The following is a 55,967-nucleotide window of genomic DNA, read 5'->3' as shown; positions in this document are numbered from 1 at the left end:
ACGCCCCCCAGAGCCACCCGAACCGCCGCCCCAGCCGGTGCCCGCTCCTCATGCCCGACACCCTCGTCCCTCGCCCCTCACCCACAACCGGTCCGCGTCCGAAGACATCAAAGCGAGGAGCGCCACCGGGGATCAAACAACCGCGGGACCGCACGGCACAACCATCGGTTGTGGAGTTAGGGTGGTTGTGTGGACCTCGACGCCGTCCGGACGTTCGTCGCCGTCGCCGACGCGGGGCAGTTCCAGGAGGCCGCCGCCGAACTGGCGGTCACCCAGCAGGCCGTCTCCAAACGCGTCGCGGTGCTGGAGCGCACCCTAGGTGTGCGGCTCTTCACCCGTACACCGCGAGGCGCCGAGCTCACCATCGACGGCCAGGCGTTCCTGCCCCACGCACGTGAGCTGCTGCGCGTGTCCGAACGCGCGGTCGCGTCCGTGCGCACCGGCCGCCGTCCGCTGCGCGTCGACATCATCGCCTCGCGCGGCGCCGCGTCGGGCCTGATGCGCGGCTTCCACCGTACGTACCCCGAGGTCGACCTCGACGTGGTGATGCTCTTCGACATCGAGACGGCCGTCGCCGCCGTCCGGTCAGGTGCGATCGACGCGACCTTCCGCGCGGTCGCCGTGCCGGGCAGGCCCCTCCCCGAGGACATCGAGGCCGTACGGGTGCTCGACGAGCCGCTCCAGCTCCTCACCGGCGCCGCCCACGCCCTGGCGGAAGCCCGGTCGGTGACCGTCGCCGAACTCGTCGGCCACCGGATCTGGATGCCGGGCATCGTCCCAGGGACCGAGTGGGCCGTGTACTACGACGACCTGGTCGCCGAGTTCGGTCTGACCATCGAGGCGACCGGCCCGAACTTCGGCTCCGACGCGCTTCTCGACACCGTCGCCGACACGCCGGCGCTCGCCACCTTCATGGGAGAGCAGACCCTTCCCCAGCTCGCGCAGGGAGGTGCCCCCAACGGCTGGCCCGCCGGCCACGGCCTGCGCCTGATCCCGGTGACCGACCCGACCCCCGTCTACCCGCACTCGCTCCTGTGGCACCGCGACAATCCCCACCCGGCGCTGGCCACGCTCCGCGCCTACCTCGCCGCCGCCGCTGCCGGCCACGAGACGGCCGGGACCTGGACCCCGGGCTGGGTGATTCCGCGCTGAACGCGGGTTCTACGGTCGTTCCTCGCCGCCGGGGCCGCGGTCCTCGACCCAGTTCTTGTGGGCGCTGGATCCCTCACGTCCGGGGGAGATCTTCAGCACGGCCTCGTTGTCGATCTGCTCCAGACTGGTGATCACGTAGGGGGTGCCGGTCTTCACCGCGAGCCGGATGCCGCCGTTGGCGTACTCCGTCACCCGCAGCGTCCGCCCGCCCGACAGGGGGATGTCCCGCTTGCCGACTTCCTGTGGTCTCTCGTCCGCCTCAGCCACGACCGGCCCCTCGTCTCGCACGGATGGGAAGAGCGTCACCCTACGCCGCCCCCGCACCGGCCGGTCAAGGCGAAGCGGGCCCGTCGGCCGTGGCTCGCAGGAGCTGGTCCAGCGACGTCGCCCGGTGACCGGTGAGGTCCTCGACGGCCGTGGTCACGGTGGCGAGCGACCCGTCGGCGATCGCCGCGTACGTGGACACCCAGGCGTCGAGCTGCCAGTCGGGCGCCCCGTACCCGGCGCGGGAGGCGTACGCCTCCTCGGTCGTCTCCGGGACGTAGGAGACCGGCCGGCCGCCGACGGCGGTGAGGATCCAGGCCACTTCGGTCAGGGTGAGGGCCTGCGGTCCCGTGAGCTCGTACGTGCGGCCGGTGTGCGGACGCGGATCGAGCAGGACCGCCACGGCGGCGTCGGCGATGTCGTCCTGGACGACCAAGGCCGCTCTTCCGTCACCGGCCGGCCCGCGGATGGCGCCGTCGTCTCCCACGAGAGAGGGCATGAAGTCGGCGTACAGGTTGTCACGCAGGAAGGTGAAGGGGATGCCGGCCGCACGGATGTGCTGTTCGGTGTGCCAGTGGTCCCGGGCCAGAGTGAAGGTCGCGTCGGGCGCGGCCCCGTAGAAGGAGATGTAGACGAGGTGAGCGACACCGGCCTGGGCCGCGGCGTCGATGAAGGTGCGGTGGTCCTGGAGCCGGGCGGGGGACTCCGAGGCGGAGACCATCAGAACGCGGTCGGTGCCCCGCAGGGCGCGCACGAGGGCCTCGCGGTCGTCGTACGCGCCGGGTACCACGATCGCGCCGGGTAGCTGCGGAGCGCGGGAGGGGGTGCGGGCCAGGAGGGTCTGCGCGATTCCGGCGGCGGCGAGCCTGCGCGCGATCCGCCCGCCCAGACGGCCGGAGGCTCCGGTGATCGCGTAGGTGGCATCGGTGGGGGCCAACGTTCTCCTCCTTGAGCGGGCGCGGGCGCCGATTCCGCCACGGTGGCCGTGACGGCGACGGCGGGCAGGCGGTCGGCCGGTGGTCGTCCGGTCCGCGGGGTGGCGGATGCGGGTGAAGGGTTACCGGACGAGTGTGACGGGTTACCGGACGAGTGTGACGGTGGTTCGGCGGACGGGCGCGGCGGCCCGCCGGTGAGCTCGCGGATGTCGGTGGGGGAGCGGCAGGGCCGACCGAGCCGGTGCTCAGCCGGCTCCCCAACTCCCATACAAAATAGCTGTGTTCGGCCCGGGTCAGATCTCGACCGCCGTGTACGACTCGACGTAGGAGTCACCGTCGGCGCCGTAGTACGTGCAGGTGCGTGCCGCCAGGTCCACGTCGTACCTGACGACTCCCGCTTTCCAGCAGCCCTGGACGAACTCGGGGAAGGTGGTCCGGCCCGCCTGGTCGGCGCGCAGTGCCTCGACCAGCCCGGCACGGTCGAACGGCGGAACGTCGACCGTGCCGGTGATCAGTGGCTCCCCCTGAACCGCGACCGGGCCGGCGGTGGTCACGTAGACCATCGCGTTGGACGGCACCGCCATCGCGCAGCGGGTGACGCCGGCCTGGCGCAGCACCTCGGCGAGGTGGGGGAAGCCGCCGGCCTGGGGGCGGACGGCGTCCGCGCGCGCCATCGCGGCCCGCAGATTGCCGATCGCGTCGGTCATGGTGCTCTCCCGGAGAGGTGATGTGCGGACGCCGCGGAACGGTTCACGGCGGTAGTACGATGACAGCAAACTTACAGAACGACAATATGTTGTCAAAGTGACGTTGCCGATGAGGAGAGAGGTGGCCGGCGTGCCTGATGTGCCGGACGAGATGGCCTTGCTGGTCGCGGACGTCTATGAGGCCGCCGGCGCGCTGCGCAGGTCGGGGGAGGCGATCGCGGCGGCCGAAGGGCAGACGCAGGCGCGCTGGCAGGTCCTCAGCGCTGTCTCCGGCGAGCCCCTGTCCGTCGCCCGGGCCGCCCGCCGCCTGGGCATCACCCGCCAGGGGGTCCAGCGCATCGCCAACGACCTCGCCCGCGACGGACTGGCCGACTTCCGCCCCAACCCCGATCACCGGAGCTCACCGCTCCTTGGCCTCACCCCCCGAGGACGCCGGGTACTGGACGGGATCACCGACCGCGCCGCAGCCGCCCACCGCGTGCTCTCCGCCGACATCGCCTCCGCCGACATCGTCACCGCCCGAGACCTGCTGCGCCGCGTGATCGAGCAAGTACGGCAGAGGGAAGGCGAGTAGGTGTCCCCGAGGCAGCATGATCGCGTGGGAGCAGATCATTCGGGACCAGTGCTGGTTGGGTGGGTTCGCCCGGATCGGACTGCCGCCGACGGTGTCAGACCTGGATGAGACCGTTGCCGCATGACTGACACCGACGACGCAGTATCCGACGCCGAACAGACTGTCATCGCGCGATACCAACTGGCCGACGACGGCTTCGGCGAGCCACACCAACGGACCACTGTCCGCCAGGCCCAAGAGCGCTTGAGCAAGGCCATCGACCAGGCCGGCGTCGGCGAGTTCGACGGAAACGAGTTCGGAGGCGGCCAGGTCGCCCTCTACGCCTACGGCCCTGACGCCGATGCCCTGTACGGCGTGATGGCGCCAGTCCTGCGCGAGCTCCCCTTCCGCCCGGCGCACGTGATTCTGCGCTACGGATCAGCGGCCGATCCCTCGACCCCCGAACGTCGCCTGCCCCTCTGAACGAGCGAACCGCCTGTCCCCGGCGAAGCGGGGTCCGGGGGAATGAGGCGAGGTCTCCCGGCCCGGCCCGACGGCGACACGGTGCACCCGGCCCCGCTCCTTCCCGCCGTACGCAGACCGGAGTCAGCGAGATGGACCGTCCTCTTCGGGGCCCACGTGGCGAAGGACTGTCTCGTGCTCGCCTGCTGCGACGAGCCCGTCGATGACCTTGACCATCGACGGCACACCCGCGTCGCGGACGATGAGGCCGTCCCAGCACCACCAGTAGTCGCCTTCCGGTTCGCCTGCCCGCCGCTGACGGTCCATGATTCGGCGCACCTCATCGAGAGTGAACACGGTTCCCGACCAGCGATCCCCGTCATCGCGGATGACCCACATGTCCACGTTGCAGACCTCGTCGAGGTCCTCTCCGGCACTGGGGACGAAGCAGATCTCGTATCCGTCACGCCCGACCCGGTAGAAGGGGCCGTCCCACATGCTCGCTCCGTAGCGTTCTGTCGCACGCCGTCTTCATGAACGAAGCCGGACGGCGGACCAGTACACCATGCTCCGTCTGAAGGCGGAGAAGATGTGGCAGGTTGAAGAACAAGCCAAATACCTGTTCCTGAACTTCAGCCGACGTGATCAGTGCCCAGGTAGCGTCGGAGTCAGGGGGATGCGATGAGCTTGGTCAGGGGGACGCCATGAACTTCGACGAAAGCGAACCGCAATCTGTTCGCGAGCAGCGCTTCGCGGCAGAACGGGCCGAACGCAGAGCGGCTCGCAAGGTTGTGTCGCTCGACCTGCGGGGAGCCCACGTCGGCACGGTCATCGTGACCGTAGCCTTGGTCCTCCTCGGCTGGTACGGCAAGCTGGTCGCTCTGGGCATCGTCAGCGGGGTCTTTCTGCTCTGGTTCGCCGCGGCCCTCGCGTGGGCCCACGCGGACGGGGACCACGGTCGACACGCACTCCAGCGGGCGTACAACGTCACCTTCGGCTGGGGCGACGGGTTCTGAGCATCAAGGCCAAGGCAGCGGGGGCGACTTGACGAGCGCTGTCGCCCCGGTGACGACGAGGCGTCCGCGGCTGCCCTGGCTGCCGTCCGCAGTGGCGCTGCATACGTTGTGTGGGTTGGGACCTATCCCGGTGAGCTGTATGCCCGGACCTATGGGCGCCGACTTCGGCACACGCGGCGGAAGGGCGTCGAGACCTTGGGGCTGGAACGAGCGGTGCAGCTCCTCGACCGACATGACCAACCTGTGCGCCTCGGGCGGGTCAAAGCTGCTGATGGGGCATGGGTCTTCATACTCTTCCTCACCAAAGACAGCAGCGCACTCGTGGCCTGCACTGGAGTACGGCAGACGAGCCCCTGTCCGGTGTCGTTGATGTCATCGCGTGCGCCGCCGGCCCCTGGGCGCGAGGCCAGTCCTGGTTGGGAGCGGTTCAGTCCAGAAAGTAGGACCAGAACGGGACCGCGGCGTACTGGTGGTCTTCCGGAGTGGGCATGGGACGACGGAACTCGTTGTGGAAGTAGTCCACCAGATCGGTGCCGTAGCAAATGATGTCCGTCTGGTACATCGACAGCACGGGCGTGCCCGTACGGTTCGGCTCCGCCAGCAGGTACCGGTGCGAGTAGACCGGCACCATCACCGGGACCTTGGCCAAGTGGACGCGAGCGACCTTCAAGGCGTCCTGAGTGTCCACCGGTCGTGGATCCCACTCCGGATGCCAGAAGCCGTTGTGTTCCACGTCGAACAGCACACCGTGGACCGGCCAGGCCAGCATTGCCTCCAAGTCCTCCGCGTTGCCGTCCCGCCAGTCGGGCCAGCGGCCGCCCGTTGGTAGTCCCATACCCAAAAGCGTCCGGTGCTCCGGAGCGAAGCGGAACCCCCAGCGCTCCTCGACCTGGTCGAGTTCACGCGCGCTCATTCCTCGCTTGATCTCGACCCGGGTAGGGAGCATGGCGAGCAACGCCTGGGCGTCATCTGAGGTCAGGGGATTCTCGGGGCTGATCGGAGTCATACGCGGAACGGTAGGCCATCAGTGAACCTCGGCTCCCCGTGATGCCGCCGCCTGACCCAGGGCGTCAGGACCTGAGTCGATTCTGCTGAGGATCGAAGCAGATCAGCCCCATCGAGTCCGCCAGGGCCGCTGCCCAAGCAGAGACCTCCTCGCACCTGCTCCAACCCATCGGGAAGTAGACCAGCGGTCCACCGGCGCCGGCGATCAACGGCCACGCGGCCCAAGGTGAGGCGTCATCAGTCGCGTCACCCCACCGCTCAGCAAGCGCGGCAACGTAAGCAGCGATGCACTCGGTCGGAGGAGAGGTCATCTCGGCGTCCAGGTAGCGGTCGAAGAGATCCGTGAAGATTCGACCGGCGGTCCTGTCGTCCGCCGGCCGCTCGCCTTCCCAGACGGCCAAGTCGTAACTCATGCCCGGAGGCTCTCACGCCGCGATAGCACCAGCAGCTCTTCCCCGACCGGAGGGGCGTGAATAGGGTGTCGTGATGCCTACGGATCATTTCACCTGGTCGTCGCTCCCTGCCGAGGGCTTCCCCTTTCCTGAAGGCGTTCCGGCATCCCGGCTCAGTGATGAGTTGTCGGCCATGCTCGTCTCCCGCGACCCCAAGGTCCGCGATGATCAGGCATACACGGCCGCCGCCCGCTGGATAGGTGAAGGCTGTCTCGATGAGGTCCTGGAGAACCTCGGGGACACGGCCGCGGATCGCTTGACGCACCCCGAGATCCAGGCGCGGACGTTCGCGCCGCTCGTCTTGCGATGCGTGCTGGCGCGCACAGTGGCCGCTCCCGGCGCCGTGCCGAAGGCCGCCGCCGAGCGTTGGTATGCCCCCTTCACCACCTGGTATCCGGCTGAGCGCGACACCCGTGGCTGGGACGACTCCCTGGGCTGGCTGCACGCCGTCGCGCATGGCGCCGATGCGGCCGCGGCGTTCGCGCAGGCGTTGCCCGGTCGGCGCGCGGAGTTGCTGGAGCTGTGTGCCCGCCGGATGACGGCTGCGGTCGACTACCGGTATGTCCAACTGGAGGATGCCCGTCTGGCCCGTGCGATCGGCCGCATCCTGCTCGTGCCCGGCCTGTCGGCTGAGCAGGCCACGGGGTGGCTGAGCGTGGTGACCAAGGCGCTGGAGGCCGGCGGTTATGGTCCGGTACCTCCGTGGGCGTTCAACACGTTTGCGACCCTTCAGTCGCTGCATCTGCATCTGACCCGCGGCCTCGCCGAGGGAGGGGTTCCTTCCCAGGCTGCCGTCGTTGCCGAGGAAGTGGCCAGCATCCTCCGCCTGCCCTATCACTGGCTCGCGTGACAGGGTCCGCAAGCCGGTTCCGGGCTACCGATGATCTCGGCGTGGTGTCTTCGGAAAGGTACAAGCCCTCGCAGTCCAGGGCCCATCTCCTCGCGACATCACGTCGTAAATCCCAGTAACGCCGCACCGAACTCCACGACGCCGTCAAAGCAGGCCAGGGCCCCAGCGGGCTGCTTCAGAACGTTGGTACCCTCCGCACCTACGGCGAGGCGGGGGAGATGATCGTGGGAGCCGTTCCGTCGAGCCCTCCGCAGCGTCGCCGGTTCAGCGGAACCGGCCTGGGTGTCCTCTTCGGTGGGCTGACCGCGGTGGTGTCCACTGCTGCGATGGCGAGAGCATGGGCTGCTTGTGACATCGGCAGCAACGCGGCAGCCAACGGCCTGACTTTGCTGTTGCTTGCGCCTCTCATATGGATCGCCGCCGCGGTTCCGTGGGTGATCCTGCACAGCACCCTCGGAACACGTCACCGCAGGACAGCCCTGATTGCAGGGCTCATCTTCACCCTGTGGTTCACCTGGTTCCTTGTCACATGGCTCGGCATGCCGGACTCCTACCCCGCTCCGTTGTGCCCGGGCAACGTCCCACCCTGGTGGCCGAGCTTCATCCCAGCATGACTCCGGCGCAGCCCGTGAACGATCTCGGCACCGGCAACCTACACAACAGCACCCCGACCAGCCGCTGTACGCCGGCAAGATCGATCCACGGGTTCGTTCGGTCGAGCGGCTCTCACACGGCCTCGCGCTTCTGCCGGTAGGGGGTGCGTGATCGCTCAAGGCCGCCTCTGTCCAACTTCGTTGATGTCAGCTGGTCATGTCAGGTTGGATAGCCCGATGGAGAGTATTGAGGTCGAACTGCTTACAGGCGGTGGCAACGACGCCGTGGTGCGCATGCCCGGCAGACGGTTCCCCGGGGTCTTGGTGCAGGGCGACTCCCTTCACGTTCTCCGCAGCGACGTCTCCGACGTAGTGGAGGCATGCGAGCGTGGCGACCTGGATGAAGCTCGGGAGTCCGCCGGCCTTCTCCTGGCGGACTTGGACGCTCTGCTCGCGCGGTACGAAGCCGCGTTGAGCGAGCACGGGATTCCGCGACCGTACTGAACTGTCGGGACATCAGCTTGGGAAGCTGAGGTGATCTGGGGGTTACTCCGAGGCTGACCTGTTGCTGAGTGCTGTCGGCGTCTGGTGTGAGGCCAGTTGGTTCACCGGCTCGACATCGGGCGCCTGCGATTCGTGGCCGATGTCATGACGTCGTCCCGCGCGGTGGTCTCCGCGGTGCCGGCGCCCCGTCCAGACGCATGGACGAGCGCGAGCTGACAACAGACCGCTCCACCGATTCCCTCGGCCTCGTCAGGTGCGAGGTCGAGGGAACACCGGCGCGACCTGGGAATCCGTGCCTCGGGCGGCGCGGGGCGGGCGCCTACGATCCCGAGCGCAAACCCAGAACGCTGTGCTCCACCACACCCGAGGGAAGATCACTCTTTCCCGAAGCCCTGGCAGACAGCTCCACAAGGCCGGCCCGGAGTTCGGTGGCGGGCTCACCAAGGATGATCGCACTGATGACCAACTCCATCATCAGGCGGTTGTACTCGTCGCTCATGTTCCGACAGCGCTCCCCGTCGGCCTCCACCACAGCGGAGGTGATCCTCCTGCCGCCACCGGCCAGCGGGGCAAACGACACCTCGTACACGCCGTGACCGGTCCAACTCCGGTGCATGAAAAGGACATCGCCTTCAACGAAGACGTTCCACTTCTCATCCATGTCCCGGGCTCGATATCCGCGCCGGATTCGGCCCCAGTCCTCGTCAGTCCAGACGCGATCCGGCAGCTGAGCCACCGGACGGGGCGAGCTGATCGGATGGAGGCGCCGGAACGTCTCTCGGGCGAGCGGGGCATCGGCAGTCATGACGTGATCTTACGGAAGCGTTGCCCGACCGGGGCAGCGAATTACCTCCAGGGAACGTGACCGTTCCAGGGCTGTCCCCGCCGGCAAGACCCACCTCGCCTCCGGGCCTGTCAGGCCGGCCTCAGGGCCTTGCGACCGGCGCGCTCACCGCAACGGCGCTCCTGAAGTCGCTCAGCGTGAGCACTATGCGGATGTCCGGGTCGGACGCGAAGTGGACGACTTGACGTACGCGCGTGATCCTGCCGTCCTTGTCGACCCATGCGTCGGCGTCGACGGCGGTGGCGGGACGCAGGTTGCGCCCGCTGATCTTGTCGACCGATTCGATGTCTCTCGGGGTGAGCCGCGCCGACACCCGGATGGGTTCGCTGTCGCGGTGCACCAGGCCGCCGTGAGTGAGGACGAGGCGCACGTACTGTGGAAGCCGGTCCACGGGAACGCCGCCCTTGGCTGTCGACGCGGGGAACTCCTGCCACACACCGTGGGAGCCGGTCGCACGCCGGTACACCTTCTGCCGGGTCATCACGACGTCTTCGGTGTACTGCTCGGTCTCGTCCGTAGTGCGCCCCGTCAAGGGCGCGTTGAGGTTGATTCGCCCGGCCATGTGTTGCAGTTGTTTGGCCCCGGATCGCGTGACGGCGTCGAGTGCAGCCGAGTAGGGAGTGTCGTCGGCTGCGGCCAGCCGGTCGAGGACCACCTGCCGCCCGGCTGTCGGTCGCGCGGGCGAGCCCGAGGCGCATCCGGAGAGCATCAGCCCCGAGAGTGCCAGAACCAGAGTCGCCGTCCGGTGGTGTATCAAGAGTGAATCCTCGGAGTACCAGGCCGGGAGACAGCGATGCTCCAGGCCACAGGGTGGATGGTGGTGTCATCCTTCCCTGCGGCGGGAAGCGGTGGCCTACCGGGGTGGTGGCGTGATCGAACGTGCCCGCTGGACGGTTGCGGACCGCCGGAGGTGCCCAAGAGGCACGCGCTTCGGTGGTGCTCTCGGTCGGTGCTACGGCTCCGGTGTTGTCAGCCATCGGCCCGGGTGTCCGGGAGGTAGTTGGAGATCTTCGCGTACGGCCGCGTAGTAGCCTTCGCGGCCCATACGTTGACGTTCCAGGAGTGCTTGCCATGCCTGGGGATCGCGGGTGCCCGCGCGCTGGAAGCCTTCCATCTCCATCACCACGGTCACCCATGCCCGGGCGCAGTCGACCACTTCGCGGCTGCCCAGCATGAGCAGGGCCTCGCCCGGAGGATCGCGGTCGTCGGTGGCCCGGGCCATGAGCGGTTCGGCCTCGGCGAGGGGCAACGGGTGCGGATGCGGGTCGTTGCCTATGTGGGCGGCGACACGGTAGGTGAGGGTCACCGACTTCTTGAGCGACCGCGCGTACTCGGAGTACACGGCGAGACGCCGCTCTTCCCAGCGCTCCGCCCGATCCCGTTTGAAGCGCTCGCGGTCGCTGCGGACGAGCGCCAGATACGAGCCCAGGGCGCCGATCACGACGCCTACGAGCGCCGGGAGTTGCTGAAGGAAAGCGGACATGATCGCACCGTACCGACCGCGTGTCCGGTACGGGCGACTTCCCGTCCGCTCGGACCGCCGAGCACCATCGGAGTGGGCCGCGGCCATAAACCACGGCCAGGGCCACGACAGCAGCCGCAGCCGCCGACGCGACCGCAGCCGCCCACGCGACTGCGGCCGGCTCGGTCGGTCAGGGCAGGATCTCGACGTACCCGTCGGTGCCGTGCACGCGGATCCGCTGTCCGTCCCGGATCAGCCGGGTGGCCCGCTCCACGCCCACGACAGCCGGCAGACCGTACTCCCGGGCGATCACCGCTCCATGCGTCATCAGACCGCCCACCTCCGTCACCAGCCCCGCGACCGCGACGAACAGCGGGGACCAGCTCGGGTCCGTGAAGGGTGTGACCAGGATGTCGCCCGGTTCGAGATCCGCGTCCGCCATGTCGAGGATGACGCGGGCCCTTCCCTCGATCGTCCCGGCGGATACGGGCAGCCCGACCAGAGCGCCGTCCGGTACGTCGTCGCGCCGGTAGGCCCCGGTGAGCGCCTCACCGTCCGAGGTGAGCACCCGGGGCGGTGTCAGCGCCTGGTACGAGCGGAACGCGTCCTTGCGCCGCTGGATGAGCCGGTCGTCCACCCGGTTAGTGCGCACGACGTCGTGGAACTCCTGGAACGTCAGGTAGAAGACGTCCTCCTTGTCGTGCAGCACGTCGGCCCGCACGAGGCGTCCCGCCTCCTCCAACAGGGCCCGCTTGTAGACGAAGGAGCGGCTGACGATGCCGTACTTCGGGTACTCCCGGTACCCGGCGAAGGCCCTGACCTGGTCGATCATCCGCTTGGTCTCGTCGGCCCTGCGGTCACCGTCCGGCAGCGACCGCAAGCGTGACAGCACCTCCCGTTCCTTCTCCCACGCTTTCAGCCGCCCCTGCTCGAAACGCCGTTCGGCGGCGCCCGGTTCGAAGTTCCTGACGTTGTCGAGGATCACGGGCACCAGGGCAGCGGGACGCTCACGCCACCGCGGCCGCGTGATGTCGATCTCGCCGACGCAGCGCACGCCGTACCGGTCGAGGTAGGCCTCGATGGTGTCGCGGGCCTCGGTCCCGCCCGGGAGCTTCGCCAGGTCGTCCAGGAAGTCGTCGTCCTCGACGTCCTGGAGGAACGCCACCACCTCCGGTCGCGAGCGGACCACGTCGGCGACGTCGAGCAGTTCCAGGCCCATCTCCGACGTGATGTTGTCGGGAGCGGACAACGTCAGGGTGTCTGCCGCGTTCTTCTCGCCCAGCCACTCACCGAGCTTGTCGTTGAGCCACCACGTGGCCTCCATCCCCGCCATGATCGCCCGGATGTTCAGCGGATCACCGAGGACCCGCTTGTGTTCCTCGAACGCCTCCAGAAGGAAGTCGAACAGCGCCGGTCCGGTCTTCGTCCGGATGCCGCTCTCCAGGGCGGCGACGGACGCCCGGCTGCGCTCGATCAGCTCGGTGACGATGGCGGGATCGGCCTCGGCCGGAACCGGCGCACGGCCCGGCGGCGACCCGCCGGGCCCCGTGTCCGGGAGCGAGGGTACGAAGCCGTCGCGGTCGAGGACGGTCTCCAGAGCGTCTCTGACCAGCGGATCTCCCTTCCCCATGACGTCCAGGAGGGCGGCGCGGCTCGCGGGGGAGGCCAGGCGCCCGGTGACGTCGACGAACAGCCGCCCGCCGGCCTCGTGCATCGCGACCATCGCCGTCAGCTGCCACATGGAGTAGCCCAGGGGCTTCATGGCGTCGGTCATCATCTGCTGATGGCCGACGGAGACGTAGACGTGGTTCTCGCGGTCGCCGGCCTCGGGAACGGGGAACAGCGTGGTGATCGGGCGGCTCTGCACGATGTGGAAGCCGTCGTCGGCCAGGCACCACTCGATGTCCTGGGGGTGGCCGAAACGCGCCTCGATCCGCCGGCCCAGCCGCACGAGCCGTACGACCTGTTCATCCGTGAGTGCCGGCTGCTCCTGCCGCGGCGCGTCGATCACCACTTCCCGCGTACCACCGGCCGGGAGGGCCTGAACGGCACGCTGTTTGGCGGCGATCGTCCTGGTGACGATCTCGCCGTCCCGCACGGCGAAGACGTCCGGGTTCACCAGTCCGGAGACCAGGGCCTCGCCGAGACCGAAGCCGGCGTCCACGGTGGAGACCTTCCGGTTGCCCGTGACGGGGTCGGCGGTGAACAGGATGCCGGCCGCGTGCGGGAAGACCATCCGCTGGACGACGACCGCCATGTGGACCGTACGGTGGTCAATGCCGTTGCGCCGGCGGTAGGTCACGGCCCGCTCGGTGAACAGTGATGCCCAGCACCGGCTGATGTGCCGGAGGATCTCCGTCGGCCCCACGATGTTCAGATACGTGTCCTGCTGGCCGGCGAAGGAGGCCGTCGGCAGGTCCTCCGCCGTCGCGCTGGACCGCACGGCGCAGGCGGCTCGCTCACCGAGCCCGGCGAGCGCGTGCCTGACCGCCGCCGCGAGATCGTCCGGTACGACGATCTCTTCGATGGTCCGGCGAATCCGCGCGCTGAGCGTGCGGACCGCGTCCCGGTCGTCCGGGTTCACACGCGACAGCTCGTCGATCAGGTCACCGATCGACGGGACCTCCGCCATGATCCGCCGGAAGGCGTCCGTCGTCACACAGAAGCCGTCCGGTACACGGACGCCTTCGATCCGCGACAGCCCGCCCAGATGCGCGCCCTTGCCGCCGACGACCGCGACCCGCGTCTGATCGACCTCTTGAAGATCCAGTACGTACCGCTCAGTCATGGCGCTGCCTCCGAGGCGACCGTGTTCCGTCGTACCGCGATGTCCGATCACCGGCGCCTCCCACTCTGTCGAACTTCTTGCCGGGCACGTCTTTCATCCCTGGTTGCCTTCCCGCTGACGTGCCGTCCGGCCGCTCCGCCATCCGGGCGGCGCGCACCCCGCGCCGCCGCGGGTCGGGGCACAGACCGACGATTGTGCGCGCTGACCAGGGCCTTGCGGCAAGCCCCCCAGTGCGCTATAAGTTGAGAGAGGCAAGGAGAGGACTCTCCTTGCCCTTTCGTATTCTCAGGCCCCGAGGGATTTTCAGGCCACGAGCAGGCGGAGTCCGAGTTCCGCCGCGTCGAGGGCGACGAGGTCGCGGTTGCGCTCGGCCCACCGGCCCGAGGACAGATCGTCGCGGAGCCGGGCCACCGCCCGCAGTTCGGCCTGGGGCCCGACCCTGGTCCATACGGACACCGCGCGGCGCACGGGTTCGTCCAGGTACGCCTCGGGCCGGCGCCAGTACGCCTCGAAGAAGCCGTCGGCGCAGTCCCACGGAATGAGCACCGGCTCAGCGCGGCCTCCGATCGCCCGGGTCAGGTCGGCCAGTGAAGGCCAGCCGACGAGAAGGTCGGCGAACTCGGGCAGGTAGTCGCGGATGAGCCAGAACCGCTCACGCCAGGCGGGGGTACTGGCGTCGTACGTGACCACCACCACGCGCCGGGCCACGCGCCGCATCTCGCGCAGCCCGGCGATCGGGTCCCGCCAGTGATGGACGGTGCTGAACGCCATCGCCGCGTCGAAGGACCCGTCCTCGAAGGGAAGGCTCTCGGCATGCGCGGCCACGCACCGCGCCGCGCCCGTGGGACGCTGCGCCCGCATGACCGCCGACGGTTCCACCGCGGTCACGTCGCGGTCCGGGGGCTCGTAGGAGCCGGTGCCCGCGCCGACGTTCAGGACCGTGCGGGCGTCCCCGAGGGCATCCCAGACCCGCGCGGCGATCCGCGGCTCCGTCCGTCGCGTCGCCGGATAGTCGGACCCGATGGCGTCGTACAACTTCGCGCCGAACATGGTCAGTTGCTCTTCCGGTGTCGTCCTGATCCCCATGGCCCGTGCCTCCAGTTCCCTGTCTATCGCCGTCACCGTGGCCGCCGCGCGGTCGCGCTGTTCCAGCAGGAGGCCGCGCAACCGGTGCAGGTGCGCGACCGCGTCGGTGGCCGGATCGTCGACCAGGCGCGCGATCTCCCGCAATCCGAAGCCCAGCCGTCGATAGGCGAGCACCTCCCGCAGTCGCTCCACGTCGGCGGCCGAGTAGGCCCGGTATCCGGCAGCGGTCCGCGCGGACGGCCGTACGAGGCCGATCTCGTCGTAGTGATGCAGCGTGCGGACGCTCACGCCGGCCAGCCCTGCCACGCGTCCCACGGTCAGGTGTTCCTCCACACCACCGACCATGCGGCATGACGCCGCGTGAGGGTCAAGGCGCCCGCCACGGCTGCGCCCTTGTCAACGCGCAAGGGGGCCTTGATAGTTGATCTGTTCGATGAGGCCGATGACTTGGGGGGCAGCGGTGCGGCGTACGGGGAGTGAGGCGGAACTCGGTGAGAGACGCGGGAGTTACCCGATAGCGGGCGTCATGGGTGGCGTTCTTCAGATGCTCCGGCGCTTCGTCGTGCTCTTCTTTCTCTTCACCCTGGGGTTCATGATCATCAAGAGGCCCCACGGCGCGCTCTTCAAGTGCCTGGTCTCGGTGGCCGTGATCCTCGGCCTGCTCGGACTGCGGGCCGCGTGGGGCTGGGTGTCCGTGCGGGTCGGGGCGCGCCTGTGCCACATCCACACCGGCGGCCTCGCCGTCACCGGACTGTTCGGCCAGGTGAAGCACTCCGTTCCGTGGGACACGATCACCGAGCTGAGGCACATGTCCAACCTGTCGCCCCTGCTCACCTTCCACCGGTTCGAGCTGGTGCGGCGCGACGCCCGGACCGTGGCGATCCTCGTCCTGCAGGCGAAACCGGAGTTCGTGCCGGCCTTGCGGAGGGCGTCGGAGCTGGGCGGGCTACGCCCGGAGCGATGAGCCCGCCGCTCGCGTGCCGGTGCCGGTGCCTCGTCCCGTCCTGCGGCCCGTCGGACAGGCGAGTTCGTCAGAGGCGCGAGTTCCTCAGACGCACGAGCTCGTCAGATGCGCCGGGACCGGATCACGTCGGCGGCGCCGAACACGTCGTTCTTGCCCGCGATGAGGTCCTTGCAGAGCTCGACGAGTTCTCCGTACGGGCTGTCGAGTCCCTCGCCGCTGGCGTGCATGTAGGCGATGGCCACGGCGCACGCGAAGCGGACGTTCAGCGAGGGAAGCGGCCGCAGCAGGAGCAGCGTGTGCAGCAGGGCCGCCGCGCGCCATGACGCGTCGGGGTCGATGCCCAGGCGAGGCGGATCGACGCGGTGCCGCGCCACCGCCGCGACCAGCGCGGAGAAGTCGCTGATGTGGGGCTGGTCGGGAAGTGCCGTTTCGTGCTGCCGCAGGAGCCAGCGCACGTCGATGTGTACGACGGGAGCCATGGGGTTCAGGCAGCCCTGCCTGTCGCGCGGGTGACCGGACCGTCGTCGATGCCCGCGGCGGCGATGGCATCGGCCAGCGCGGGATCGTGGAAGACGCTCTGGAAGACCGTCGCGCCCTCCTGGAGTGCCCGGTGGTGGGCGATCGCGTTGGCGGTGGACGCCCTCACGAAGGCTTTCATCGGCATGTTCTGCTCCTGAGCGATCGCCCGCAGGTCCGCGAGTTCCGCATCGGAGAATTCCACGTTGAGTGCTGCCATGACGGCAGGGTACCGCCGAGGTACCCCGAGCTCAATCATCCCAGGTCAGAGCTCATGCATCCGGTACCTCCAGCGCGGTGCCGGGCGTCTCGTCGCCGATGTCGCCGACGAGGAAGAGCCTGAGGCGGCACGCGTCCTCCGCCTCGACGCCCACCTGTCGTCCCCGGTGGGCGGAGAGCCGGTGCGCGATGTCGACCAGCCGTCGGCGTCGCGCACCGGACGGCCCGGGTGCTCCGGGACGGGAGCCGTGCCGGGCCGCAGGTCACTCGTCGCCGTCGGCGCGCGGATGTTCCACGCGGGAGAGCCAGGTGGTGAGCAGCGTCTCCAGTGACGCGGCCTCGGCCGGCGGGAGCAGATCCAGCAGGTGGCGTTCGTTGCGCATGTGGTCGGTGAACGCCTGGTCGATCAGTTCGCGTCCGGGCCGGGTGAGCGCGACGATCCGGCCGCGTTGGTCGTCGTCGGAGCGGCGGCGGGTGACGAGTCCGGCCCGCTCCAGACGGTCGATCCTCTTCGTCATCGCGCCGGTGGTGACCATGGTGTGGGCGGCGAGTTCGCCGGGCGCCCGTTCGTAGGGTTCACCGGAGCGGCGCAGTGCGCACAGGACGTCGAACTCGCCCTCGCTCAGGCCGTAGCGGTCGTAGACGAGGCACAGCTCCTCGCTGAGCCGGTCGGCCAGGCGGTGCAATCGGCCGATCACCCCTTGCGGGGTCGTGTCGACGTCGGGGCGCTCGCGGCGCCACTCCGCCTGGATGCGGGCCACGCGGTCCAGGGTCTCATCGTGCTCCATGACTTCATAGTAGCTTCCCGGGAAGCTATAGTAGCTTCCATGGAAGCTAATCTGCGATGGGTGGCCCTGACCGCGGTCGCGCCGGTGGCCTGGGGAGCCAACTACTTTGTGACACGCGAGTTCCTGCCGGCCGACCGGCCGCTCTACGGGGCCGCCCTGCGCGCTCTGCCGGCCGGGCTTGTCCTGCTCGCCCTGCGCAGACGGCTCCCGCGCGGCGCGTGGTGGTGGCGCTCCGCGGTGCTCGGGCTGCTCAACATGAGCGTGTTCTTCGTCCTCGTCTACGCGGCTTCCCAGCTGCTTCCGACGAGCGTCGCCTCGACCGTGATGGCGGTGGCGCCGCTGACGATGATGCTCATCGCCTGGCCCCTGGTGTCCGAGCGGCCCCGTCCCGCCCATCTGGCCGGCGCCGCGATCGGTCTCGGCGGGGTCTGCCTCATGCTGCTCTCCGGGGTGGACACGGTGAGCGTTCCGGGAATCCTCGCCTCGGCGGCCGCGATGCTGGTGTCGTCCTTCGGATACATCCTGGCCAAACGGTGGAACGCCGGTGCCGACGTGCTCGCCTCGACCGCCTGGCAGCTCACCGCCGGGGGACTGTTCCTGCTGCCGGTCGCCGCGGCCGTGGAAGGCCGTCCGCCCGCGCTCTCCGGGCAGACGCTTCTCGCCTTCGGCTTCGCCTCCCTGATCGCCACCGCGCTGGCCTTCGTCGCCTGGTTCACCGGGCTGCGGCATCTGCCCACCGGGACCGTCGGACTGATCGGACTGCTCAATCCCGTGACCGGCGTACTGCTCGGCACGGTGGTCGCGAAAGAGGCGTTGACCCTTCAGCAACTGGGCGGCCTGGTGCTGGTCCTGGCCGGAGTCGTCCTCGGCCGCCCCCGGCCCGCGATCCAGCGTGACACCGGCCGGACAGCCCACCGCAGATATCCGACGCGTGTCCGCAACGAGTGATCCCCGCGGGGGCCGGCCTGTGCCGCGGGCGGCCGCCGCCGCTCCTGCTCCAAGCCCGGAGCGGGAGCGACGCGGCGACGGGTGAACCCTGCGGCCCGGGCCGCTAGGGGTGCGTCTGTACGGAGAACTCGTTGCCGTCGGGGTCGAGCAGCAGGACGCCGTCGCTTCGGCCCTCGCCGGTGGACGTACGCGTCGCGCCGAGCGAGACGAGGCGGTCCACCTCGGCCTTCCGGTCGGCGCCCGCGGGGAGTGCCAGCTCCAGATACAGCCTGTTCGTGCCCGTCTTCGGTGCCACCGGGGGACCACCCCAGGTGATCTTCGTACCGCCGTTCGGCGACTGGATCGCGGTCTCCTGGTCCTGGTCCCAGACCAGCGGCCACCCCAGCGCCTCGCTCCAGAAGCAGCCGACCTCCCGCGTACCGTCGCAGGCCAGCGCTCCGATGACTCCGGTGTCGGCGAGGAACTTGTTGCCCGCCTCGATGACGCAGAACTCGTTGCCGTCCGGATCGGCGAGCACCACATGTCCCTCTTCCGGGAGCTGGCCCACGTCGATGTGCTCGCCGCCGAGTTCCAGGGCCCTGGCGACCGTCTCCCGTTGATCCTCCGGGGAGGCGCTCGTCAGGTCGAAGTGTGCCCGGTTCCTGCCAATCCTCGGTTCCTGGCTCGGCAGGAAACGGATGCGGAACCCCGCCGTGTCCCGGGGCAGGATCGCGACCTCGTCGTCCGGGCCGTCGGCGCGTTCCCAGCCCAGGACGCCGGACCAGAACCGCGCCAGGTCCGACGGCCGGGTGGCGTTGAAGCAGATCGCGAACAGTCGACTGGTCATACCCCGTGCAACTCCGATCCACTGACGGTCGATGCGACGCCGTGCCCTCCGTGCGCGTGCAGCCTAGGGAGCGACGCGTGGGAACCGCATCCGAGTTTCCGCGGCGAGGGGGCCTTGATCGCCTTCGCCAGGGTGCACCGCCCACCCCGGAGTCAGCCGATGCAACCGGGCCCCGCGTACAGCCGACCCGGCCTGCCCTGGTCGAAGGGAGCCGGCCGGAGTGGTGTGGCACCATCCCCACCGTGGCCGATAGCAGGGAAGACGTGGACTGGTCCGGACTGTTGCACGCCGAGGGGCCGGCGTCCGACACCCCGCGCCGTCTGGCAGCGCTCCTCGGTGACGACGTGAAGGCCTTCGTCGACGGGTACACGCACCTGTGGTCGACGACGCTTCGCCGGGAGGGCAGGGCCTGGCCCGCGACGGCGCCCACCGCGGCACTGGTCGCCGAGCTCCTGGACGATCCGCTGCTGGGGCCCGACGATCCCTCACTGCCGGACGCGATGCTCGTCTATCTGTACGTGGTCGGGGTCGCCGCCGATCTCGGCGAAGGGGCCGCGGAGATCCGTGCCCGGGCCGAGGACCGGGCAGGGGAGCTGAGAGCCTGGACCGACGCCCATCTGTCGGACGATGCCGACGGCCGGGCCCGCATGTGGCAGGACGGTACGGGGCTGGGCGAACTCGTCCTCGATCAGGCGGCGCTCGCCTGCTTCGACCTGGTGCCCGCCCTCCTGCGGCGAGCGCTTCCGCACCGCGCGTCGGAGCGGGCCCGGCGCGGCACGTGTGCCGCCGCGGCCGTCGGGTCACTGGCCCGGCATCCCTCGGCGTCGGCGCACCGTCCAGAGCTGCTGGACCGCTTGACGTCGATGGCCCGGGCCGCCGCGTCGCCGTACGACCTGGCGACGATCCTGATCGCCATCGGCCACCTCGGCGGCGACACCCGCCCCTGGCTCAGCGACCCGCACGCGGGTGTACGGGGCTGCGCGGCCCTCGCTCCCGGCCTCACCGGCGACGACGTGGCGGAGCGGGTGCGGCTGGAGCTGGCGGGCTCGCCGCGCGCGTTCGGCGAGTCCTTCGGCGACATGGCTCCGCCGCTTCAGTTCCAGTTCGCGCCGTACCAGGACCTGCTCACGCCCGCGGGGCTCCTGCGGCCCGATGAAGCCGGGAGGCCCACGCCCGGCGGCGCGGCGTCCTAGATCCTCGACGGCCGGCTACGGCACCTGTGCGGGTGAGGCGTACGGCTTTCGCTGCCGCTCAGCCCCGGCGGGTTCTCTCGACGATCCGGCCGATGACGGCGGCGGCCTGTTCCGGGTGCTCCTCCAGCCATGTGCCGAGGTGTGCTCGGACGGCGTCCCGGACGCAGGCGTGCACGGCGCCGGTGTCCTGGACGCCAGGGTGTACGGCGTCGCCGTCGCCGCCCAGACGGGTGCGCGTGGCCCCGTAGAACAGGGGGCTGTCCAACTTGACCGACACGACAGCCGTCAGGCCCTCGCCGATCAGGTCGAAGCCCGGTCGGGGATCGGTGGCCGTCAGCAGCTGGTGCTTGCGGGCGTACTCGTCGACAGCGGCCGTCACCCCGTCACGCAGGCCCGTCTCGTGCGTGCCGCCCTCGTAGGTGCGCAGGCTGTTGGCGAAACCGCGGACGGTCTCCTCGTGGGTGTCGGACCAGCGCAGGGACACTTCGACCGTCCCCGCCATCCGGGCGTCCTCCTCCTCGAAGGCGATGACGTCCGGATGCAGACGTGCCCCTGTTTCCAGGCCGAGGCCGGCGACCAGGTCCCGCGCCCGGTCCGGAAACAGGAACTGGACGGACCGGGCCTCGACTCGGTCGCGTTCGTCTGTCAGCGACAGGCTCAACCCCCGGTTCAAGAGGGCCACTTCCCTGAAGCGGTTCTCCAGGTCCGGGCACGAGGCGTGCGTCGTCTCGAAGATCTCGGCGTCGGGCCAGAAGGTGATGGTGGTCCCGCTTTGGGTCGTCGCCCCTGCGGCCGCGGGCGGGGCGACCGCGATGCCACGCACGTACTCCTGGACCCAGTGGCCCGCCTCGCGTCGCACCTCGACCGTCAGGCGGCTCGACAGGGCGTTGGCCACGGCTGGTTCGGAGCTCATGGGGCTCATGGCCACGGTGCGACGGCCGCGAGGGGTTCGGACCTCGGGGCGCAGGCGGGTCAGCAGGTCTTCGAGCCCGGGACCGCCGGTGTGACCTGCCGCTTCCACGGGGATCCCTGGCCCGTCGTCGGTCACCCGGACACCGCCGTCGGCCGTGAGGGTGACATCGACGCGTCCGCCGCCGTGGCCGGCCAGGGCGTCGTTGACCGCCCGCTCGACGACGTCGAACACCAGGTGACGCAGACCCCGTTCGCCGGTCGAGCCGACGAACATTCCCGCCCGCTTCCGAATGAGTTCCGTTCCCTCCGGCAGCCGGGGGCGAGTTACCTCGGCTCCCGTGGATTCGCGACGCATGAAGACCCCCTGTGATGGTGTCCGGCAGAGCTCGTCACGGTACGCGGAAATCCGTAAAATGCCAGGTCATAGGCCCTTTGCTGAAGCTTCAGGCCGGCGGGTGAGGACCTGCGCGCCGATGGGTGGTCCCGGGGGCGCGGAGAGCCGTCGCATCGCGTCGGTGGTCCCGGCGAGGCCTCGGACGACACCGTTTCGGGTGACGCCGAGGCCTCTTTTTTCAGGGCTCGGGCTCGGCCCACGTCCTCGGCTCACCGGGGCCAGAACTGGGCGAGGGCTCCTTCTCTGTACGGGGCGGGGCTGACGCTGAGTTCGCCGGCGAACGGGCGGTCCAGGACGAAGACCAGGAGCAGGCTGAAGCCGACGAGCCCGGCGACCGAGGCGACGAAGAGCATCTGGACCCTCAGCTTGCGCATGCCGTAGAGGAACGTGAGGGGGATGAGGACGAGTGCACCGCCGAACGCCAACACCTGGAGCAGCGGGGGGAGTTCCTGGCGTGCCATGGTGATGCGGGCGCGCCGCTGGGAGGCCACGTCGTCGAGGTGGGCGACGGCCTCCTCGTAGAAGACCTGCTCGCTCTGGCTTGTGGGGTCGTATTCCTGGAGTGCCTGGAACGCGTTCCGGAGGTGGGCTTCCGTGGCCCCGTAGCTGGGGTCTCCCGCACGCATCCGGGGCCACTGGTCCTCGACGACCGCGTGGACGTAGCCGCTCATCGAGGCGTCGAGACGCGCACGTACCGGTTCCGGGAACGCGGCGGCGTCCCGGGTGATGAGCGCGGCGTCGGTGGCCTCGGACGCGACGATGGTCTGGGTGTCCTCCAGTTGGGTCCAGAGGGTGACGATGACGAAGGCGAGGATGATCCCGTAGATCGCGCCGAACATGCCGAGGGTCACCCCGACCATCTCGTTGTGCTCACCCCGGGCCACCGAGGGATACCGGCGGCGCAGCAGGACACTGCCGCCGACGGCGAGGAGGACAGTCCCTCCGACGATGACGACGGCCAGGGTCGACGTGCTGAGGTGGTTCAGCAGCCAGAGCGAGACGTGGGTGGAGTCGAGAGGGGACACGACTGCGCAAACGCACGGTGTTCATGAGCCGCTACGGGTGGGCCGGGCAAGTTCACACCACCGAGTGAGCGATCGATTCCGGCGCACCCCGCGCAAGTTCGGCCCGGATCCGGCTGTCCGGCTGTCCGGCTGTCCGGGGAACGGCGAGCCTTGGGCGCACCGGGGCGGTGGGACGCGAGGCCGACTTCCTGCCTTATGCGGAAGGCAGTTGGTCGTACGTCCGGAACGTGTAGGTCGCGTCGTAGGTCATCAGGTTTCCGCTCGGCGCCGGCAGCCCCAGTCGCCGGTTGAGCGGCCCTGCCAGGGGTCCGCAGTGTTCGGCCGCGGGGGCGGTGAAGGTGTCGTCGTAGGCCGAGAACTCGATGACCGGTGGATCCTGGGAAACCCACTTCGAGGGGCCCGACCGCTTGAGCTGGAAGTCGACCGGCGCGCTCGCTCCGATGGTGCATCCGTGCGACAGCAGCGGGCTCGACAGCCGGAGGCGCAGGCTGAACTGCCCTGTGTAGAAATCGGAACGGCCACCGTACGCCGGCTTGATCGTCAGTCGAAGCTGTCGGGTCCGCTCACCTGCCGCGGTGCCGGTGAGCCCGCCGGGAACGGTGGTGGGCGTGCTGTGCATCGCACCCCATACCTGTTCCCGGGTGCCGTCCGGCATCTGCCCCTCGGCGTGCGTCATGGTGATCGGCGCGAGAGCCACTTCGACCTTCCCCATCGTCAACAGGGGTGCCGCTGTGTGGACTTCGCAGCGCCAGCGGGCCGGGTCGGCCCCGGCCGGAAGGGCGGGACAGTCGCTGAAGTCGCTTGAGTACTGAGGGGTGGAACTCGGTTCCGCGTGCGCGAGGTTCGGCGTGTACGCCCCCACGAGCCCGGTCAGGGCGGCGGCGCAGGCGAGAGCGAGCGCGGCGCGTCGGGCGAGAGGCGGGCGGCGGTCATCGGGAGTCGTGTTCACCATGACCACAGCGTGCGGGGCATGACCGGGCGACCGCCTCCGTGACGTCCCCGCCTCAACCCTGAGCCGTCCCTGACGACCTGTCAGGGGTGGGGTGGTGTTCTGTCTGCGGGGTTCCCGAGGGTGCTTGTAGGGGGCACGGCACTCTCAGCGAGTACGTACGGCACGCCTGGCACGATGGCACGGTGTCCTCTTCCACCGAACCTCCCGTCGCCGCACAACCGGACCTCGACGTGCTGCTGCCTGGCCTGGCCGGCAACCCCTCCGCACCGCCGGAGGTCCTGATCCGCCTGACTGCCGCGAGCATCGACCGGTCCGGTCTCGCCCGGCGCCGGGACCTGCCCCCGGAAGCCGCGGCGGTGCTCGCCACCGACCCTGACGCGGCGGTGCGATCGGATCTCGCCGCCCATCCGCATCTCCCCCCGGCGGTTCAGATCGCTCTCGCCGGTGACGCCGACCAGGGGGTGCGGGGCCGACTGGCCGAAGGGGCGGAGTACTTCACCACGGTCGGTGTACACGGGCGCCTCGTCCCGGACCCGCCGGCACGCGAGGTCTACGAGCTGCTGACGTGCGACCCGGAACCGAAAGTCCGCCGCGCGCTGGCCTTCAACCCTCAGCTGCCTGAGGATCTGCGGGTCGGGATGCTCGATGACCCGGACGCGCGGACGGCCGCGATCGCAGCCTCCCAATGGCCCTCGGTGCCGGTCGGCCGGATCCGGGAACTCCTGCCACGGGTGACCGGCCACTTCGGCCGGGAGCTGCTTCTGCTACGCCTGGACGGCCCGCTTCCCGTCGAGGCGGCCTACGCCCTGGTCGCCGAGATCGACTCCGAGGTGGACGGGACTTCGCGAAGTGAAGGCCTGCTGCGGCAGGTCGCCGAAGTCGCCGACCTGGACACCGGTCTGACCGACCGGTTCCTGGCGGCTCCTGACCTGCGCGCGGCGGTCGCGGCCAACCCGACCCTGCCGCTCAAGCACGTCGAGGACCTGGCCCGCGATCCGGACAACCAGGTCCGCGCGGCTGTCGCCGCCCGGCGTGGCCTCGACCCGGTGCTGCGCGAGTCGATCCCGGTCGACTACGACGACCGGAGCAGCGGCGTCGTCGGCTGGCTGCTGACCGAGAAGCTGTCCGCGGCGGATCGGGTGGCGTTCGCCCGAAGCCGTCACCAGATACTCCGCAAGACCCTGGCGTTGCGCCCCGATCTTCCGGACGACGTCGTCGGGATCCTCGCCGAGGACGAGAGCTTCGCGGTGCGCCTGTTCGTGTGCGAGCGACAGCCGAACGCCCCCGGCCGGCTGCTGGCGCGGATCGCCGAGAAGTGGACCAGCTACAGCCGGTGGGACATGCTCGGCCACAAGAATTTCCCCGCCGATGCCGCCACTCGTCTGGCCCGCTCCGATGATGCCCAGGACCGCGCGGTCTCCGCGGCACATCCCGGATTGCCGGCCGATACGATCGAGGCTCTGCTGACCGACGAGAGCGACGCCGTACGGCGTCGGGCCGCGACCAACCCCGCCATTCCAGCCGGTCGGCTGACCGAACTGCTCGGGGCCTCAGACCGTTCGGTCGCGGCTGGAGCCGCCGCGAACCCGTCGCTTCCCCTGACCGCGATGCATCGGATCCTCGACCGGGCGGGACTGTGACGACGCGGCGCCGTCCGTCGGAGATCTGACGGGCGTTCAGCGTTGTCAGACCCGTCTGACAGGATCCGGCGCATGGATCTCGCCGACGTGTTCGCGGACCTCGACCGGGTTGCCTGGCCGGAGGTGCACCATGCCTACGGCCCCGCCGACGACGTCCCCGGTCAGCTGCGCGCGCTCACCGGCGAGAACCGGGAGAGCGTCGCGGAGGCCGAACAGGAGCTGTGGAGCAGCCTCGTGCACCAGGGTTCGGTGTACGAGGCCACGGTGGTGGCCGTTCCCTTTCTGGCGCGTCTCGCGGCCGCGGGCGTGCGCCGGGCGGAGTTGCTCGGCATGTTGGGTTCCATCGCGGAGAGCACGGACGAACGTGGTCCGGGCCGGCCCGGTGCGGCGCGCGCCGCGGTCGTGGAGCAACTGCCGCTGATGGTGCCGCTGCTGTCTGATGCCGATCCCGGAGTCCGCCAGTGGGCGGCCTGGGCTGTGGCCCAATGCCGGCAGGCGGCGGGCCCGGCCGCGTCCGCGGCGTTGGGTCGGCGCTGGGAGACGGAAGCCGATCCGGTGGTGCGGGCCGACGTGCTGAGCGCGTGCGTCCGGATCGACCGGGCCGCGGCGCACCACCTGTGCGTGGCCGCCCTTGCCGCGTCGGAGCCTTCGCCGGTGCGCGTGGCGGGGCTCCTGGCCGCCGTGCGCACGGGCCGTCCCTGGGACAGCGAACTGGCGGCGGTCGTGGCGGCGCTGGCGCCACTGCAACCGCACACCTCGGGCAGCGTCTCGGAAGGGTCGCCGTTGTGGGCCCTGGCCGCGGGCCTGTACGAGCGCGGCAGCGTGGCCGAAGCGATCGAGGTCGTCGTCGCGGCGCTGGAACGCGCGGTGGAGGCCACGCGGGTCGGCGTGGATCCCCGGCCGGCCGTCGCCGAGGCGACCTGGGCGGCCGAGTCGCTCGCCCTCCGCTCCAGGACCGCGCCGAGCCGCCTGCTGCCGGCGATGCTGCCCCTGTTGGACACCGCAGCCACCGCCGCCTACGTCCTTGAGGCGGTGAGCCAGTGGGGCGAGCCCGTTCCGCAGGCGGTTCCGGCACTGGTCGCCCTCGCCGAGGGGACGAGCGAGGTGGCCGACCTCGCCCTGGCGGTACTGGTGTCGCTGGGCGCGCCCGAGGCGTCGGATCTCCTCGCCCGTCATCTGCCACAGCGGCCACTCGCCCTGGAAGCCGCCTCGGCGCTCGCGTCCACACGCCGTCCACCGGCTCCGCTGCCGTGCACCACGCCGTTGCTCGACGCGGTCCGCGAGCGCCTGGCCGCGGTGACGGCCGACATCACGAGAGGAGGCAGGCGCGGGTCGCTGCTGACGGACGGGCTCACGACCGTGAACGAACCGGTCCACCTGGCGGGACTCCTGGCCGGCTGGGGGCGCTCCGCTCGCGCCGCGATACCCGAATTGCTGGATGTCCTGCCACATCGCCCCTCCGTGGCCGGCCGGGCGCTCGCCGCCGTCGCCGACGCCCAGCTCGATCCCCACGTGATCACCGCCCTGCGGACCTCCGCGGAGGCGGGCCCCCGGCCGGGCCGTGTGGCGTCCGCGACCGCGCTCCACGCGCTGACGGGCGACGCCGGTGCCTTGGTCGCCGTCCTCGGACCGGCGCTCGGCGAGCGGAGCGAACCGCGCGACCAGTGGGTCCGGGCCGCCGTCTCGCTCGGCGCACAGGCACGCTCACTGCTGCCCCGGCTCTCGGCCATGGCGGCCGAGCCGCCGGAGACCCGGACGAGCGTCGCGGCGGTCCGGGCGGGGCTGGCGGCGGCCGGAGCGGTCCGGGAGCTGACCGGGGATCAGGAGAGCGTGCTGCCCCTGGTCCTGGAGGGCCTGACCTGGGCCTCCAGACCCTGGGGCGAGCAGGCGGCGAACAGCGCGGCCGAGGTCGCCGTCCTCCTCGGCCCCGACGCGAGGCCCGCCGTTCCCCACCTGCTGGCGATGCTGGACCGACCGGACACGGCGGCGGCCGCAGCGCGAGCACTCGTGGCCGTGCACCCGGGCACCGACCGACCCGCCGGTGTCCCGCTCACCGACCTTGTCGATCGCGTCCTTCCGGCCGTCGTGCCCGGCGGGCATCTGCGCCCCGCGCTGGCCGCACTCCACGCCCTCGCCGCCATCGGCCCCGCGGCCTTCACCCCGGCCCAGCTCGACCGTGTCCGGCTGCTCGCCGACGGGGATCGTCGCGTCGTGGGGTCGGGCAGCCATACCGAGATCATTCACGACGACCTGGAACTCCGCGCCGTCGCCCGACGTGTGCTCGGGGACCTGGTGCCTTGAACCGAGTGGACACCGCCCGGCGGGTGCCCGGTCCCCAGGCGACACGAGGGCGACAGGCCCGGCAGGTGAGCGACGGTCACCCACCCGCGCGGGGACGATCGTCGCCCACCGGGAGTCCGTCGGCCGATCACGGGAGGGGGCGGTCCGGCGTGATGTTCGGATGAGCACCATCGTCGAGTTCTTCGCCGCTCCGGACGACGCGGCGGCGGCTCTGGTGCTGCGGACCGGGTCGCGACACCCGTTCGAGTCGCTCTCCTTCGGCAACTTCGATCCCGAGGAAGCCGCGGTCGAGTGGGAGTGCCTTCTTGCCGGCGGCAGCTTCGAGGATCTCGTCGAAGCGGGCGAGCCTCGTCTCGTCGCCGGCCAGGACGACGACGGGTGCGTCGTCTTCGCCTTCTCCCCCCGACTGTTCGCGGCACTCGCCGAGGCCGAGCGGCCCGAGCTGGACGATGCCGCCGCCTCGTGGGCCGCCCTGCGCGCGGAGGACGGCGAGGTCATCGACACGGACATCGCGTCCGTGATCCTCGGTGACCTGGCCGCTCTCGCGAGAAGCGCCCGGCTCCAGGGCCGAGCTGTCTACTGCCGGGTCGCGTAGCGGTTCACGATGCTCTGATGGTGCCGCCGGTGCCGGCCTGGCGGGATAATCCGGGCGTGACCCTCACCGCGCGGCAGCTCACCCTGGCGACCCTGGACCGTCAGCTCCTCCTGGAGCGCAGGCGCCTGGACGTGGCGGAGGCGGTCCGCCACGTCTGCGCCGTCCAGGCACAGGCACCCGCGTCGCCGTACGTGGCCCTGTGGAACCGGGTGGAGGCCTTCGCGCCCGAGGATCTCGACGCGGCGTTCACGGAGCGCCGGATCGTGAAGGCGACCCTCATGCGGATCACCCTGCACGCCGTCCACGCCGACGACTACGCGCCGTACCACGCCGCCATGGCCCGGAGCCTGCGGGCGTCGCGTCTGTACGACCGCCGCTTCACCTCGACCGAACTGACCGACGACGACGCCGACACGCTGCTCCCGAAGCTCGCACAGTTCCTGGCGGGCCCTCACACCGGAGCCGACGTGGAGGGGGAGGTCACCGCGCACTACGGCGAACAGGCGCACCGCTTGTGGTGGGCCCTGAGGACGTACGCGCCGATCCATCACGCGCCGACCGGCGGTCCGTGGTCCTTCAGGCTGCCGAACACCTACCTCGCCTCGCCCGTTGTCCCGGGAGCCGCGACACAGGACGCGGCGGCGGGCGTGCGGTGGCTCCTGCTCGCCTATCTGCGCGCGTTCGGACCGGCGTCGGCCCAGGACTTCGCCCGGTTCACCCTGCTGGGCCGCCCGGTCATCACCGAGGCGCTGAGCGAGCTCGGCGACCAGGTGGTGCGGGTTCCGGGACCGGCCCGGGCCGTCCTGTACGACCTGCCGGGGGCCACCGTGCCCGCGGAGGACACCCCCGCGCCGCCGAGGCTGCTGCCGATGTGGGACAGCACGCTGCTCGCCCACGCCCTCCCCGGACGGGTCATGCCCCAGGACTACCGGCCGCTCGTCGTCCGGCGCAACGGCGACATCCTGCCGACCCTGCTCGTCGACGGCCAGGTCTCCGGGGTGTGGCGCACGACGGACGCGGGCCTGGAACTGACCACCTTCCGCAAGCTCGACAAGGCGGCTTGGCGCGGACTGACCGAGGAGGCGGAGAAGTTGGCGGCACTGCTCGCGGACCGGGACCCGGCCCCGTACCGCCGCTACAACCACTGGTGGGACAAGGGAATCCCCGCTGTCGAGACCAGGACCGTCAAGGGCCGCTGATTCCCCGGGCGGTGGACGCGTGAGCCGTACGACGGTTGTCGACGCCGAGGCGTCCCAGGTCCCCGCCCCCCCGGTCGTAGGACGTCAGCTGGTGCCGGTCGGCCCCTGCGGGGAGATCAGACCGCTCTCGTAGGCGAGGACCACGGCCTGTACGCGGTCCCTGAGATCGAGCTTCGACAGGATGCGGCCCACATGCGTCTTGACCGTGGTCGGGCTGAGGAACAGGCGGTCCGCGAGTTCGGCGTTGCTGAGGCCGGTCGCCAGCAGGCGGAGCACCTCCAGTTCGCGCGGGGTCAGCTCGGACAGATCCCGGTGGAGACCCGCCTGCGGGGACTCCTGACGGTGCGCGAAGCGCTCGATCAGCCGACGGGTGATCGTCGGTGCGAGCAGCGCGTCGCCGGAGCGCACGAGGCGCACGGCCGCCACGAGGTGCTCGGGCGTGACGTCCTTGAGCAGGAAGCCGCTCGCTCCGGCGGTGAGCGCCGCGTACACGTAGTGGTCGAGGTCGTACGTCGTGAGGATGATGACCCGGGTGCCTTCGGAGCCGTCGGGGCCGCCGCCGAGAATGCGCCGGGTGGCCTCGATGCCGTCCATCCGCGGCATCCGGATGTCCATGAGGACGACGTCGGGCCGGGTGCGTCTGACGGCGTCGACGGCCTCGGCGCCGTCCGCCGCCTCGGCCGTCACCTCGATGCCGTCGGCGGCGAGGATCATCCCGAAGCCGGTACGCACCAGGGCCTGGTCGTCCGCGATGACGGCGCGCAGCGCGGGCCCGTTCACACCGCCTCCCACGGGACCCGGGCCGTGACCCGGTATCCGCCGGTGAGCGTGGGCCCGGCGGTGAGCCTGCCGCCGTAGACCGCGAGCCGTTCGCGCAGCCCGATCAGCCCGCGGCCGTTGCCGTCCACCGGGGGCGAGTCGCGGACAGCCCCCATGTCGGTGACGGCTATCTCCAGCCAGGAGCCGGCGAAGCCGATCTCCACCGTCGCACCGGCGCCCGCCGCGTGCTTGATGGTGTTGGTGAGCGCCTCCTGGACGACGCGGTACGCCGTGAGCTCCACCCCGGGCGGCAGCGGCCGGGGTGGCAGCGAGACGGTCAGGTCCACCGATGTCCCGGCGGCCCGCACCCTTTCGATGAGCGCGTCGAGCTGCCCGAGGCCGGGCTGCGGTTCCAGGCCGTCGGCGGGGGTGTCGGCGCTCGCGGCCGGGCCCGCCAGCAGGCCCATCACATGGCGGAGCTCGGCCATGGCGGCGCGGCCCCCGGCCTCCACCGCCAGCAGCGCTTCCTTGGACCGCTCCGGGGCGGCGTCCATCACCTTGCGCGCCGCGCCCGCCTGAATGACCATCACGCTCACATTGTGGGTGACGACGTCGTGGAGCTCGGCGGCTATCCGGGCTCGCTCCTCCTCGACGGCCCGGCGCATGGCCTTCTCCTGAGTCCGCTGAAGGTCAGTGAACCGCTTGCGGCTCGCTTCCAGCCGCAGGCGACCGTACCGGACGAGGCTCGCCAGCACCCCGACGACCAGGAGCACCACGGCGGGACTGGACCAGCCGGGAAGCATGGGGTCCGCGTCCCGGAACGCGAGACCCGCCAGCACGGCCGCGACGATCAGCCCGGCCAGGGCCCGTGTCCGGTAGCGGCTGTGCGCGACGGCTCCATAGGCGGCGATACTGCAGGTCAGGACGTTGATCCAGGAGACGCTGTCCGCCAGGGCCAGGGCGGCGGCGGCGATGACCGCGAACGCGAGCAGCGGATACTTGCGCCGGGCCGCGAGCGGCAGCGCCGACAGCACCACCAGGACCCAGGGCGCGGAGGACCCGGAGGTCTCCGGCGCGTACGCGGCACCCGGCGGCGGGGCCTGAGGCGGCAACGGGTACGGGAACTCGGGCCGGTTCGTGGTCACGGCCCGGGAGCTGATCCGTACCGGCCCGTCCCCGGGGTAGCGCGCCGCCACGACGAGCGCGACGACGGTCAGTACGACCGCCAGCACCACGTCCAGGCGCACCGCCCGCCGGGACAGCGGGGCGGGCTCGCCCTCCGGCCGCATCGCCTCGCGCAGGTGCGTCCACCACGTCCCCGGCCGCAGCACGTCGCCGGCCCGCTCCCGCCACGGGGTGGCCCGCTCCCGTTCTGTGTCCGCCCACGACGTGTCGTGCGGCCGCCCGTACGGGTCCTCCTTCTCCATCCGCACATTGTGCGGCCCCGCGGTACGGCTCCACGTCCACCTGCGTGACCGGCGCACCTGTCCGCCAGGCGTACTCCTCGAGGATGACCCCGCCGCCGGGTCCTCCGCGGGGAGGGGCGTATGTCGGTGCCACGGCCGACGCGCCGCCGCCGCCTCCGCCCGTACGGTCACCGGACTCGCACAGGACATCGGCTCCTCGGCCCTGAAGGACGGACACACCCATGAATCACGTGATCGAACTGGAGGGCGTGGCCAAGCGGTACGGCGGCGCCGACACCCCGGCGCTGGGCCCGGTCGATCTCGGCGTGGCCCAGGGTGAGGCCCTGGCCGTGACGGGGCCGTCCGGCAGCGGAAAGTCCACGCTGCTCCATCTCATCGCCGGTCTGGACCGGCCCAGCGAGGGCGCGGTGACCGTGGCCGGGCAGCGCATCGACCGGCTGAGCGAGCACGCGCTGGCCCGGTTCCGCCGCGAACGGATCGGCATGGTCTTCCAGTTCTTCAATCTGCTCGACGACCTCACCGTCGCCGACAACATCCAGCTCCCCGCCCAGCTGACCGGGACCGCCCGGCGGGCGGCGGCGACCCGTGCCGGGGAGCTGATGGAGGTGCTGGGAATCCAGAAGCACGCCCGTGCCTACCCCGGGCGGCTGTCCGGAGGCGAGCGCCAACGCGTCGCGGTGGCACGGGCCTTGGTGAACAAGCCCGCCCTGCTGCTCGCCGACGAGCCGACCGGCGCGCTGGACACCGCGTCGGGGCAGGAGGTCCGCGAGCTGCTCGTGGATCTGCACCGCGGCGGGCAGACCGTCGTCCTGGTCACGCACGACCTGGAACTGGCCCGGGCCTGCGCGCAGCGCACGATCCATCTGGTCGACGGCAAGGTGGCCGTCGACACGCGCGCGGAGGCCGTCCGATGATCCGGTTCGGCAGCGGTGCCCTCGGCCGGGTCGTGCGTTCCGGGGTCGGCAGACGACGCGTCCAGACGCTGGTGATCGCCGTGGCCACCATGATGGCCGTGGCCTCGGCCGTGGTCGCCGGCTCCCTCATGGTCGCCACGAACGCTCCCTTCGACCACGCCTTCGCGCGGCAGCACGGGGCGCACCTCACCGCGCAGCTCGACCCGGACCGGGCGAGCGCGGCCCAACTGGCCCGTACCCGCGACCTGGAGGGCGTCACCGCGAGCGCGGGACCGTTCCCGTCGACGACGATCAGCCCGGTGGGCCAGGACGGCGGACACCTGCCCGCGCTGACGCTGGTCGGACGGTCAGGTCCGGGAAAGGACGTGGACGCGCTGGACCTCAAGTCGGGCCGGTGGCCGCGCACTTCGGGTGAGATCGTGCTGTCCGCCTCGTTCTCCGGCCCGTTTCTGGAGCTCGGTTCGACCCTGATGAGTTCCGAGGCCGCGGACGCGCAGCAGCTGACCGTCGTCGGCTTCGCGCTGTCCGCGAGCGGGAGCGCCGAGGTCTGGGCGACCCCGGCCCAGGTCAGGTCGCTCGCGACCGGGGACAGCGTCCTGGCGAGCCAGATGCTCTACCGCTTCGACTCCGCGGCGACGACGTCGCAGATCGCGGCCGACAAGAAGAAGCTCGCCGCCGCCCTGCCCGCCGGGGCACTCGTCGGTACCCAGTCGTGGCTGGACACCAAACGCGCCGTCGATCAGGGTGCGGCGGCCACGATCCCGTTCCTGTTCGCGTTCGGCGTGCTCGGCATCGTCATGTCGGTGATCATCATCGGCAGCGTGATCAGCGGCGCCGTCGGCACCGGGCTGCGCCGGATCGGCATCCTCAAGGCCATCGGCTTCACTCCGCGCGAGGTCGTACGGGCCTATGTGGCCCAGGCGTTGATCCCCGCGGCGGCCGGTATCGCGCTCGGGGTCGTCCTGGGGAACCTGCTGGCGGTGCCGCTGCTGGAGGACACGGAGTCCGTGTACGGCACGGTGTCGCTCTCGGTGGCCTGGTAGGTGGACGTCGTGGTGCCGGCGGGCGCGCTGCTCGTGGTGACGATCGCCGCGCTGGTGCCCGCCCTCCGGGCCGGCAGGCTGCGTACGGTCGAGGCCATCGCCGTCGGCAGGGCGCCGCGCACCGCGCGCGGTCAGTGGGCGCACCGCGCGGCGGGGCGGCTGCCGCTGCCACGGCCGGTGACGTACGGCCTCGCGAGTCCTTTCGCGCATCCCGTGCGGGCGATCGCGATGGTGCTGGCGGTGACGTTCGGGACGGTCGCCGCGACGTTCGCGGTGGGACTGACGCAGTCCCTCAACGCGGTGGCGAGCGCGCAGGATCCCGAGAACAGCGCCGATGTCACCGCCGTCAGCGGTGGGCCGGGCGGCTCCGGGCCCGGCGTGCCGGAGAAGAAGCGGAAGCCGCCCACGGCCGGTTCCCAGCAGGCGCCCGGTGGTTCGGGGCCGGGCCGGCAGGAGCCGGCGGATCCGGACGCGGTGCGGGCCGCGATCGCGGCGCGGTCCGGCACCGCCTCGTACTACGGCACGACGACGGGCGACGCCACGGTGTCCGGGATCTCCGGCACCGTCCGGGCCACCCTCTACCAGGGTGATTCCCGTCCCGGCAGTTACGAGATGATCGCGGGGCACTGGCTCTCCGGCCGGGGCCAGGTCGTGGTGCCCACCGGTTTCCTGGAGCGGACGGGGACCGGGATCGGCGACTCCGTGCGGGTGACGTTCCAGAAGGAGACGGTGAGCCTGCGTATCGTCGGCGAGGCCTTCGACACGTCGGACGACGGTATGCGGGTCCACGCCGATCTCGACACCTTCGCCAAGGCGGAGCCGCAGGCCTTCCACATCGAGGTCAAGTCGGGGGTCTCCCCGGCCGGTTACGCGCAGAAGCTCGGCGCGGTGCTCAAGCCGTTGGGCGGCGACGCCTTCGCCGAATCCGCCCCTGAGGGCGAGAACATGATCGTCCTGCTGGAGGCGATGGCGGCGCTGCTCACCCTGATGCTGGTCTCCGTGGCGGGCCTCGGCGTCCTCAACTCCGTCGTCCTGGACACCCGCGAGCGCGTCCACGACCTGGGAGTGTGCAAGGCGCTCGGCATGTCTCCGAACCAGACCGTGAGTCTCGTCCTCGCCTCGGTGGCCGGGATCGGTGTGGTCGGCGGGCTGATCGGGGTCCCGGCCGGGTTCGCGCTGCACGGCTATGTCCTGCCGGTCATGGGGGAGGCCGCGGGCACCCGCCTTCCGCCCTCGGTGCTCGATGTGTACGACGGCACGCAACTGGTGCTGCTGGGCCTGGCCGGGGTGCTCGTCGCCCTGTCCGGCGCGATGGTCCCGGCGGGATGGGCGGCCAAGGTCCGTACGGCCACGGCGCTGCGCACCGAGTGACCCGCAGCGCGGTGGTCGGTCTCACCGCGCCGTGGTCACTTCGGGAGCGGACCTCCGGCCACGGGAGGCAGCCGTCCCGGGTGGACACCAGGACCTCCCCGGGACACTCCCCGGTCGCCGATCCGGGCGGCCGGGGACCTGCGGACCGGCCCGGGTCCGTCGGGCACGGCCTGGGTGCGACCCCGTCAGCCGCAGGAGAGGAGGCCCGCCTTCTGCTTGGCGTTCAGGATGCGGTGGACGCTCTGACTCACCTGCGAGCTGAAGGCCGCGCTCTGCGTCATCCGGCTCTGCACCGCCTTGGTCATGGCCGGGATCAGATTCGGTTCGACGGTCAGGACCACGTCACCCCCGGCCGAGAGGAACTTGACCGCGCGGTCACCCGGGGCCACGGCCTTCACCGCCACCGCGTTCCCGAGGTCGTCCGAGATGACCACGCCCTTGAACCCCATGTTCTTGCGGAGCATGGTCTGGATCACCGTCGAGGAGAACGCGGCCCGGTTGTTCGGGTCGATCTTGCTGTACGTCGCGGAGGAGATCATGACGAACGGCGCCCCGGCGTCGATGCCGGACTTGAAGGTCGTGACGCTCGGGCTCGTGCTCGTCGTCACCGTGTCCACGACGTTGGCCGTGGTGTCGGTGTTGCCCCGGACATAGCCGAGTCCGGGGAAGTGCTTGAGCGTGGCCAGCACCCCGGACTGGGTGGAGCCCGCGAGGAACGCGTTGCTGTGCGGGGCCACCGTCGCGGCCGTGTGACCGAACTCGCGGTCGTACCGGCCGATCGGAGCGTTGGCCGTGCCCAGGCTCGCCGGTACGACATCCGCGACGGGCGCGAGGTTCAGGTTCACACCGGCCGTCTTGAGCTCCTTGGCCCACACGGCCGCCTCGCTCTGGAGCTTCGTCGTCGTCCACGTTCCCTGGGTCAGCGCGCTCGGGATGGTCGAGAAGCCGGGGCCCCTGAGGACCTGCACCTGTCCGCCCTCCTGGTCGGTCGAGATCAGGAGGCCCACACGATGCCCGGCCACGGTGTCCGCCTTCGCCTGAAGACTGTCGGCAAGCGACTTGGTCGCCGTCGTCCCGGCGTTGCTGCGCCCGGCGAGGAACACCGAGCCGACGTGGTACTGACGCATGACATCGATGCGCTTGCTGTCCGGAGCGGACGGCGTGACCGATCCCATGAAGAGCTGACCGACCCGCTGCGCGGCCGTCATCGCCGAATAGGTCCTGTCGGCGCAGGTGGACGCCGCGAGCTTCGAGGTCCCCGCGGACGGGTCGATCGTCGCGGCCCGCGAGACCTGGACACCTCCCACACCCGCCGCCGCGAGAGACACCGCCAGCGCGGAGGCGAGCAGGACACGCCGGCTGACGGCGGAGCGATGGGTGGGCGACTGGTGTGATGCCATGAAGATACTCCGAGGGTGCCTGCTGGGGGCCCGCTTGTATCTTGAGCGGGAAGTCAGTTGCCGAGACCAGCGTACCTCCGAGCCCCGGGCTGAGCCCGGGCGCGTGACGACGCCTTTCCGAGGGGCCTGGCGCCTGCTCGCGGGTCTAGACGAAGCCCGGTCGGCCGTCGTCCGGACCGTCACCGTGCGGTACGGCCCCGGGGCGCCTTCGCGTGTACGCGTCGACGCACAGCCGTCGCACGGGCTCGGGTACCGGCGGCAGCGCCGACACCTCCCCGTCCGAGAGCACGGCGGTGAGCCGCTCGAAGGCCGACAGCAGGGAGGTGCCGATGCCCGGAGCGTCGCCGAAGACGGCGAGGATCTCCTCATAAGCGTAGTAGGGGCGGTAAGGGACTTCCACCGATCCCCAGTAGGCCTCCAGCTCCGCGGCGCCGAGACCTTGCGGCAGCCCCTCGAAGCGCGTCCGGGCCAGGGCCCGCCCCGCGTCCGCCTTCTCCTTCTCGCCGTCGTCGACACGCATCGGCACGGGCAGCAGACGGATTCCGCGGCCCTGGCTCTGGGCTCTGACACTGGCGGCCACGGCGGCGGCACCGGCCATCGACTGGTCGCTGAATGTGAAGCAGTTCACGAGGGCGTCGGGCAGCAGGATGGTGCAGATGTCGGCGGCGTCGGAGAGGCCGGTCCGGCTGTCGATCAGGACGTAGTCGTACGTCGCCTTCATGTCGTCACGCAGCGCGCGCAGGAACTGGCCGCCGCCCAGCCGGTCGTAGAAGTTGTCCCAGTCGAAGCTCGTCACGTTCGGGCCGTACTCACGGCTCTGGCGTCCGGTGGACAGGAAGTCGAGGGAACCTCCCTCGGGGAACGTCAGGTTCAGCCTGTCCGGTGTGACGGACAGGGCATGCGGCAGCACCCGGGCGTATTCGCGATGCCACGGACCCGGCGGACGGCCCTCCGTCGTCGCGGCCCACGCGTAGTCGGTGACGAGGTCCATGACGCCGGTGGTGGCCCCGAGGGCACGCGGATCGAGGAACGGGTGGAAATAGCGGTGCAGCCCAGGGGCCTCCAGGTCCCAGTCGACGGCCAGGACCCGCTTGCCGTTGGCCGCGAGGATCCACGCCGTGTTGGCGAGGGCCATTGTGCGGCCCGTACCGCCCTTGTACGAGTAGAAGGTGATGACGCGTCCGCCCCGCCCCGCCGTCATGCGTCGTCCTCCCGGTCGGCCCAGCCGTCCGGGGAGGGGTACCGCAAGGCGGTGGGGCCCATGAGGCGGGGCCGGGGAGGCGGCGGCGACGAGGGCGGGTGGGCCTCCGCGTACCGGAGGTACTGCTGGGTCACCATGGCGACGACGCTGGGCAGTACGTAGGTGAACGCCTGGAGCGTGGGAACGCCGTTGACGGCTGTCCGGGTGTCGGTCCTGCGGCCCCGTTCGATGGTGAGCGGCAGCGTCCGTTCCAGATCCCGCACGAGATCCCTCCCTTCCTCGCCGAGGGACTGCGGGTCCGTGTGCGCCCAGGGGACGATGGCAGCCTGCCAGGGGCGGGCCCTCGCGTCGAAGGCGCGCAGCCTGCCCCGGCGCTCGTCGTCGGTGAGTGACCAGCAGTCGATGACCAGGATGCCCAAAGGGCCCGGCGAACCGCGGCCTGCGTCGGACTCCCTCTCCTGCTCGTCCTCCTGCTCCTCGTCGTCGAAGGAGGAGACGGTGACGCGGTAGTCGAGCGCCCGCAGCAGTTCCTCCGCGACGCTCGCGATCGGACGGGTGGACTCCTCGTGGTACGGGTTCCAGTCGAGGGCCGACGCGCCGTAGGGAGCCGGGTCACGGTGCGGAGCGACGTCGTGCCGGGTGGGCGCCGCCACGGTGAGACGGATGCTGCGGGGGCCGCTGCCCCGCGGCTTGAACGCGCTGGGCGTGCTGGCGAGGGACCGCGGCCTGCCGGGAGGCAACGGCGCCTCGTCCGCGGTGCGTACGATGCGTCGCGCCAGACCGAGGACCGCCTTCTCGTAGTCCGGGCGCATCCGGTTGAGCTTGATCAACCCGTAGATGCCGTTGTCCGCGTACCGTTCGCCGAGCGCCTCGTGACCGACGTGGAGGTGGTGCACGGACTCCGGGAGCTGTTCGTGGTCGACACCCGTCCACAGCACCGGGACGACCCGCGACTCCGTTCCGATGCCCCCGGCCGCCCGTGCCTCCAGCACGCGTGCGGAGAACGTGTACAACTCCCGGCCGCAGATCTCGCTCGCGAAGTACCGTGGCGAGAACAAGGGCACGAACACCTGGCAGTGCGCCAGGTTCTCACTGAGCCGGTCGGGCCAGTCCTCGCCGGCGTTCATCTCACGGTCCATGAAACCCACGTCGGCGTCGGCGGGCAGCGATGCCATCTGCCGGATGTGGGCGCACAGGTCCCGGTAGAACATGCTCACCCAGTGGTCGGGATCAGCCGTTCCCTGCCCCCAGGCGGGTGTGTGCGCGTAACTCAGGAAGAAGTAGGGCGTCCTGGCCGTCGTTCGCGACGTCGTGGAACGCGCCGGAGGAGGAGGCCTCCTCGCCGGCTCGGTCTCCTGGACGTCCGCCCGGGCACGGGGAGCGCTGCCCTCCGGCAGCCCGAGCAGCTCCAGGGTCCGCCGCGAGGCCTCCGCGAACGACCTCAGACCGGCCGGGAGTTCCACCGGACCCCGAGGATCGTGGACCACTGCCGGCAGCGGTCCGCTCCAGCCCTGGTGGGACGCCATGTGCCGGCTCAGAGCCCGGTTGATGCGCCACACCTCGTTCTCGGTGAGCTCCTTGCGCAGGCGCTCCTGCGCGGCCCTCGGCACCAGCAGCTCCACCGTGCCGCCCCGGTCCGTGCGGACCGGGAACAGCCCGCTGGTGAGCAGCTCGGACACGTCGGCGACCTCGGCCTCGGGCACCAGTTCCTGCCGGATGAGGTGCAGCAGACGGATGCTCAGCTCGTCGAACGGCGAGCTGAGCACCGCGAGCCGCGCGGCCGCGGGCGACGCGGTCCGCAGGAACCGGTCCGCGCTGCCGGACGCGGCACGCGGCGCCAGACGCTCCTCGGCCGGCCGGCCATCGCGCGGAACCAGTACCGCGCCGCATCCCTCGGTACTCCTGCGCATGACGGTGCGCGACCAACGCCCGACGGAGTGCGGGGACAGCGACAGCACCGGTACGGGCAGCCAGCCGGCCCGGTCACCTCCGGGCAGCAGCGGCGGCGGTTCGAAGACCAGTCGGGTGCTGTCCGCGCCGGGCGGGCCGGGCAGCACCCTCGTGCCCGGCAGATCGAGTCCCGTCCTTCGCCACAGCTTCACCGGGAGCGGGTTGAGCAGCGCGACCGGCGACGACATGCCCCAGGCGCGCAGCTGCCGCCAGATCCTGGGCTCGCGCCAGCCGGGGTCCGCGCAGTCGGAGACGGCGAGCACGAGCCGCCGTCCGTCCGGTGAACGCAGCCGGCCGGGTCCGACCGTGCGGCCCAGCCCGTCGCGGAGCTCGGGCCCCGTCTCCCCGAACACGAGATCGCACACCTGAAGGGTCTGGAAGGCGCCGAGCCGGTTCAGTACGGCCGTGAAGTCGTCGACCACCTCCTGCCACACCTGCATGGCAGGGGAGCGGTCCACCACCAGGATGAGCCCGAACCACCTTTCGGGGGCCGGCCGGAACCGCGGGATCAGCTCTCCGCTGCGCGCGTAGGCGTCGACCGTGGCGTCCATGTCCAGGGCGTCCGCGCGGCCACGCTGCCACGGCCGTTTCCAGGGCCGCAGCGCGCGGGTCACCGGCAGGGTCATCGGCAGACCGGACGCTCCGGACGCGGCGACGGCCTCGCCGCGGACCCGGCCCCGCGCTCCGCGGAGCCGCTCGTGCAGGGCCCACTCGGCGGCCCGTTCGAGGACCGGTGCGGCACCGGACTCCGGTACCTCGCTCGTGGACTGCGGTGTGCCCGGTTCCGCCGCGGGCCGCGTGTCCGCGACAGGAGAGGAACCGTCGGCGGCGCCCCCGCCCAGCCGCGAGGCGAGCCACAGCAGGTCGGCGAGCGCGGGGCCGTCCAGATCCGGCGCGGCCGCGTGCAGCGCGGCCACCACCCGCGCGAGCGGATCCGGCCCCCCGGGGCGCCGTTCAGGCACGAGACAGCTCGCGCAGCACCAGGTCGAGGACCTCCTGCCGGTCGGCACCGGAGAGGGCGGCGTCACCCGTCAGCAGATGGGCCGCGTTCAGCAGTTGGTCGATCGCCAGACTCTGGCCCTCGGCGACCCGCTCGACGTACGTCTTCACCAGCCGGTCGACGGTCCTGGCGCGCTGGTCCTCCGGGCCGACCTCCAGATGGGCCGCGACCAGGGACCGCAGCGCCTCGACCGTGGGCGTCGGCATGGTGAAGCGGATGCAGCGGCGCAGGAAGGCGGCGGGGAAGTCGCGCTCGCCGTTGCTCGTCAGCACGATGAACGGGAAGCTGTCGCACTGCACACGCCCGCGTTCGACGGAGCTTCGCTCGTCGCTTCCCCAGTGGCGGACCTCGACGAGGTCCCGGGAGTAGCGGGAGAGTTCGGGGATCTCGTACTCGCCGCGCTCCAGCACGTCGAGCAGGTCGCTCGGCAGGTCCAGATCGCTCTTGTCGATCTCGTCGATCAGCAGGGCCCGGGGGTGTTCGGCCGGGAGCAGCGCGGTTCCCAGCGGGCCCAGACGCAGGAAGGGCGCGATGTCGTCGCTCTCCGCGCCGGACAGCCTCTGCGCGTGGATGCGTCCGAGGGCGTCGTAGCGGTAGAGGGCCTCCGAGAGCGTGCTGCGGGAGGTGATGTGCCAGCGCAAGGGGTCACCGAGCTTCAGTTCCGCCGCGACCTGCTCGATCACCGTGGACTTGCCGGCACCGGCGGGGCCGGTGACCAGCAGCGGGCGGCGCAGGATCAGGGCCGCGTTGACCGCCTCGACGAGTCCGGGCGGCGGCTGGAACTGCCGGTGCAGGGGCCGGCGGGGGAAGCTGCGCCACGGCGGCGGGTCGCCGAGGTCGACATCGCGTGGGATGCCGTCGCCGACGTAGAGCGGCTGCCAGGTCATGTGGGCTGTCCTCCCTCGTTGAACGGCTCGAACAGGTCGCAGAAGTCGAGCCACTCGATGTCGTGCCACACGCTGCGCCACAGCGCCAGATCGTCCCGGCTCTCGCGCCTCGCCCTGGACGTGCGCGCCCAACTGCGGCGGTAGGCCTCGCTGAACTCCTTGGGCAGGAGGTGCCAGTACTTGTCGAGGCTGTCCCGGCACCCTCGGGGCATCCGGCCCTCGGTGCCGGGCCAGAGCACGATCGGGGCGTAGGCCAGCAGGATGTCCATGATGTGCGCGAACTTCTGCGGCCGATGGCCCACACCGACGGCCTGGGTGTATCTCCGGCGTACGAACCGGGTCTTCAGTTCCTCGGAGCGGCCGGTGTCCCGGGCGCTGAGCCAGTCCACCGGCGCGCGCCCGGCCCGGTTCGCGTTCATCGCCGTGAGCTGCTGCCGGGCCCGATCGTTGATCCACCACAGATGTCTGGGCGGGCACAACCGTGCGCTCCAGCGCAGGACGACGTCGTGTCTGTCGCCCAGCAGTTCCCCGAAATCGGTCAGCTCGGGCCGCCAGCGCAGCAGCAGCGGGGCCGACGCGGCGATCTCGACCCGGCGTGGAGGCGCGCTGCCCTTCGAGGAGGCCCAGTGGAGTATCTCCTGGAGCGACTGCTCGACGCCGTACTGGTCGGGCACGCAGCCGACCTGTTTGCGCCCGCGCTCCTCGCCGCCGTCCAGCAGCCATGCCTCAAGGGTCTCCGGCCATTCGTCGGCGAGGTCGGTGTGCAGGTGGACGATGAGCCGCATCCGCGTCTCGGCGCCGTCCGCCAGCAGGGTCTTGAAGGCGTCTCCGAGTTCGACGGTGGCCCCCGTCTGGCGCGCCCAGGCGGCGAGCGCGGGGCTGTGCCGGGTGAGTCCTTCCTCCGCGGCCAGCGAGGCGACGAAGTGCGCGAGCCGGGCCGCCCGGGACTCACCCAGGCGGCGGGCCCGTATGTGCAGGAACTCCACCGCGTCACGCAGCAGTTCGCCGCCAGCACTGTCCGGAAGCTGTTCCTCGGACCGCCCGGCGGCCCCGACGAGCGCGGTTCTCAGCCGTTCGGTCGTCAGGGTGTCGCCCGGCCAGGACGTGAGCAGGTCGACCGTCACCAGAACGTCCCGCAGGTCCTCGATGACGCGCAGGGCCCAGTCGCGCTCGTAGGCGTCGTCCGGCCGGCTCCGGCCCACCTGCTCGTGCAGCCGGTCCAGCGTGTGGAGGCCGGTCACGGGCACCGGCAGGAGGTCCGGGCCGCCCAGCGGTGCCAGCGCCTCTTCCAGGTGCTCGGTCGCGACGGGCCCCAGAACCGACGCGATCGCCCGGGCGTGCCGGGCGTTGCGGGCCAGCCAGTTCCGTTGGCCGAACCGCGCCCCGTCGTGTTCGACCCGGCGCGGGTTCTGGCCCGTCACGAGCTCGCGCACCGCGTCGAGCACGTCGGCCGCGTACAGGAACTCGCCGGCTCCGGGCACACCCTCCGTCAGCACGCGGACCAGGGCTGTGGTGAAGGCGAGCCGGTACGCCTCCTCGGCGGCGCCGGCCGACATCAGCAGCGAGAAACGGGTCTCGCCGCGGCGCACCCCGGCGTCCAGGGCCCTGATGTCAGGGGTCGCGCCACCGGCGTGGCAGGTGTCGACGACGGTGAGGAGACCGGGCAGTCCCGGGGTCTCCAGCACCTCGGTCAGGATTCTGCCGACGTCGAGGGCGGAACCGATCACTTCGGCCCGGGAGTCTCCGGCCATCAGGTAGAGCGTGGGGTTCTGGCCCGGTGTGCTGCCATGACCGAGGAACGCGAGAACGAGGACGGCCCCTGCCTCGGCCGCCGCTTCGGCCGCCTCCCGCAGCGCCGTGTCGATGTCGGCCCGGCGGACGCCCTCGCCGTACAGGAGTCCCGACCTGACCGCCGGACTGCGGTCGCAGGTTCCTCTCCGGGGGTGCGTCAGAGCGTCCCGCAGGTCGGCCGCGGCGTCCTTCAGCTCGTCGAGAATGCCCAGGGAAGCGCACTGGGGAGCGATGACCAGGGCGTGGCGGGGAGGCGCGGTCACCGCTCGGGTGCCGCTCTGTGCGCGGCGACGGCTTCCAGCACGGGGCCGGCCACACCGGGCTGGGCGAGGTACTTGGCGGCGGGATGGACCCAGGCGCCGTCGGAGTCGACGCGTCGGGTCAGGGGGAGTACCGAACGGGTGCTGGGGTGTACGGACTTCTCCAGTCGCGGCAGTCCGGCCACCAGGTCGTCGCGGTCCCAGAAGTTCAGCCACGCGTCGACCGATTCGGGAACCTGGAGAGGCTGGGGACGCATCCGGTCCCGGACGGTGCCGCGCAGGCCCATGGGGGAGCCGAGCGTGACGAGGAGCGGGACCGGACCGTCGTACGAGCGGAGGGCCTCCATCGCGACGACGGTGCCCAGCGAATGGGCGACGACGATGGTGGGTCCGGTCGGATCGAAGGACTGCCGGACGCGCCGCCGGATCCTGCTGTCGAGCGTCGTGCCGGACTCGTCCGGTTCCGCGCGTCCCAAGTACCGTGTCACCTGGCGCAGTTGTCCCACCATCAGGCCCGCCCCGGCCCAGCCGCCGAGCTTGCGTACGCCCGGCAGTGCCAGCAGCGTGTTGGCGGCGCCGAGCACTTGCCGGGCGACCGAGCCGAGGCCCTGCGGGGTGCCTTCCGGAGTGAGCTGGGCCCGCGCGTGACGCAGGACGTGCAGCTCGTCGTCTTCGGCGGTGGCGGTCGACCGCTCGGCGATCGACTCCAGGAGTAATTCCCTGACGCCGAGGGCCTCTTGTTCGTCCAGGGACGCCTCGCCGCTCTGCGCGCTCCCGAGGCCGAGCAGATCGCCGTAGTAGGCGAACCGGCAGTCCGCGGACCGGCCCCCGACCAGATCGGAGACGTGCCGCGAGTGTCCGGCGAGACCCGCGCCGTCGCCCAACGCACGCAGCCAGGTGGCGAGTTCGGTGGCAGGCTGTCTCGGACCACCGATGCCGTGCACGAACACCAGACGCGGCCGCATGCCCCTCCCCCGAAAAGAGCCCCGCCGGTGGCCCGGACGGACTTCGAGGATATCGACTGACCCGTCCCCAGGCACGAGATCGGACCAAGAGAGCCCTGGGTCCCTACGATGCCGCCTGGCGCGGCGTGCCGAGACTCCTGACCGCTTCCGCCTCAAGATCCGGACGGTCCGCGACGGCGCGCAAGCGCGTAGCGCCGGTCACCTTCCCGTAGCTGGTCCTCACCGCCGGGGGATGCCATCGCCCGGGTTCAGTCGCAGTGCCCCGGGTGGCACCATGTCGGGGTGGAGCCACCGATGGACGTGACCGAGCCGGCGCATGCCGCGCGAGTTTCCGCTTACGCGACCGTGGGAGGACGGCTGTCCCTGCTCAGCGACCGTCGGCTCAAGGACGCGGTGGCCGCCGCGCCGAGCCTCGGCTCCGGCATCGGCGGTAGGTCGGCGGAGATGGAAGTCGACGGCATACGCGTCTTCGTCAAGCGGGTCCCGCTGACGGACATCGAGCTGCGGCCGGAGAACGCAAGGTCGACCGCCAACGTGTTCGACCTTCCTCTCTTCTACCAGTACGGGGCAGGGTCGGCGGGGTTCGGCGCCTGGCGTGAACTGGCCACGCACATCATGACGACGGGCTGGGCCCTGAAGAACGAGTATGACGGCTTCCCGCTCCTCTATCACTGGCGTGTTCTGCCCGACAGTCCCCCAGCCGGCTTCGTCGACGAACTCGGGGGCGTCGGGGGAGCCGTGGCGCACTGGGAGGGCTCGCCGGCCGTGCGCCGTCGACTGGAAGCCATCGGACGGTCCTCCTTCAGCCTGGTGCTCTTCCTGGAACATGTGCCGCAGACACTCGCCGAGTGGCTCGGCAAGGCCCGCGCTGAGGCCCTGCCGGAACCGTCAGGCGAGTCGCCCTATCGGTGGATCGAGAAGGCGCTGCTGCGGGGAACGGAGTTCATGAGCGCGCGCGGACTGGTCCACTTCGACACGCACTTCGCCAACCTGCTCACCGACGGCCGGCGCGTGTACTTCGCGGACTTCGGGCTCGCGTTGAGCCGCGACTTCGAACTCTCGGCCGAGGAGCGCGCTTTCCTCGCCGATCACCTCCTGTACGACCGCTCCTACGCACCGAACCACCTGCTCCGCCACCACCTCCCGGACGGCATGCGTGGCGACACCGACCACGGAACCTTCCTGCGCGAATGGGTCGACGGCCATCGACCAGGCAGCGTCCCGGCCGACATCGGCGCGATCATCGACCGTCACGCCTCGCACGCGGTCGTCCTGGACGACTTTCATCACCGACTGCTCACGCACAGCAAGCGCACGCCCTTCCCCGCCGCCGCACTCCGGCAGGCCTTGTCCGGCGCGTCAAAGCCAGCGGAATGAGAGCCTGTTGGTCCGGGCGGCGGTCCAGGACCAGGCGGGGCGCGCCCCGGCCGCTGAGCCGTTTCGTGGTGGGCGCCCTCGATGCCAGGACGGCAGCGGAAGGCATCAACGCCCATCTTCCGCGAGGTCAGGAGATCGGCTCATGATGGCGGTGCGGCGGCATGTGCGGGAGACTGCGGGGTGTCCACTTCCAGATCGCTCGCGGCTTCCGACGAGATACGCGCGTATCTCGTCGATCGGTTGAATTTCGCCCTGCGCCGTCCCGGAATCTTCGGGACGGATTCGGAACTGGCCCTGCGCATGCTGATGGATCACTTGCTGTTCGTGGAGTGCCTGCCCGAGGCCTTGGCCGAGCAGCAGCGCGTCTGGGACGAGCGCGGCGCCTGGTCCAGCACCGGCGTCGCAGGCGTGTTCCGCGATCTGATCCCGGAGCGCTACTACGAGTACGGCATCGCCTCGGTGTATGCCGAGTTCGCGCATCAGCGCGGTTGGCTGAAGCCCGACCGCGTACTCGACCGTGACGCGTACGCAGCCCTGCGGGGTACGGTCCGCCGGTGGGCGGGCGAAGACCGCGTGTGGACGGACGTCGTCGCCGAGTTCGGAACCCCGTCCATGCTGTTCGGCAGCGACAACCCCTACTACGGCAAGACCCTCGGCTACCTGACCAAGAACCCGCAGGACCCGATGGTGTCCTTCCACCTCTGGAACGGCAGTGCTCCGGAAGCCGGGCAGGCATGGCCGCCCGAGCACGAGGAACCCCTCCTGCTCGCGGTGCGCTTCGGAACGGGGCCCTTCCGCCAGACCTTCACCTTCACCCCGGAAGGCCGGCGACGGCTCCCCGCGGAGTAGAGCGGGCCCGGGCGGCATCGGTCCGGCGCCCGGTGGACGCGGCCAGTACCGACGCCAGCAGGAACGCCGCCGAGGCGATGACCGCCGCCGCGTGCAGCCCCCCGGTCATGCCGCCCGTCGCGCCGAGAAGGGTGCCGAAGAGGGCCACACCCATGGCGGTGCCCACCTGACGGGACACGTTGAACACGGCCGACGCCACGCCGGCCTGGTCCGCCGGGCTCGCCTCCATGACCGCCACGGTGGCGGCCACGACGGTGACGGGCGTCGCCAGACCCGTCGCCATGAGCGCGAACAGCAGCACCGGGTAGGAGGTGCCGGGACCTGCCGCCAGCCAGCCCAGGAAACCCGCGCTCCCGAGCGCCAGCGCGCCGGCCATAGGCGGATAGGGACCGCTGTGCGCGGTCAGGCGGCTCGACAGCGGTGCCGCGAGGAAGCCCATGCAGACCGACGGCAGCAGGGCGAACCCGGTGCTCAGCGGGCTGAGCTGACGTTCCTGCTGGAAGTACAGCGTGGCCGCGTAGAGCATCCCGTAGTAGCCGAAGCCGAGCAGCAACCCGATGAGGTTCGTCGCGGTGAGCCGGAGGTCGCGGAAGAGCGACAGCGGCAGCAGCGGCCGCCTGCCCTCCGGCCGCGGCACAGCGCCCTTCTCCAGACGCAGTTCGACGGCGACGAAGACGGCCAGGGACACGACACCCCCCGCGAACAGCGTCAGCACCTTTGGCGACGACCACCCCACGCTCCCCGCCTCGTTGAGCGCACCGGTCACCCCGAGCAGCCCGACCACGCCGAGCACCACACCTGCCGGGTCCGTCCGGCCCGGCCGGGCCCGCCGGCCGGGAGCCGGTACATGACGCAGGGTCAGCAGCACCGCCACTGCGGCGACGGGCAGGTTCACCCAGAACACCGAACGCCACGCGAAGCCCGAGACCAGCAGCCCGCCGACCGCGGGTCCGGCACCGAAGGCGACGGCCGACACGAGCCCCCAGCAGCCGACCGCCCGGGCACGCTGGGCCCGGTCGGGGTAGGCCGCCTGCAACAGGGCGAACGACGCGGGAATCAGCAGCGCGGCCCCGGCACCCTGACCCAGCCGGGCCGCGATCAGGACCTGCGCCGAGGACGCCACCCCGCAGCCCACCGAGGCGGCCGCGAAGACCCCCAGGCCCATGAGGAACAGCGTGCGGTGCCCGAAACGGTCCCCGAGTCCGCCGCCGAGCAGCAGCAGTCCGGCGAAGAAGGCGCTGTAGCCGTCGACGATCCACTGCAGGTCCGACGCGCCGGCATGCAGCGAGTCCTGGATGGAGGGCACAGCCACGTTCACGACCGTGACGTCGAGCATCACCAGGAAGGAGCCCAGACTCAGCGCGATGAGCGGCGGCAAAGAGAGGGACGGCCGGCCCGGTGGCGCCCCGGCGGAGGCCACAGGAGCGCGCGAAGGGGAAAGAGAGGGATCCGTGGAGGTCATGCGAGCCAGTCTCGGGCTCCGACACTTCGTCGTCCGTCGAAGTGTCGCCGTACTACGCTGGCCGCATGACCAGGACGACGACCGGCCGGCGCCGGGACCAGGTACACCACCAGCCCGACATCGCCAGGGCAGCCGCCCTGATCGCCGATCCCTCCCGCGCCCGGATGCTGAAGGCGCTCAGCGACGGCCGAGCAGTGCCCGCCGGCCTGCTCGCCGCCGAGGCCGGCGTGAGCGCCGCGACGGCGAGCGCCCACCTGGCCAAACTCGTCGAGGCACGCATGGTCACCATGGAAAGCGCGGGCCGGTGCCGCTACTACCGCCTGGCCGACCCCGACATCTGCCTCGCCCTGGAGGCCCTGGCCGTCATCGCACCGCCCCTCCCGGTCACCTCACTGCGCGAGAGCAGCACCGCCGGCGCCCTGCGCCGCTCCCGTACGTGTTACGACCATCTCGCCGGCCAACTGGGCGTTGGCCTGCTGGAATCCCTGCTCAAGACCGGCCTGATCACCGGACACGACGGCACCCATCGGCCCGGCGAAGCGGTGCGCGACGGCGCGGCCGGTTACGGACACGACGTCGACTACCGGCTCACCGAGACCGGCCAGGAAAGACTGGTCCGGTTCGGTGTCGACCTGACCCGGCTGCCGGCCCGCCGCCCCCTGATCCGCTACTGCGTGGACTGGAGCGAGCAGCGCCACCACCTGGCCGGCGCGGTGGGCGCGGCGCTGACCGCCCGGCTCTTCGCACTGGGCTGGCTGCGCTACGGCTCCAGCCCCCGGGTCGTCCATGTGACCGAGGACGGCGCCGACGGCCTGGCCGACACCTTCGGGCTGCGGCCGGCGGACTGACCCGGCCCGGGGCGGCACCGTCCAGCCCGGCCGATCGGTGCACTCCCGCGAGGAACGGGCGCCGGCGTTTCCTGCGACGAGCGATGACGTACCGCCCTCGTGCGTCCAGCATGGATCGGGCCGGGCGGGCCACCGCATCACACCGCCCCAGGAAGCACTCCCACCGGCACAGGCGGAGGAGAACACCGACGTGGTGATCCGGCGATCCGGTGAGCGCCGTGCCCGCCGCGGTCAAGCGTGCGGGTCAGCGCCGGCGGCCGCCCCGCAGTTCCAGCCGCTCCCCTGAGAAGCGCTCGCGGAAGCCGCGGTCGTGCGAGACGGCGACCACGGCTCCCGGATACGCCGTGAGCGCCGTCCGAATGTCCTCGACCAGGTCGAGCGCGATGTGATTGGTCGGCTCGTCGAGCACGAGAAGGTCCACGGGGTGAGTCACCAGCCGGGCGATCTGCAGCCGCCGCCGCTGGCCCGCGGACAGCTCCGCCACCGGGACGTGCAGATCCTCCTCGCGGAACAGTCCCAGCGCCAGCAGCCCTTCGGCGTACTCCCGCGGCATCCCGGGCTGCCCGGCCGCGAAGGCGGCGAGCAGCGGGAGCCGCGTGGAGCGCGCGGGCAGTTCCTGGGCCAGGTACCCGATCCGGCCCGGACGGCACACCGTGCCCGCGTCCGGCTCCAGGTCGCCCGCCAGGACACGCAGCAGCGTCGTCTTGCCCGCCCCGTTCTCGCCCGTGACCAGCAGCCGCTGCCCGGGCGTGATCGTCAGCGCCCCCTCCAGATGGAGTCGCTCGCCGACACGTATGTTGTCGAGTTCGACGAGCTGGTGGCCGACGTGACGCGTGCCGTCCGTTGCCGGCAGGGCCGCCGTGAATCGCAGCGGCTGGGGTGGTGCCGTCACCGGGTTGCGCCGCAGGTGTGCCAGCCGCTCCCGAACAGAACGCACTTGTCCGCCGAGCTTCGCCTCGTGCGAGCGGCGGTGCTTGCCGAAGCCCTGCCTCGGGTCCTTGCCGGTGACGGCCAGCCGCCTGCCCGAGGCTTCGAGCGATTCCTCGGTGCGGGCCAGCTCATCGACCCATCGCGCGTACTCCTGTTCCGCGCGGCGTCGGGCGGCCGCCTTCGCGGCGCGGTATCCGCAGAGGCCGTCGCCGTACCGGCGAACGGTGCGGGCATCCCGGTCGACCTCGAGGATCGTGGTGGCGATGTTCTCCAGGAAGCCGTGGTCGTGGGTGACCGCGACGACGGTGCCGCGGTGCGCGCGCAGCTGCTCCTCCAGCCAGCGCACGGCCGCCGCGTCGAGGTGGTTGGTCGGCTCGTCGAGGAGCAGCAGCTCGGGGGAGGCCGCCAGTACGCAGGCGAGCGCGAGCCGCGACTGCTCGCCGCCCGAGAGCGAGCCGAGCACACGCTCTCGGGTGACACCGGCGAGCCCGAGGCCGTGCATGGCGGCATCCACGCGGGCGTCCGCCTCGTATCCGCCGCGCTCCTCGTACGCGATCAGCAGCTCGCCGTACGCGGCGAGTTCGTCCTGTGACGCCTGGCCGAGCCGCTCCTCCGCCTCGCGCAGCCGGCTCTCCATGGCGCGCAGCTCGGCCAGCGCGAGATCGACCATGTCCCGCACCGTGTGGTCCGGGTCCAGGTCGAGGGTCTGGGCGAGGTGACCGGTGCCGCCGGTGAAACTGACAGTGATCTCCCCGGCGTCCGGTACCTCCGCCGCGGCCAGCAGCCGCAGCAGGGTGGACTTGCCGGAGCCGTTCTCGCCGATGACGGCGGCCTTCTCGCCCGGGCGGACGGTGAAGCACACCTGATCGAGGATGGTCCGGGTGCCGTAGGACTTGGTGACGTCCTTGACGGACAGCTGTGCCACGGAGGCGGGCACAGCGGTATGGGCGCGATCGCGCATGAGACTTTCCCTGGGAATACGAAGGGTCCGCGGGCAGCAGAAACGGCGATGTCAGCCGTGCCCGGACTCAGAGAAAGGAGAAAAAGCGCATATAGGTACCGTACAGGAGGGTCCGTGTCCCCCTCAAGGAGATCGTCTGCCCGTGAGCTCACCAGCCCATGGTGGCCGAGCCGGTTCGACCGCCCCTGGACAGCGCACTTGTCGACCGCCCCTGTCCGGGAGTTGTCCAGGACAGGGGCGGTCGACCTCCTATGGACGGGTCAGTGCCAGTTGCTGATCCGCACGTCGTGCGGGTGCGGTGCGCCTGTGCCCGTCTCCACCAGGGATTTCAGGCTCATCAGGAACAGGGCCCACTTGGTGGTGCAGTGGTTCATGAACTCCACCTGCTCGCGCCACCCTTCGTGCGCGAACAGGATGATCGTCCACTCGCCCTCCTGCTTGAGGTCGAAGGTCACCGTGGTGCCGACCCACTCCTCGGGACCGCTGACGACCTCCCACCGCACCCGGGCGTCCGGCTGCAGTTCGAGGACCTTCATGTCGAAGCCGCCGACGTCGCCGAAGCGGAACTGCAGCACGTCGTCGCCGCTGCCCGCGGTTTCGGTCGTCCACCATGCGGCCAGACCGTCGACCGTGGTGAGTGCCTGATAGACCGTCTCCCGGGCTGCCGTGGTGCCGACCCGGTGCAGGATGTCCGCCATCTCGATCTCCTCACTTCTTCTCTTCGCGTTCTCGGCTCGCTGCTTCTTCGCGTTCTTGGCTCGTTGGAGCGCCCCGGCGATGCCCTTGACGCGCCGCGGCCGGGCGTCCCACGGCCTGCCTCGTGACGGGCAGGCGGGCGAACGGGCAGACGGGCGCTGAGGGTCGGAGCGGTGCCCCGCCCCTCGGCCGGCGGCAGGTCGATCATGCGGCGCCGGGTCGGGTCGCCGATCGCGACCACGGACCGTCGTCGACGCCGGTGTTCATCGCGCGCCCGCCGCCTGCATGGCGACCCGCCGCCAGGCGGGCAGACAGAAGTCCCACCTACCCCTTCCGCAACCTTTGGTTGCACATCACGATAGGCGTCGCCGCCGTCTTACGCAACCGAAGGTTGCTCATCGGTCTCAGGAGGGGGTGCCGGGCCCGCGCCAAGGCCCTCGAAAGGGCAAGGCCGGCGTTTTCGGGGGAGTCGGATTCCTCCCGAGGGCCCAGTACGACGACGGCGGTACCCGACGGGGCACAGCCGTCCCCGCCGGGAATCACCGGTGCCCGGTGCCCGGTGCCCGTCAGCGTGAGGCGGCCGCGCGCAACGCCCACTCGTGTGCCGCCGCGGCGCGGAGGGCGGCCTCCAGATGGTGGACCTCGTCCGACAGAGGATCGTCGCTGCCGAAGACGCGGTCGGCGAGCTCGGTGAGCGTGTCACCGTCGTCGGGCGCCGGGGTGAACAGCACGCTGTACAGCGCGTCGCAGCTCTCCGGCTGGGCCTCGTCCGCCCCTACACCGGTCCAGACATGTGCGCACCGAAGCTGCAGCAGCGTGATGTACGACCGCAGGACGTCCCCCCGGACCTCCGGGTCCGCACAAGCGCGCAACCGGGCCCGCAGCTCGGCGTACAACTGCGGCAGGTCCAGGCCCAGCACGCGTGTACCCGCGTACGTCCACAGCGCCGATCCGGTGCTGGAGCCGCAGGCCTCCCACCGGACATCCCACAACAGACGGGTGAAAGCGGCGCGCGCCCGGCCGCCGTGCAGCGAGATCCCCAGGATCAGACCGCCGTTGCAGTCGACCGAAGCGTGGTTCCCGCCCCACGCGACGAGCCGCTCCAGCCACGCCGGGTCATCGGTCTTCGGAGCGAGGACGGGCAGGAACTCGGGGAACAGTGCGGCCCCTTCGTACTTCTCCAGCGACTCGGCGATCGCGCCCCGCAGCTCCTCGCACGGCAGGTGCAGCAGGCCAAGACACGCGTCCTTCGACACGTCGTACGAGCCGTCGACGTGCTCCCACAGCAGGGACGTGGCCGAGGTGTGGCCCAGGCGGCCCACGGCGTGCAGCACGCCGGACGGCACGTCCTCGCGCAGCCGGCCCCCGACGACCGTCGCCTCCAGCAGACGCGCGGCCAGCCGCCGGTCGCCGTGACGCGCAAAGACCGGCACCAGCGCCTCGTGCGCGGCGGGCGCCGACAGGAACAGCGGCAGGAGCGCCTCCGCATCGGCTGAACCGCCGTGCCGGAGCACCGTCTCGGCGGCCATGGACTTCCACCGCCACGCCACCCCAGGAGCCTCATCGCCGGAGCATCGGTCGAGTATGGCCTGCGTGGCCGGGGACAGCGTCAACTTGGCAACCGCCTCTGTGTGGACAACACCGCACATCATGGCCGAGACCGTTCACACGATGCCACGCGGTTTCCCGCACCTTGATCGATGCCCGACGGCCCCCGGTACGGTGCCCGGACGAACCCCGGACGCTGGGCACCGAACCGACCGGCATCCAAGGCAAGGTGGCAACAAAGACGGCTGGACGCCACGGGCCTGTTCGTCGCGGGCGCCCATCGCATCGGGGCGTGACGCGCGCCACAGGAACTTCGGGCGGGGCGCGGAGAGTACCGAGTGTGAGTCATAAAGAACCAGCGGAATCCATGCGTGCGCGCATACGGGCGGGGGACCGGGCGGCGTTCGCCGAGCTCTACGACCAGTACGCGCGGGCGGTCTACAACCACGCCCTGCGGCTGACCGGCAACTGGTCACAGGCCGAGGAGGTCATGTCCGAGACGTTCCTCGCCGCCTGGCGCGGCCGTGAGCGGGTCGAGCCGGAGGGCGAATCCTTGGGGCCCTGGCTGCTCGGCATCGCCACGCACAAGGCGCGCAACGCCAACCGGAGCCTGCGCCGGCGGCTCGCCTTCCTCGCGCGCAGCCCGCAACCACGACCCGTGGAGGACTTCGCGGAGGAGACGGCGGGGCGGATCGACGACGCCCGCAGGCTCGCGTTGGTCCACCAGGCGCTGGGCCGGCTGCGCCGCCAGGAGCGTGAGGTGTTCGCGCTGTGCGTGTCGGCCGGACTCGACTACCGGCAGGCGGCGCAGACGCTCGGGGTCCCCGTCGGCACCGTACGGTCGAGGCTCTCACGCGCCCGGGCCCGGCTCGCCCGGCTCAGCTCCGGGCAGGACAGCGCGAGGACGGAACCCCCCGGCCCCCGTGGAGAGATGGAGAGTGAGGCCGCGTTCGCGGCCCTGTTCCTGCAGGAGGAGACCCGATGAACACCGACGGTCGACGGACCGAGGACGCGCTGGATTTGCTGTCCGCGCCGGCCGAATGGGACCTCCCGCCGGAGCGCCACCTCCACTACAAGGACGTCCTGATGCAGCAGATCGACCAAGACCTCGGCCATACTCCCGCCGCCGCCCCCACTCCCGCTCGCGCCGTCCCGGCCCCGCGCCGCCGACTGACGCGTCCGGCCGTCCTGGTGCCTCTCGCCTCGACGGTGCTGGCCGGAGCACTGGCCCTCACCCTCACCCTCAACGGCACCGGCGGCGGTTTCGGCCCCGCGCCTGCGGACCGGGCCGCCGGCGGCAGCGCACACGCCCAGAACGCCTCGCTCACCCTGCACCGGATCGCCGTCGCCGCCATGGCCAGTGACGTCACGCCGGTCAGGGACGACCAGTTCGTGTACGTCAGGAACCTGACCGTGTCGAACAAGGGAACGTTCGAAGGGCCCGTGGAACTCGGCGCCCCGCACACGGTGGAGACGTGGACCTCGCAGGACCCCAGGCCCCTCAAGACCCTCGGCTGGATGCGCGAGTCCGGCAAGGACGCCGTGATGCCCGACGAGACGATCCCCATCGAGTCCACCGACGCGGTCCCGGCAGGCATCGACCACCCCACGTACACATGGCTGTCCTCGCTGCCGACCGACCCCGACGCCCTGCTCGCCCTGCTGCGCCGCGATGTCCGCGTGTCCGACGGAGAGTCCAGGGAGCAGGCCGTCTTCTCCCTGATCGGCGACCTGCTGAGCCAGACGCTCATGCCGCCGCGGAACACCGCCGCGCTGTACAAGGCGGCCGCGAGGATACCGGGCGTCAAGGAGATCCCGGACGCCGTCGACGTGGCCGGGCGGCACGGGATCGCCATCACGCGCGAGGACGCCTCCTCCGCCACGCGTGACGAATGGATCTTCGACAAGCGCAGTCTCGCGTTCCTCGGCGCGCGCGGCTTCATCACCCACGACAAGCAGAAGGGCATCACGTCCGACACGCTGATGGGCAGCACGGCCGTGCTCCGGCGCGCCGTCGTCGACCGGCACGGCGAGGAGTCTGCGGGGGCCGACAGCTGAGCAACAGGGGGCGACCTTGCGGGGGCCCTTCCGGCCCGTCCAAGGTCGCCCCCTGCTTGCCTGCCTGCCTGCCTGCCGGGCGTGCTTGCGCAGCCTCGCCTGGCTTCGCTCTTGAAACGGGGAGCGGGCACGATTCCGCGAGGACGCCTGTTCTGGCAAGGCCCGTCATGGCCCATGGCGGTGGCCTCGCAGCCGCACCTCGTCGCTGACGGGTTCAGAGGGCGGTCTGTTCCCACTCCCAGGGACTGGCGTGGATCTCCTGCAGCAGCTCGGCGAAGACATCGCCGTCGAAGAGCACGCCGTTGTGCTCCGACGGGATCTGCCTGTCGTTGATCACAGCGGTGGGCGTCCCCGGCCCGTCGGGATCCTTCGCACCACCAGCCTTCTCGTACGCCTTCTCGGACGCGGTGACGAAGGAGCGGTACTTCATACTCTTGACGGCCGCGTTGAACTTCGGACCGCGCAACCCCTCTACCTGGTCGGCCAGTTCCAGCAGACGGGCATCGGTGAACCCGTCGACGCTCTCCTCGGGCTGGTTGGCGTAGAGCACTTCGTGGTACTCCACGAATTTGCCCTCCTCCAGTGCTGCCCGCAGTGCGTTGACCGCCTTCTTCGAGCCGCTGCCGCCGAGCCTGTCGTCCAGGAAGGAGGCCAGGGTGTATTCGGTGACCGTCTGGCGATCGAGCGTCGCTTCCCGCAGCTGCGGGGAACCGCCGGTGGTCTCGAACTCCTCACAGACCGGGCAGCGCGGATCCTCGTACAGGTGCACGGTCACCTTCGCGTCCGGGTCGCCCACCAGGATGGTGGTGCCGTCCTTCCCGAGCTCTTCCGGCAGCTTCTCCGCGCTCTCGAAGGCAGGTTTGTCCTCGACCCATCGGTGCCCGCACCCTGTCAGCATCAGCACTGTGGCCACGCACAGCACAGCCCACCGCCCCCCACGCACCATGCGCCATCCCCTCCCGAAGAACAGCGCGACCTTAGATCATCTTTACGAGATACGCACAGTTCGTTTGGTCCAGGAGGCCGGCCCGGGGGGGGCCCGCCGCGGGGGGGGCGGGGGGGGGGGGGGGGGGGGGGAACGTTCCGCGCGGGGGCGGGGGGACCCAGCACGACAAACACAGAAGA

50 protein-coding genes and 2 pseudogenes (1 of these 52 running past the window's edge) are annotated in these 55,967 nt (G+C 71.0%); 20 read left to right on the top strand and 32 right to left on the bottom strand.

Annotated elements, in window-relative coordinates; genetic code table 11:
* Positions 1-52 carry the 5' portion of an MFS transporter gene (locus ACF07B_RS10415; protein WP_392178576.1) on the bottom strand. Its footprint begins 1,199 nt before the window's first position, so only the first 52 of its 1,251 coding nucleotides appear in the window; its start codon is at positions 50-52; its stop codon lies off the left edge, out of view.
* Positions 53-189: 137 nt separating this feature from the next.
* Between ACF07B_RS10415 and ACF07B_RS10410 the strand changes: the two genes are divergently transcribed.
* Positions 190-1,152, top strand: a complete 963-nt coding sequence (locus ACF07B_RS10410) for a LysR family transcriptional regulator (protein ID WP_392178575.1) — start codon at positions 190-192, stop codon at positions 1,150-1,152.
* A 9-nt stretch (positions 1,153-1,161) separates the two neighbouring features.
* On the opposite strand, the gene ACF07B_RS10405 is transcribed toward ACF07B_RS10410, so the two are convergent.
* The 3 genes from ACF07B_RS10405 to ACF07B_RS10395 all read right to left on the bottom strand — a co-directional run bounded on the left by ACF07B_RS10405 (position 1,162) and on the right by ACF07B_RS10395 (position 3,058).
* A complete protein-coding gene (locus tag ACF07B_RS10405; RefSeq protein ID WP_369485595.1) occupies positions 1,162-1,419 on the bottom strand; it encodes a hypothetical protein in 258 nt (85 codons plus the stop codon).
* Positions 1,420-1,483: 64 nt separating this feature from the next.
* Positions 1,484-2,353: an SDR family oxidoreductase gene (locus ACF07B_RS10400; protein WP_392178574.1), complete on the bottom strand. Its 870-nt coding sequence runs from the start codon at positions 2,351-2,353 to the stop codon at positions 1,484-1,486.
* Between the two features lie 291 nt (positions 2,354-2,644).
* The gene (locus ACF07B_RS10395; RefSeq protein ID WP_392178573.1) at positions 2,645-3,058 is read right to left on the bottom strand and encodes a DUF1398 family protein; all 414 of its coding nucleotides are present in this window, start codon (positions 3,056-3,058) and stop codon (positions 2,645-2,647) included.
* A 130-nt stretch (positions 3,059-3,188) separates the two neighbouring features.
* Here ACF07B_RS10395 and ACF07B_RS10390 point away from each other — a divergent pair, with 130 nt between their 5' ends.
* The gene (locus tag ACF07B_RS10390; protein ID WP_392178572.1) at positions 3,189-3,632 is read left to right on the top strand and encodes a MarR family winged helix-turn-helix transcriptional regulator; all 444 of its coding nucleotides are present in this window, start codon (positions 3,189-3,191) and stop codon (positions 3,630-3,632) included.
* A 120-nt stretch (positions 3,633-3,752) separates the two neighbouring features.
* Positions 3,753-4,094 carry a hypothetical protein gene (locus ACF07B_RS10385; protein ID WP_392178571.1) on the top strand — a complete coding sequence of 114 codons (342 nt, stop codon included), beginning with the start codon at positions 3,753-3,755 and terminating at the stop codon, positions 4,092-4,094.
* 123 nt (positions 4,095-4,217) lie between these two features.
* Here ACF07B_RS10385 and ACF07B_RS10380 read toward each other — a convergent pair whose 3' ends face one another.
* Positions 4,218-4,571, bottom strand: coding sequence for a hypothetical protein (locus ACF07B_RS10380; RefSeq protein WP_392178570.1), 354 nt, complete (start codon positions 4,569-4,571; stop codon positions 4,218-4,220).
* 206 nt (positions 4,572-4,777) lie between these two features.
* On the opposite strand from ACF07B_RS10380, the gene ACF07B_RS10375 reads away from it, so the two are divergent.
* Positions 4,778-5,089, top strand: coding sequence for a hypothetical protein (locus tag ACF07B_RS10375; RefSeq protein ID WP_392178569.1), 312 nt, complete (start codon positions 4,778-4,780; stop codon positions 5,087-5,089).
* 427 nt (positions 5,090-5,516) lie between these two features.
* Here ACF07B_RS10375 and ACF07B_RS10370 read toward each other — a convergent pair whose 3' ends face one another.
* Both ACF07B_RS10370 and ACF07B_RS10365 read right to left on the bottom strand, forming a co-directional pair.
* Positions 5,517-6,095, bottom strand: coding sequence for a hypothetical protein (locus tag ACF07B_RS10370; RefSeq protein WP_392178568.1), 579 nt, complete (start codon positions 6,093-6,095; stop codon positions 5,517-5,519).
* A gap of 64 nt (positions 6,096-6,159) precedes the next feature.
* Complete coding sequence (locus ACF07B_RS10365; RefSeq protein ID WP_392178567.1) at positions 6,160-6,507, bottom strand: hypothetical protein; 348 nt, start codon at positions 6,505-6,507, stop codon at positions 6,160-6,162.
* 73 nt (positions 6,508-6,580) lie between these two features.
* Here ACF07B_RS10365 and ACF07B_RS10360 point away from each other — a divergent pair, with 73 nt between their 5' ends.
* Complete coding sequence (locus ACF07B_RS10360) at positions 6,581-7,396, top strand: DUF2785 domain-containing protein (protein ID WP_392178566.1); 816 nt, start codon at positions 6,581-6,583, stop codon at positions 7,394-7,396.
* A gap of 830 nt (positions 7,397-8,226) precedes the next feature.
* The gene (locus ACF07B_RS10355; RefSeq protein WP_392178565.1) at positions 8,227-8,493 is read left to right on the top strand and encodes a DUF6959 family protein; all 267 of its coding nucleotides are present in this window, start codon (positions 8,227-8,229) and stop codon (positions 8,491-8,493) included.
* A 319-nt stretch (positions 8,494-8,812) separates the two neighbouring features.
* On the opposite strand, the gene ACF07B_RS10350 is transcribed toward ACF07B_RS10355, so the two are convergent.
* From ACF07B_RS10350 to ACF07B_RS10330, 5 genes are all read right to left on the bottom strand, one after another.
* Entirely contained in the window at positions 8,813-9,298 is a 486-nt protein-coding gene (locus ACF07B_RS10350) for a hypothetical protein (RefSeq protein ID WP_392178564.1), read from the bottom strand.
* Positions 9,299-9,419: 121 nt separating this feature from the next.
* Positions 9,420-9,992: a hypothetical protein gene (locus ACF07B_RS10345; protein WP_392178563.1), complete on the bottom strand. Its 573-nt coding sequence runs from the start codon at positions 9,990-9,992 to the stop codon at positions 9,420-9,422.
* A gap of 297 nt (positions 9,993-10,289) precedes the next feature.
* A complete protein-coding gene (locus ACF07B_RS10340) occupies positions 10,290-10,820 on the bottom strand; it encodes a hypothetical protein (RefSeq protein WP_392178562.1) in 531 nt (176 codons plus the stop codon).
* A 169-nt stretch (positions 10,821-10,989) separates the two neighbouring features.
* Positions 10,990-13,587, bottom strand: coding sequence for a rifamycin-inactivating phosphotransferase (rph, locus tag ACF07B_RS10335; protein WP_392178561.1), 2,598 nt, complete (start codon positions 13,585-13,587; stop codon positions 10,990-10,992).
* A 303-nt stretch (positions 13,588-13,890) separates the two neighbouring features.
* Positions 13,891-15,018 (bottom strand): MerR family transcriptional regulator, encoded by a 1,128-nt coding sequence (locus tag ACF07B_RS10330; RefSeq protein WP_392178560.1) that lies wholly within the window; start codon positions 15,016-15,018, stop codon positions 13,891-13,893.
* 181 nt (positions 15,019-15,199) lie between these two features.
* On the opposite strand from ACF07B_RS10330, the gene ACF07B_RS10325 reads away from it, so the two are divergent.
* Positions 15,200-15,637: a hypothetical protein gene (locus ACF07B_RS10325; RefSeq protein ID WP_392178559.1), complete on the top strand. Its 438-nt coding sequence runs from the start codon at positions 15,200-15,202 to the stop codon at positions 15,635-15,637.
* Positions 15,638-15,738: 101 nt separating this feature from the next.
* Here ACF07B_RS10325 and ACF07B_RS10320 read toward each other — a convergent pair whose 3' ends face one another.
* The 3 genes from ACF07B_RS10320 to ACF07B_RS10310 form a co-directional block, all read right to left on the bottom strand.
* A complete protein-coding gene (locus tag ACF07B_RS10320) occupies positions 15,739-16,116 on the bottom strand; it encodes a toxin Doc (protein ID WP_369480014.1) in 378 nt (125 codons plus the stop codon).
* 5 nt (positions 16,117-16,121) lie between these two features.
* Positions 16,122-16,373, bottom strand: a complete 252-nt coding sequence (locus ACF07B_RS10315) for a hypothetical protein (RefSeq protein WP_369480013.1) — start codon at positions 16,371-16,373, stop codon at positions 16,122-16,124.
* Positions 16,374-16,635: 262 nt separating this feature from the next.
* Entirely contained in the window at positions 16,636-17,160 is a 525-nt protein-coding gene (locus ACF07B_RS10310; RefSeq protein WP_392178558.1) for a MarR family winged helix-turn-helix transcriptional regulator, read from the bottom strand.
* A 39-nt stretch (positions 17,161-17,199) separates the two neighbouring features.
* On the opposite strand from ACF07B_RS10310, the gene ACF07B_RS10305 reads away from it, so the two are divergent.
* Positions 17,200-18,108, top strand: a complete 909-nt coding sequence (locus tag ACF07B_RS10305) for an EamA family transporter (protein WP_392178557.1) — start codon at positions 17,200-17,202, stop codon at positions 18,106-18,108.
* 103 nt (positions 18,109-18,211) lie between these two features.
* On the opposite strand, the gene ACF07B_RS10300 is transcribed toward ACF07B_RS10305, so the two are convergent.
* Complete coding sequence (locus tag ACF07B_RS10300) at positions 18,212-18,934, bottom strand: VOC family protein (RefSeq protein WP_392178556.1); 723 nt, start codon at positions 18,932-18,934, stop codon at positions 18,212-18,214.
* A gap of 242 nt (positions 18,935-19,176) precedes the next feature.
* On the opposite strand from ACF07B_RS10300, the gene ACF07B_RS10295 reads away from it, so the two are divergent.
* Positions 19,177-20,127, top strand: a complete 951-nt coding sequence (locus ACF07B_RS10295; protein ID WP_392178555.1) for a hypothetical protein — start codon at positions 19,177-19,179, stop codon at positions 20,125-20,127.
* 58 nt (positions 20,128-20,185) lie between these two features.
* On the opposite strand, the gene ACF07B_RS10290 is transcribed toward ACF07B_RS10295, so the two are convergent.
* The 3 genes from ACF07B_RS10290 to ACF07B_RS10280 form a co-directional block, all read right to left on the bottom strand.
* Positions 20,186-21,394 (bottom strand): DNA gyrase subunit B, encoded by a 1,209-nt coding sequence (locus ACF07B_RS10290; protein ID WP_392178554.1) that lies wholly within the window; start codon positions 21,392-21,394, stop codon positions 20,186-20,188.
* A 248-nt stretch (positions 21,395-21,642) separates the two neighbouring features.
* Complete coding sequence (locus ACF07B_RS10285) at positions 21,643-22,458, bottom strand: DUF4239 domain-containing protein (RefSeq protein WP_392178553.1); 816 nt, start codon at positions 22,456-22,458, stop codon at positions 21,643-21,645.
* 193 nt (positions 22,459-22,651) lie between these two features.
* Positions 22,652-23,410, bottom strand: coding sequence for a hypothetical protein (locus ACF07B_RS10280; protein ID WP_392178552.1), 759 nt, complete (start codon positions 23,408-23,410; stop codon positions 22,652-22,654).
* A 182-nt stretch (positions 23,411-23,592) separates the two neighbouring features.
* On the opposite strand from ACF07B_RS10280, the gene ACF07B_RS10275 reads away from it, so the two are divergent.
* The 4 genes from ACF07B_RS10275 to ACF07B_RS10260 all read left to right on the top strand — a co-directional run bounded on the left by ACF07B_RS10275 (position 23,593) and on the right by ACF07B_RS10260 (position 29,145).
* Positions 23,593-25,050 carry a hypothetical protein gene (locus ACF07B_RS10275; RefSeq protein ID WP_392178551.1) on the top strand — a complete coding sequence of 486 codons (1,458 nt, stop codon included), beginning with the start codon at positions 23,593-23,595 and terminating at the stop codon, positions 25,048-25,050.
* Positions 25,051-25,122: 72 nt separating this feature from the next.
* Entirely contained in the window at positions 25,123-27,351 is a 2,229-nt protein-coding gene (locus tag ACF07B_RS10270; protein ID WP_392178550.1) for a HEAT repeat domain-containing protein, read from the top strand.
* Positions 27,352-27,511: 160 nt separating this feature from the next.
* Positions 27,512-27,946: a hypothetical protein gene (locus ACF07B_RS10265; protein ID WP_392178549.1), complete on the top strand. Its 435-nt coding sequence runs from the start codon at positions 27,512-27,514 to the stop codon at positions 27,944-27,946.
* A 56-nt stretch (positions 27,947-28,002) separates the two neighbouring features.
* Positions 28,003-29,145 (top strand): winged helix DNA-binding domain-containing protein, encoded by a 1,143-nt coding sequence (locus tag ACF07B_RS10260; protein ID WP_392178548.1) that lies wholly within the window; start codon positions 28,003-28,005, stop codon positions 29,143-29,145.
* 84 nt (positions 29,146-29,229) lie between these two features.
* On the opposite strand, the gene ACF07B_RS10255 is transcribed toward ACF07B_RS10260, so the two are convergent.
* Together ACF07B_RS10255 and ACF07B_RS10250 are read right to left on the bottom strand one after the other, a co-directional pair.
* Positions 29,230-29,925 (bottom strand): response regulator, encoded by a 696-nt coding sequence (locus tag ACF07B_RS10255; protein WP_392178547.1) that lies wholly within the window; start codon positions 29,923-29,925, stop codon positions 29,230-29,232.
* Positions 29,922-31,331: a sensor histidine kinase gene (locus ACF07B_RS10250; protein WP_392178546.1), complete on the bottom strand. Its 1,410-nt coding sequence runs from the start codon at positions 31,329-31,331 to the stop codon at positions 29,922-29,924. The genes ACF07B_RS10255 and ACF07B_RS10250 overlap by 4 nt, the downstream gene beginning before the upstream one ends.
* 221 nt (positions 31,332-31,552) lie before the next feature.
* On the opposite strand from ACF07B_RS10250, the gene ACF07B_RS10245 reads away from it, so the two are divergent.
* Together ACF07B_RS10245 and ACF07B_RS10240 are read left to right on the top strand one after the other, a co-directional pair.
* Complete coding sequence (locus ACF07B_RS10245) at positions 31,553-32,245, top strand: ABC transporter ATP-binding protein (RefSeq protein ID WP_392178545.1); 693 nt, start codon at positions 31,553-31,555, stop codon at positions 32,243-32,245.
* Positions 32,242-34,659 (top strand): annotated as a pseudogene (locus tag ACF07B_RS10240) (ABC transporter permease). The gene ACF07B_RS10245 and the pseudogene ACF07B_RS10240 overlap by 4 nt, the downstream one beginning before the upstream one ends.
* Before the next feature lie 185 nt (positions 34,660-34,844).
* Here ACF07B_RS10240 and ACF07B_RS10235 read toward each other — a convergent pair.
* The 6 genes and pseudogenes from ACF07B_RS10235 to ACF07B_RS10210 form a co-directional block, all read right to left on the bottom strand.
* Positions 34,845-36,059 (bottom strand): glycoside hydrolase family 3 N-terminal domain-containing protein, encoded by a 1,215-nt coding sequence (locus tag ACF07B_RS10235; RefSeq protein WP_392178544.1) that lies wholly within the window; start codon positions 36,057-36,059, stop codon positions 34,845-34,847.
* Positions 36,060-36,258: 199 nt separating this feature from the next.
* Positions 36,259-37,260: pseudogene (locus ACF07B_RS10230) on the bottom strand (KGGVGR-motif variant AAA ATPase); the annotation flags it as partial.
* A complete protein-coding gene (locus ACF07B_RS10225) occupies positions 37,257-40,172 on the bottom strand; it encodes a TIR-like protein FxsC (protein ID WP_392178543.1) in 2,916 nt (971 codons plus the stop codon). The pseudogene ACF07B_RS10230 and the gene ACF07B_RS10225, both read right to left, overlap by 4 nt.
* A complete protein-coding gene (locus ACF07B_RS10220; RefSeq protein WP_392178542.1) occupies positions 40,165-41,097 on the bottom strand; it encodes an AAA family ATPase in 933 nt (310 codons plus the stop codon). Before ACF07B_RS10220 ends, ACF07B_RS10225 begins: the two co-directional genes overlap by 8 nt.
* Positions 41,094-43,151 (bottom strand): hypothetical protein, encoded by a 2,058-nt coding sequence (locus tag ACF07B_RS10215; protein WP_392178541.1) that lies wholly within the window; start codon positions 43,149-43,151, stop codon positions 41,094-41,096. Before ACF07B_RS10215 ends, ACF07B_RS10220 begins: the two co-directional genes overlap by 4 nt.
* Positions 43,148-44,113: an alpha/beta hydrolase gene (locus ACF07B_RS10210; protein ID WP_392178540.1), complete on the bottom strand. Its 966-nt coding sequence runs from the start codon at positions 44,111-44,113 to the stop codon at positions 43,148-43,150. Before ACF07B_RS10210 ends, ACF07B_RS10215 begins: the two co-directional genes overlap by 4 nt.
* A gap of 294 nt (positions 44,114-44,407) precedes the next feature.
* Here ACF07B_RS10210 and ACF07B_RS10205 point away from each other — a divergent pair, with 294 nt between their 5' ends.
* On the top strand, positions 44,408-45,490 hold the full coding sequence (locus ACF07B_RS10205) for a protein kinase family protein (RefSeq protein ID WP_392178539.1): 1,083 nt from the start codon (positions 44,408-44,410) through the stop codon (positions 45,488-45,490).
* A gap of 180 nt (positions 45,491-45,670) precedes the next feature.
* Positions 45,671-46,339, top strand: a complete 669-nt coding sequence (locus ACF07B_RS10200; RefSeq protein WP_392178538.1) for a hypothetical protein — start codon at positions 45,671-45,673, stop codon at positions 46,337-46,339.
* Here ACF07B_RS10200 and ACF07B_RS10195 read toward each other — a convergent pair.
* Positions 46,302-47,801 (bottom strand): MFS transporter, encoded by a 1,500-nt coding sequence (locus ACF07B_RS10195; RefSeq protein ID WP_392178537.1) that lies wholly within the window; start codon positions 47,799-47,801, stop codon positions 46,302-46,304. The two genes, ACF07B_RS10200 and ACF07B_RS10195, sit on opposite strands and share 38 nt — an antisense overlap.
* A gap of 65 nt (positions 47,802-47,866) precedes the next feature.
* Here ACF07B_RS10195 and ACF07B_RS10190 point away from each other — a divergent pair, with 65 nt between their 5' ends.
* Entirely contained in the window at positions 47,867-48,649 is a 783-nt protein-coding gene (locus ACF07B_RS10190; protein ID WP_392178536.1) for an ArsR/SmtB family transcription factor, read from the top strand.
* A gap of 244 nt (positions 48,650-48,893) precedes the next feature.
* Here the strand turns inward: ACF07B_RS10190 and abc-f are convergent, their stop codons facing one another.
* The 3 genes from abc-f to ACF07B_RS10175 form a co-directional block, all read right to left on the bottom strand.
* Positions 48,894-50,540, bottom strand: coding sequence for a ribosomal protection-like ABC-F family protein (gene abc-f, locus ACF07B_RS10185; RefSeq protein WP_392178535.1), 1,647 nt, complete (start codon positions 50,538-50,540; stop codon positions 48,894-48,896).
* Between the two features lie 260 nt (positions 50,541-50,800).
* Positions 50,801-51,238, bottom strand: a complete 438-nt coding sequence (locus tag ACF07B_RS10180; protein WP_392178534.1) for an SRPBCC domain-containing protein — start codon at positions 51,236-51,238, stop codon at positions 50,801-50,803.
* A gap of 564 nt (positions 51,239-51,802) precedes the next feature.
* Positions 51,803-52,765, bottom strand: a complete 963-nt coding sequence (locus tag ACF07B_RS10175; RefSeq protein ID WP_392178533.1) for a hypothetical protein — start codon at positions 52,763-52,765, stop codon at positions 51,803-51,805.
* Between the two features lie 386 nt (positions 52,766-53,151).
* Here ACF07B_RS10175 and ACF07B_RS10170 point away from each other — a divergent pair, with 386 nt between their 5' ends.
* Positions 53,152-53,769 (top strand): RNA polymerase sigma factor, encoded by a 618-nt coding sequence (locus tag ACF07B_RS10170; RefSeq protein ID WP_369479988.1) that lies wholly within the window; start codon positions 53,152-53,154, stop codon positions 53,767-53,769.
* A complete protein-coding gene (locus ACF07B_RS10165) occupies positions 53,766-54,842 on the top strand; it encodes a CU044_5270 family protein (protein ID WP_392178532.1) in 1,077 nt (358 codons plus the stop codon). The genes ACF07B_RS10170 and ACF07B_RS10165 overlap by 4 nt, the downstream gene beginning before the upstream one ends.
* A gap of 214 nt (positions 54,843-55,056) precedes the next feature.
* Here the strand turns inward: ACF07B_RS10165 and ACF07B_RS10160 are convergent, their stop codons facing one another.
* Positions 55,057-55,755 carry a DsbA family protein gene (locus ACF07B_RS10160; RefSeq protein WP_392178531.1) on the bottom strand — a complete coding sequence of 233 codons (699 nt, stop codon included), beginning with the start codon at positions 55,753-55,755 and terminating at the stop codon, positions 55,057-55,059.
* Positions 55,756-55,967 lie beyond the last annotated feature (212 nt).

It is taken from the genome of Streptomyces sp. NPDC015532, assembly GCF_043078065.1.
Lineage (GTDB): Bacteria > Actinomycetota > Actinomycetes > Streptomycetales > Streptomycetaceae > Streptomyces.
This window is presented reverse-complemented; position numbering and strand designations above follow the sequence as displayed.

What these genes read in the sequence shown, in the direction of transcription:
- ACF07B_RS10395 (WP_392178573.1), bottom strand. Translation starts at nt 3,058, where the DNA reads ATGACCGACGCGATCGGCAATCTGCGGGCCGCGATGGCGCGCGCGGAC.
- ACF07B_RS10385 (WP_392178571.1), top strand. Translation starts at nt 3,753, where the DNA reads ATGACTGACACCGACGACGCAGTATCCGACGCCGAACAGACTGTCATC.
- ACF07B_RS10380 (WP_392178570.1), bottom strand. Translation starts at nt 4,571, where the DNA reads ATGTGGGACGGCCCCTTCTACCGGGTCGGGCGTGACGGATACGAGATC.
- ACF07B_RS10375 (WP_392178569.1), top strand. Translation starts at nt 4,778, where the DNA reads ATGAACTTCGACGAAAGCGAACCGCAATCTGTTCGCGAGCAGCGCTTC.
- ACF07B_RS10370 (WP_392178568.1), bottom strand. Translation starts at nt 6,095, where the DNA reads ATGACTCCGATCAGCCCCGAGAATCCCCTGACCTCAGATGACGCCCAG.
- ACF07B_RS10365 (WP_392178567.1), bottom strand. Translation starts at nt 6,507, where the DNA reads ATGAGTTACGACTTGGCCGTCTGGGAAGGCGAGCGGCCGGCGGACGAC.
- ACF07B_RS10360 (WP_392178566.1), top strand. Translation starts at nt 6,581, where the DNA reads ATGCCTACGGATCATTTCACCTGGTCGTCGCTCCCTGCCGAGGGCTTC.
- ACF07B_RS10355 (WP_392178565.1), top strand. Translation starts at nt 8,227, where the DNA reads ATGGAGAGTATTGAGGTCGAACTGCTTACAGGCGGTGGCAACGACGCC.
- ACF07B_RS10350 (WP_392178564.1), bottom strand. Translation starts at nt 9,298, where the DNA reads ATGACTGCCGATGCCCCGCTCGCCCGAGAGACGTTCCGGCGCCTCCAT.
- ACF07B_RS10340 (WP_392178562.1), bottom strand. Translation starts at nt 10,820, where the DNA reads ATGTCCGCTTTCCTTCAGCAACTCCCGGCGCTCGTAGGCGTCGTGATC.
- rph (WP_392178561.1), bottom strand. Translation starts at nt 13,587, where the DNA reads ATGACTGAGCGGTACGTACTGGATCTTCAAGAGGTCGATCAGACGCGG.
- ACF07B_RS10330 (WP_392178560.1), bottom strand. Translation starts at nt 15,018, where the DNA reads ATGGTCGGTGGTGTGGAGGAACACCTGACCGTGGGACGCGTGGCAGGG.
- ACF07B_RS10325 (WP_392178559.1), top strand. Translation starts at nt 15,200, where the DNA reads ATGGGTGGCGTTCTTCAGATGCTCCGGCGCTTCGTCGTGCTCTTCTTT.
- ACF07B_RS10320 (WP_369480014.1), bottom strand. Translation starts at nt 16,116, where the DNA reads ATGGCTCCCGTCGTACACATCGACGTGCGCTGGCTCCTGCGGCAGCAC.
- ACF07B_RS10315 (WP_369480013.1), bottom strand. Translation starts at nt 16,373, where the DNA reads ATGGCAGCACTCAACGTGGAATTCTCCGATGCGGAACTCGCGGACCTG.
- ACF07B_RS10310 (WP_392178558.1), bottom strand. Translation starts at nt 17,160, where the DNA reads ATGGAGCACGATGAGACCCTGGACCGCGTGGCCCGCATCCAGGCGGAG.
- ACF07B_RS10305 (WP_392178557.1), top strand. Translation starts at nt 17,200, where the DNA reads ATGGAAGCTAATCTGCGATGGGTGGCCCTGACCGCGGTCGCGCCGGTG.
- ACF07B_RS10300 (WP_392178556.1), bottom strand. Translation starts at nt 18,934, where the DNA reads ATGACCAGTCGACTGTTCGCGATCTGCTTCAACGCCACCCGGCCGTCG.
- ACF07B_RS10290 (WP_392178554.1), bottom strand. Translation starts at nt 21,394, where the DNA reads ATGCGTCGCGAATCCACGGGAGCCGAGGTAACTCGCCCCCGGCTGCCG.
- ACF07B_RS10280 (WP_392178552.1), bottom strand. Translation starts at nt 23,410, where the DNA reads ATGGTGAACACGACTCCCGATGACCGCCGCCCGCCTCTCGCCCGACGC.
- ACF07B_RS10270 (WP_392178550.1), top strand. Translation starts at nt 25,123, where the DNA reads ATGGATCTCGCCGACGTGTTCGCGGACCTCGACCGGGTTGCCTGGCCG.
- ACF07B_RS10265 (WP_392178549.1), top strand. Translation starts at nt 27,512, where the DNA reads ATGAGCACCATCGTCGAGTTCTTCGCCGCTCCGGACGACGCGGCGGCG.
- ACF07B_RS10250 (WP_392178546.1), bottom strand. Translation starts at nt 31,331, where the DNA reads ATGGAGAAGGAGGACCCGTACGGGCGGCCGCACGACACGTCGTGGGCG.
- ACF07B_RS10245 (WP_392178545.1), top strand. Translation starts at nt 31,553, where the DNA reads ATGAATCACGTGATCGAACTGGAGGGCGTGGCCAAGCGGTACGGCGGC.
- ACF07B_RS10235 (WP_392178544.1), bottom strand. Translation starts at nt 36,059, where the DNA reads ATGGCATCACACCAGTCGCCCACCCATCGCTCCGCCGTCAGCCGGCGT.
- ACF07B_RS10220 (WP_392178542.1), bottom strand. Translation starts at nt 41,097, where the DNA reads ATGACCTGGCAGCCGCTCTACGTCGGCGACGGCATCCCACGCGATGTC.
- ACF07B_RS10210 (WP_392178540.1), bottom strand. Translation starts at nt 44,113, where the DNA reads ATGCGGCCGCGTCTGGTGTTCGTGCACGGCATCGGTGGTCCGAGACAG.
- ACF07B_RS10205 (WP_392178539.1), top strand. Translation starts at nt 44,408, where the DNA reads ATGGACGTGACCGAGCCGGCGCATGCCGCGCGAGTTTCCGCTTACGCG.
- ACF07B_RS10195 (WP_392178537.1), bottom strand. Translation starts at nt 47,801, where the DNA reads ATGACCTCCACGGATCCCTCTCTTTCCCCTTCGCGCGCTCCTGTGGCC.
- ACF07B_RS10190 (WP_392178536.1), top strand. Translation starts at nt 47,867, where the DNA reads ATGACCAGGACGACGACCGGCCGGCGCCGGGACCAGGTACACCACCAG.
- abc-f (WP_392178535.1), bottom strand. Translation starts at nt 50,540, where the DNA reads ATGCGCGATCGCGCCCATACCGCTGTGCCCGCCTCCGTGGCACAGCTG.
- ACF07B_RS10180 (WP_392178534.1), bottom strand. Translation starts at nt 51,238, where the DNA reads ATGGCGGACATCCTGCACCGGGTCGGCACCACGGCAGCCCGGGAGACG.
- ACF07B_RS10175 (WP_392178533.1), bottom strand. Translation starts at nt 52,765, where the DNA reads ATGGCCGCCGAGACGGTGCTCCGGCACGGCGGTTCAGCCGATGCGGAG.
- ACF07B_RS10170 (WP_369479988.1), top strand. Translation starts at nt 53,152, where the DNA reads ATGCGTGCGCGCATACGGGCGGGGGACCGGGCGGCGTTCGCCGAGCTC.
- ACF07B_RS10165 (WP_392178532.1), top strand. Translation starts at nt 53,766, where the DNA reads ATGAACACCGACGGTCGACGGACCGAGGACGCGCTGGATTTGCTGTCC.